The following is a 55,835-nucleotide window of genomic DNA, read 5'->3' on the forward strand; positions in this document are numbered from 1 at the left end:
GCATGCGGCTGCGCCGCACGGTCGCTGCGCTCCCACCCCCGGATAAATCCCTCCACTCAGCCTTCCGATGGGGCCGGCACGTCAAAAGCGGTACTCGAGCTAACGCTCATTGTGTTGAGTGGTGAAAGCCAAAGCCAAAGCCAAAGCCAAAGCCAAAGCCAACGCAGAAGCTGAAGAAGCTGAAGAAGCTGAAGAAGCAGCAGACGGTGCCGCAGTGTGAGTTGGGTTGCATGCGTTTCAAAACCCGAGTGCGACTCGGTCTTTCACGTCGGCTCTCCCAATCAACTCGGTCGGCTCCCTCTCCCTACGGGCGGTCCGACGTTTCGGGAGGGCTGGGGTGAGGGCGCTTTTGATTTTGATCTTTCTCGCGGGCAATAAAAAAGCCACCTTCCGGTGGCTTCTCTCTTTGACTGCACTCAGTCGTAAATCACTTTTTTCTTCCAGTCCGCGTCAGCCTCGACATCTTTAAGGCCGGCGGTCAGCTGGTTTTCTTCGCCTTCGATCGGGGCGATTTTGTCCATGACCTGGGCATTGGCGCGGGCCAGGAGTTTTTCCAGGTATTGGAGTTGTTCGGCGTAGATTTGCGGGTCTTGCTGTTTGCGCAGGTATTGCACGCCGCGTTCGAAGGCGAGGCGGGCCTGGCCTGGCTGGTTTTGCTGGAGGGCGTGCTGGCCGAGGTTGTTGAAGAACTCGATGTGCAGCAGCACGAGGATGTGGCGGACTTCGCGGATCCAGTGTTTGGCTTCGTTTGGTGGCAGGAAACCGTCCTGCGCCGCGCGGGTGATCTGGCCGTGGAGGGCTTCGAGGAGGAAGCGCACGTCCTTGGCCTTGGCTTCGGTCTGGATCGGGGCCGGCGGGTTGTTGACCGGGATCGATTCGCCCTGGGCGACGAGGGCGCTGAGTTCGGTGATGCGGGCCTTGGTGGTGGCGCTGGTCTTTTCCAGGTTCAGCAGGCGCTGGCAGACGTTCAGCTCGAGGCGGGTCAGCAGCAGCTTGAGGGCCGGGGTCATGAACTGGCCGGGGAAGGTTTCGGTCAGTTCGCCGCAACGGCGCAGGCGGTCGTTGAGTTCGACCTTGGTGCGGGCCTTCTCCAGTTTGGTGTTTTCCACCACATGGTTCATGTAGCCAATGGCGATCAAGATTGCGATCCCGGCTATGACTAGCAGGGTGATCATGAGTGGTGTCACCGGTAAGACCTCTTTATAGGGTTCGCGTGCGAGTGTAGTGGCTTGGCATAGAGGAGCCTAGCGCCGCTCGACGGGTTTGGATCGGCGAAGCTGTATCTGTATCGGCCAGGGAGCCGCTTATATAAATGCTGGCCCTTGGGGTGCAGATTGCCATCACCTGTGCCGTGGACTATAACGCCTTGGCGAGTGTCGGAATATAGGCGTCAATCGTCGGGCGACGCAAAAGCCGGAATCGGTCCGTAAAGCAGGTCGAAGTCATTGATTTAAATAAATTTATATCTGGGGGTTGACGACCTTTCAATCCATCCATAGAATGCGCGCCACTTGCAGCGTAAAGCACACAGCGAAACGCGGCAGGGAGTGAATGTTGTAGTGTGTCCCCTTCGTCTAGTGGCCTAGGACACCGCCCTTTCACGGCGGTAACAGGGGTTCGAGTCCCCTAGGGGACGCCAATGCGGGAATAGCTCAGTTGGTAGAGCACGACCTTGCCAAGGTCGGGGTCGCGAGTTCGAGTCTCGTTTCCCGCTCCAATTTTAAACAGCAACGCTTTCGGGCGGTGCTGAGTGAAACCAGAACCCAATCTTCGGAGACGGATCTGGACACCGAAACACACACCATGTGTTCCGGGTAGCGTGTCCCCTTCGTCTAGTGGCCTAGGACACCGCCCTTTCACGGCGGTAACAGGGGTTCGAGTCCCCTAGGGGACGCCATTTGCGGGAATAGCTCAGTTGGTAGAGCACGACCTTGCCAAGGTCGGGGTCGCGAGTTCGAGTCTCGTTTCCCGCTCCAAATTCAAAAAGCGCCGCTTTGCAAAGAGCGGCGTTTTTATTAGTGAAAGTTGTAGCCTGTCCCCTTCGTCTAGTGGCCTAGGACACCGCCCTTTCACGGCGGTAACAGGGGTTCGAGTCCCCTAGGGGACGCCATTGCGGGAATAGCTCAGTTGGTAGAGCACGACCTTGCCAAGGTCGGGGTCGCGAGTTCGAGTCTCGTTTCCCGCTCCATATTCAACAAAAACGCCGCTCAGTGATGAGCGGCGTTTTTGTTTGTGCGTTTTTTGTCGCGCAATAAAAAAAGGACCGCGAGGTCCTTTTTTTGTGGGCCCGCCAATGTGGCAGGCCCGATATGTGATCAGAGCTTCGGCAATTGCCCGATGCGTCCCATCATTTCGGTGACGATCTGCAGGTCCAGCAAAAACTGGTCAATGGTCTTGAACTCGCCATCGGTGTGACCGGTGTACTTGACCTCCGGTCGTGCCAGGCCGAATTGCACACCGTTCGGCAGTTCATGCACCGAGGTGGCGCCCGCCGAGGTGCCGAATTCGTGTTTCATGCCCAGATTCTCGGTTGCCACGGCCAGCAGTGCCTTGACCCACTCGCCTTCAGGGTTGCGGTACATCGGTTCGGCGATCGAATAGTCGAAGTTCACCGCGACATGGTTTTTCTTGCTCCAGGCTGCCAGTTTGTCGGCGATCTCGGTCTTGAGCACTTCCGGCGACTTGCCCTTCGGTACGCGCAGGTTGACCGCGAGTTTGAAGGTTTTTTCGTCCATGCCGACGTAGGTCAGGGAGGTGGTCAGCGGGCCCATGAAGTCATCGGCGAAACCGACGCCCAGTTTGCCGCCCTTGTAGTCCAGACCCCAGTTGTCAGCGGCGTAGTGTGCAGCGTCGGTGATGTGGTTGTGCTTGAAGGCGATCTTGCCGTCCACGCTGTGGATGAAGTCGAGCATGCGGGCCACCGGGTTGACGCCGGATTCAGGCTCGGACGAGTGCGCGGAAACACCGGTGACGGTGAGTTTGACGTCTTTGCCATCGACCTTGGCGTTTACTTCGAAATCGCCGCCATTGCGCTTGGCGTATTCAGCGCCGGCCTTTTGCAGGCTGGCTGCCAGGTCGGCGGGTTTGTCGGTCACCAGCGTGACGACCGAAACCGAAGGGATCTGGTTGGTCGCCAGGCCACCGGTCATCGAGATGAGTTCTGCGCCTTTGCCCTCGGCGTTGCGCTTGGCGAACTTGGCCATGACGGTGCCGTAGCCTTTCTCGGCAATCACTACCGGGTAGCCACCGTCCAGTGCCAGGTTGTACTCCGGCGTCGGGTTGCGTTCGAAGTAGTAAGGAATCGCGTCGCCGGTGGTTTCTTCGGTGGTGTCCACCAGCAGTTTGAAATTGCGCGCCAGTGGCAGCTTCTCTTCCTTGATCACCTTCATGGCGTACAGCGTCACAACGATGCCGTTTTTATCGTCCTCGGTGCCGCGGCCGTACATGCGGTCGCCGATCAGCGTGACCTTGAACGGGTCAAGTTTGGTGCCGTCCTTCAGCACCCAGTTTTCCGGCGTTACCGGCACCACGTCGGCGTGAGCATGGATGCCGACGACGTCTTTGCCGTTGCCGTCGAGGGAGATTTCGTAAACGCGGTTGTCGATGTTGCGATACTTCAAGCCGAAAGACTCGGCCAGCTCCTTGATCTTGCCGGCGATCTTGATGAATTCGGGATTGTTGTGCTGATCGACACCGTCCTTGCGGAAGGTTGGGATTTCCACCAGTTCACGCAGGGTTTCCAAAGCGGCTTTGCCGTACTTCACGCGAGTGTAGAGGCCGAGCAGGCGATGGATTTCGTTCTGCTGTTCGGCGGTCAGCGTCTTGTTGTCGAGGAAAGCGCTGATGGCTGGACGCAGTTCGTCGGTCTTGCTCAGGTCGTTCTTGGCCAGATCACCGAGAAACGCTCTGAAGTCACTGACCTTTGCCTCATTGAATGTCTTGAGGATGGTCGCGCTCTGCTGCTCGGTAAGGTTGGCGTGGGCTGGCAGTGTCACGGACGAAAGGCTGGCCAGGATCAGCGTCGACGCGGCCAGTTGCTTGAGTGAAAAGTCCATTGCTATGGGCATTCCTTTGCAGGCAGTGAGTAGGAAGTGTCTGATCGATGCGTCAGACGGTTTCGCAAACTAACACCACCCGCAAGTGATAGGGGAGCCCCCGAAGTGGGATGCGTCGCACAGAAATGCAAAAGCGGCGCAGAAATGAAAAAGCCCGTCCAATCCGTCTGGATCGGGCTTCTCCGATCAATGCGCTTACATCGACAGCACCAGACGCCCGGCAAACAGGATCAGAATCACCCCCATGCTGCGCTCGAACCAGTGGCCCATGCGCATGAACAGCACGCGCACTTTGCTGCTTGAAAAGAACAGCGCGACGATCACGAACCACAACGCATTCACCCCGCACATCCACAACCCGTACAGCGCCTGAATTTGCAGCGGTGTGCTGGCGCTGATGATCGTGGTGAAGATCGCCAGGAAAAACAGCGTGGCCTTGGGGTTGGTGGCGTTGGTCAGGAAGCCGGTGGAGAACGCCTTGAACAGCGATTGCTCGACCAGTGGTTCGTCGCTGGTCTTTTCGCCCTCCAGTGCCGTCTTGGGTTTGCTGCGGATCAGGCTGACGCCCAGGTAGAGGATGTAAGCGCCGCCGACCACTTTGGCGACAGTCAGCAGCCACGGTGTGGTGTGCATCAGGGCGCCGACGCCCAGCAGGGTGTACAGCACGTGCACGGAAATTCCCGCGCCGATGCCCAGTGCCGTGCAGATGCCTACCAGTCGGCCGAAGCGCACACTCTGGCGTATGGTCACGGCGAAGTCCGGTCCGGGAGCGACTACGGCCAGAAAGTGGATGGTGGCCAGCGCCAGAAACTCGCCCAGGTAATTCGATGTCATTTCAGCTCCAGAAAGTCAGGGGTGAAGCATTGCCGCGATAGCCGACAAAAAACGAAAGGCTCAAGCGCGGATCGGCCACGCCCGGCGTCACCGAGTGCATGCGACGCGAATTGAACATGATGAAATCCCCCGGTTCCGGGCGTACTTCGAGGGCGGGCGGGCCGAGCAGCGCCGGGTCGATGCCGTAGCTGTCGCCGCGCATTTCGTCGAAGCGGTCCGGAGAAATGTCGTCTTCCCACATCTGCAATGCGCCGCCTTCGGTTGGCATGTTGAGGTAGACGTTGCAGGCGAACTGCGCCTCGAGGCTGCGGGCCTGAAAACTTTCCGGGGCGTCCTTGGCGAAGATGTCGTGATGGGCCAGGAAGCACACGCCCGGTTTCACCACCCGGGACAGGCCGACGTACATCTTGCGACCGTAGAGGTTTTCCAGGTGGGCACCTGCCGGCCAGGATTCGTCGAGCATGCAGCGCAGGGTGTCGACCGGCGACGAGTAGGGCGCGCAGCGGTTACGCAGTTCGGCGATGTTGCTGGTGGCGCGTTCGAAGTAGTCTTCGATCAGCAGCGGCTGGTTTTCCGCCTCGTAGAACGCCATGCCGATGCGGCCGATACTGGGCGCGTTGATGTAGCCCTCGAAGCCGGGGGCGAGGATCTTGTCGCCAATCTGGATCGCCTGCGCCTGGGGCAGAAAGCCTTTGACGCGGATGGCAAGGACTTCTTCGTTGGCCAGTTTTTTTATGCACGTCTCATCGAGACGCTCGACGTCAAGCATCATGGTTTCAGGTCCATCTATCGAATAGTCAACGGAACCGGCGAACGCGGTTCCCCCGGCGTCGGACGCTGCATCTGACAGCGCCCGAAATCCTCAATCCACGCTGTAGTGGACGGACAACGTGCCTTTCTTCTGCGAAAGGGACGCGATCGTGACTGTGCCCAGATCCTTCAGGCTGCGTACATGGGTGCCACCGCAGCCATAGGCTGGCAGTTCACCGAAACCGATTTCCCGCGCGCCTTCGCGCAGGGACGTCAGGCGTGGCAGATCGTGTTCGATCCACTGCCCGATGCCGTATTGAACGATTTGAGCATCGACTTCCTGGGCCGAATCCCCGGGTTTGAACTGCACCCGGCCCTCGTCCGGCCAGTGGTGCGCCTTGATCGGCATCCAGCCCATGGCCTGGACAAAGTGGCCGATCAAATGCCCGGCAGAGTGCATGCGGGTGTTGAAGCGGCGGCGTTCTTCGTCGACGCGAATCTGGGTCATGCCCAGCGGCACCGGTTGATCGACGAAATGAATGATCCGGTCCGGTTCCTGGACGACTCGCAGCACCTGGCTGTCGCCAATCCAGCCGGTATCACAGGGTTGGCCACCGCCCTGGGGATGGAAAAGCGTGGCGCGCAACACAACGGCGAATTCGTTCTCGTGGGGCGTGCAGTCGAGGACTTCCACATTGGCCTTGAGGTCATCACTATGGAAAAAGAGGCGAAGCGTCATATTCCATGCCCTTATTAAAGTTTCTTTTTTAATTATATGAATCGTGCAATAACGTGATAATCCGTTCAAACATCAAAGGACTGTTGCGCTGTGAGCATAAATCTTCCCCTGCCGCTGCTTGGTGAGATGGCGATTTTCGTCAAGGTCGTCGAGACCGGCAGTTTCTCCGAAGCCGCTCGCCAGTTGGGCTCATCGCCCTCGGCAGTCAGTCGCAGTATTTCCCGGCTGGAGAAAGCGCTGGCCACGCGGCTGCTGCAACGCACCACGCGCAAACTGCGCTTGAGCGATGGCGGGGAAGAGGTGTTCAAGCGCTGCCAGGAAATGGTCAGCGCGGCGAAGTCGGTGATGGAGATCAGCGGTCAGTTCACCCACGAAGCGGAGGGGCTGGTGCGGGTCAGCGTGCCGAAAGCGGTTGGGCGCTTCGTGATTCATCCGCACATGCCGGAATTTCTGCGGCGCTATCCGAAGGTCGACGTGGAGCTGTTGCTGGAGGACCGCCAGGTCGATCTGATCGATGACCATGTCGACCTGGCCATTCGCATCACGGATCGTCCACCGGCCGGACTGGTGGGACGACAACTGCTGACCATCGACCATTTGCTCTGCGCCACACCGCAATACCTGGCCGAACACGGGACGCCAACTCATCCCCACGACTTGCTCAATCACAGTTGCATTTACCTGGGCGAGACCCCGAGTGATGCGCGCTGGAAATTCAAGAAAGGCACGAAAGCCGTTACCGTCGGCGTGCGCGGCCGGTATGCCGCCAATCACACCGGCGTCCGTCTGGGCGCAGTGTTGCAGCACATCGGCATTGGCAGCCTGCCGTATTTCACCGCGCGTTATGCGCTGGAGCAGGGGCTGATCGTGCAGGTGCTGCCGGAATGGACATTCCTGGCCTCGTACCACGGCGGATTGTGGTTGCTGCACTCGCCGACGCGCTATCTGCCGCCGAAGCTGCGGGTGTTCATTGATTATCTGGTGGAGTGCCTGGAGAAAGAGCCGACCCTGAGCAAACCGGGAAAGTCTGGCGGTGCAAAACCGTTGGCCGAGTACGAATTGCCCGAGAGTGAAGGGTTGCTCTGACCCGAAAAAAAAAGGCTCGCATGGATCACCGTGCGGGCCTTTTTTATCGGGCGAAAATCAGTGCTTGCTGTCCTGGGCGGACATCGCCAGCAGCTGTTTTTCCTGGTTCCAGTCGAACGGCTCGTCGTTCTGTTCGGCTTCGTAGCGGCGTTCTTCCAGCGCCTGATACATGTCGATTTCTTCGTCGGACAGGTAATGCAGGCAGTCGCCGGCGAAGAACCACAGCAGATCTCGCGGGATCAGGTGGGCAATTTGCGGGTAACGGGTAATCACTTGAGTCAGGATGTCCTGGCCCAGGTATTGGCTTTCGATCGGCTCGATCGGCAGTGACGCCAGCAGTTCGTCGAAACGCTCCAGGAACAGGGCATGGCTTTCTTCGGGAACCTGATCGGCCTCACCTACGGCGACCAGGATACTGCGCAGATGGTCGAGCAAAACCAGATGATCGGCAACGACGTTGGACACGAGATAAGTCCTCAAGAGCAAAACGGGCGCGGGAGTATAAAGCCCCTGCGCCCGTTTTTCACTGATTGAAGGGATCAGCGGATTTTGCCGTCCGCCGGTTTCAGTTGCTCCTTGTCGAAATCATCGACATCAATCACCTTGCGCCGCGCCGCTTCGGCATCACGCAGGGTCTGGGCTTCCACGGCCTGCAACACTCCGGCTTCCAGCGCCGCATCGATGGCGTGTTCGCCGACGACCGGTTTGACCTGACCGCTCTTGAGCGAGGTGTGCAGTTTTTTGTGCAGCGGTTGCGCAGCGTTCAACTGATCGCAGGCGTGCTGCAGCGCACCGACCGCATCGTCGGCCGATTGCGGGCGATAGCAGCCGGCAAGCAGTTCTTCCAGCGCCGGATCGCCCTTGGCCCGGCCGATGACCGCGGCCACTTCGGCACCGAGTTTGTCCGAAGGCCCTTTGTGACGGCGGCCGAACGGGAACACGATCACGCGCAACAGGCAGCCGAAGACTCGGTTCGGGAAGTTGGTCAGCAGTTCGTCCAGCGCTTTTTCCGACTGGCCGAGGCTTTCTTCCATCGCCCATCGGAACAGCGGTTCCATGTACGCCGGGGAGTCGAGATCGTGATAGCGCTTGAGCGCTGCGGAGGCGAGATACAGGTTGCTCAGCACATCGCCCAATCGGGCCGACAGACGCTCGCGCCGCTTCAGTTCGCCGCCCAGCAGCATCATGCTCAGGTCGGCGAGCATGGCAAACGCGGCAGCCTGACGGTTGAGGGCACGGAAATAACCCTGGCTGAGCTTGTCTCCCGGCGCATGTTCGAAATGGCCGAAACCGAGGTTCAGCACCAGCGTGCTGGCGGCGTTGCTCACGGCAAATCCGATGTGCTTGAGCAGCAGGCCATCGAACTCCTTGAGTGCCTGATCCTTGTCCTCGCGTCCGGCGAGGGCCATTTCCTTGAGGACGAACGGATGGCAGCGGATCGCGCCCTGGCCGAAGATCATCAGGTTGCGCGAGAGAATGTTCGCGCCCTCCACCGTGATGAAGATCGGTGCGCCGTTCCAGCTGCGACCCAGGTAGTTGTTCGGGCCCATGATGATCGCCTTGCCACCGTGCACATCCATGGCGTGGCTGATGCACTCGCGACCGCGTTCGGTGAGGTGATACTTGAGGATCGCCGACAGTACCGACGGCTTCTCGCCCAGATCCACTGCATTGGCAGTCAGCATCCGTGCGGCGTCCATCATCCAGGCGTTGCCGCCGATCCGCGCCATGGCTTCCTGAATGCCTTCGAAGGCAGACAGCGGCACGTTGAACTGCTCGCGGATCTGCGCGTACTGCCCGGTCACCAGGCTGGTGAACTTGGCCGCGCCAGTGCCCACTGCCGGCAGCGAGATCGAACGCCCGACCGACAGGCAGTTCATCAGCATCATCCAGCCTTTGCCGAGCATGTCCTGGCCGCCGATGAGGTAGTCCAGCGGGATGAACACGTCCTTGCCGGAGTTCGGGCCGTTCATGAACGCCGCGCCCAGCGGCAAGTGGCGGCGGCCGATTTCCACGCCGGGGGTGTCGGTCGGGATCAGCGCCAGGCTGATGCCCAGGTCTTCCTTGTCACCGAGCAGGTGATCCGGGTCATAGGCCTTGAAGGCCAGGCCGAGCAAGGTCGCGACCGGGCCGAGGGTGATGTAGCGTTTTTCCCAGTTCAAGCGCAGGCCAAGGGTTTCTTGGCCTTCCCATTCACCCTTGCAGATGATCCCGGTGTCGGGCATGGCGCCGGCGTCGGAACCAGCGAGCGGGCCGGTCAGCGCAAAGCACGGAATGTCGTCGCCCCGGGCCAGCCGTGGCAGGTAATGATTGCGTTGTTCGTCGGTGCCGTAATGCAGCAACAGTTCGGCCGGGCCGAGGGAGTTGGGCACCATCACGGTGGAGGCGAGGTCGCCGCTGCGGGTCGCCAGTTTCATCGCCACCTGGGAGTGGGCGTAGGCGGAGAATCCCTTGCCGCCGAACTCCTTGGGAATGATCAGGGCGAAGAAACCGTTTTCCTTGATGTGGGCCCAGGCTTCGGGCGGCAGGTCCATCGACTGGCCGATCTGCCAGTCGGTGACCATGGCGCAGAGCTCTTCGGTCGGGCCGTCGATGAACGCCTGTTCTTCTTCACTCAGTTGCACTTTGGGATAGGACAGCAGCTTGTCCCAGTCCGGACGGCCGCTGAACAGTTCGCCGTCCCACCACACCGTGCCGGCGTCGATCGCGTCGCGTTCGGTCTGCGACATCGGGGGCAGGGTTTTCTGGAACCAGCTGAACAGCGGCGCGGTAAAGTGTTTGCGGCGCAGGTCAGGCAACAGCAGCGGGGCGGCGACCAGGGCCAGCACGACCCAGAAAATCAGCAGCAACCAGCCTGGCGCTTGGCTGAAAATCCCCATCGCCAACAGGTAAGCGGCGACGATACCCAGTGCCGGCAGCGGGGCGATGCGCCGGTGGGCCAGATACGCCACGCCGACGATCAGAACCAGTATCCACAACAACAGCATATTTAATCCTCCGTGAACCAGGGCGAACCGACCCTCCAGAGCTTAGACGGCATCTGCAAAACGGGGCGGTCAGAGCAAGGTGATTGAAATCGTGGGAAACCCCGGATGTCTTTTGTAGGTTCGGTGGGCAACACGCGTGGGAAATCGTTCGCAGCTTCCGCGTCTTTACGTGCATGTTTGGCCGAAACGTCGTTATCTCTGTGCTGAACCTCTCGCTAGACTCGGGGCTCAATCAGGAGAATGTCGTCATGCACGAGTATCTGAGCCCCGGCCGCTTCATCGATAGTGACCACCCCTCGGTGGTGGAGTTCGCCGAGCAGCACCGTGGTGCCAGTCGCGATCCGCTCGCGCAGGCGATCAGTCTTTATTACGCAGTGCGCGAGGCGGTGCGTTACAACATGTACACCTTCAGCCGCGACCCGCAGACCTTGTGCGGCAGCTACGCGCTGGCGGCGGGTGAGAGTTATTGCGTGCCCAAGGCCACGTTGCTCGCCGGTTGCGCGCGCCATTGCGGGATCCCCGCGCGCATCGGTCTGGCGGATGTGAAAAATCATCTGTCGACGCCGCGTCTGCTTGAACTGCTGAGAAGCGAAGTGTTCGCCATGCATGGTTATACCGAGCTTTTTCTCAATGATCGCTGGGTCAAAGCCACACCCGCGTTCAACCAGAAGCTCTGCGAAATGTTCAACGTTGCACCGCTGGAATTCGACGGCATGAACGACAGCGTTTTCCACCCGTACAACAGCGATGGCGCGCTGCTGATGGAGTACCTCGTCGATCACGGCCAGTTCGCTGATGTACCGGAATCTTTTTTCTTCGAACATCTGCAGAAATGTTATCCGCACCTGTTCAACGATCAGCAGACGCCCCTGTCCAGTGACATGCGTGGTGATGTCGGCCGCTTCTGATCCGGCGTATGCTGCCTGCCCATTTACTGGAAAAGAGGCGGACATGCTGAAGATCTGGGGTCGCAAGAATTCGTCGAATGTCAGAAAACCGTTGTGGGCGGCCGAAGAGCTCGGGCTGGCCTACGAGGCCATCGATGCCGGTGGCGCGTTTGGTGTGGTCGACACGCCGGAGTATCGGGCGATGAACCCGAACGGGCGGGTGCCGGTGATTCAGGACGACGGTTTCGTGTTGTGGGAATCGAATGCCATCGTGCGTTACCTGCTGGCAAAACATGCGGCCGATAGCTCGTGGTACCCGGCGGATCCGCAGACCCGCGCCACCGCCGACAAGTGGATGGACTGGACGACTTCCAGTTTTGCCGGACCGTTTCGCACGGTGTTCTGGGGCGTTTTGCGTACCCCGGCAGACAAGCAGGACTGGCCGGCAATCCATGCGGCGATCAAGGAGTGCGACAGCTTGCTGGCGATGGCCGATCAGGCGCTGAAGCACCAGCCGTATCTGTCCGGGAGTGAAATCGGCATGGGCGATATCCCGCTCGGCAGTTTCATTTATGCCTGGTTCGAGATGCCGATCGAACGCGCGCCACAGCCCAATCTCGAAGCCTGGTACGCGCGGTTGAAGCAGCGTCCGGCGTATCAGAAAGCCGTCATGACCGCGTTGACTTAATACCTACTATCGACACACTTGACTGTACTTGTGCGGCGACGGCAAGCACCATTGCGCTCGAGCGCTGCGGTTGTCTTCCTCGCCGCCGGCTTTTTATCAGTCCTTTTTTCCTTACTGGGTGCGTAAATCCGATATGAGTTCCGCTCTGTCCATCCGGCAGCTAACCAAAACCTACGGCAACGGGTTCCAGGCCTTGAGTGGTATCGATCTGGACGTCGCCGAAGGTGACTTCTTCGCCTTGCTCGGCCCCAACGGCGCCGGCAAATCCACGACCATCGGCATTCTCTCGACCCTGGTCAACAAGACCAGCGGCACCGTGAACATCTTCGGCCACGACCTGGACAAGAACCCGGCGGCGCTCAAGCGCTCCATCGGCGTGGTGCCCCAGGAGTTCAACTTCAACCAGTTCGAAAAGACTTTCGACATCGTCGTGACCCAGGCCGGCTACTACGGCATTCCGGCAAGGATCGCCAAGGAGCGCGCCGAGCAATACCTGACTCAGCTCGGCCTGTGGGACAAGCGCGATGTGCCGTCGCGTTCGCTGTCCGGCGGCATGAAGCGTCGCTTGATGATCGCGCGGGCACTGGTGCATGAACCGCGTCTGCTGATCCTCGACGAGCCGACTGCCGGCGTCGACATCGAACTGCGTCGCTCGATGTGGACGTTCCTCACCGAACTGAACCAGAAAGGCATCACCATCATCCTCACCACCCACTACCTGGAGGAGGCTGAGCAGCTGTGCCGCAACATCGGCATCATCGACCACGGCACCATCGTCGAGAACACCAGCATGCGTCAGCTGCTCGGCCAGTTGCATGTGGAGACCTTCCTGCTGGACCTGAAGAACGACCTGAGCGCCGCGCCGCAACTGGCGGGCTACCCGGCGCGTCTACTGGACGGGCATACCCTGGAAGTCCAGGTAGACAAGTCCATGGGCATCACCGCGCTGTTCGGCCAACTGGCCCTGCAGAACATCGAAGTGCTGAGCCTGCGCAATAAAACCAATCGCCTCGAGGAGCTGTTCGTGTCCCTGGTGGAGAAAAATCTGTCGAAGGTGGCGGTATGAGTTCCGAGCTGCGCCCCAACCTCGTTGCCCTTAACACCATCGTTTACCGCGAAGTCAGACGCTTCACCCGGATCTGGCCGCAGACCCTGCTGCCGCCGGCGATCACCATGGTTCTGTACTTCGTGATCTTCGGTAACCTGATCGGCCGGCAGATCGGTGACATGGGTGGCTTCACCTACATGGAGTACATCGTGCCGGGTCTGATCATGATGTCGGTGATCACCAACTCCTACGGCAACGTGGTGTCGAGCTTCTTCGGCAGCAAGTTCCAGCGCTCCATCGAAGAGCTGATGGTGTCGCCGGTGTCGCCGCACACGATCCTGATCGGTTACACGATCGGTGGCGTCTTGCGAGGCCTGATGGTGGGTGTGATCGTGACGATTCTGTCGTTGTTCTTCACCCATTTGCAGGTACACCATCTCGGTGTGACGGTGCTGGTGGTGGTGCTGACGGCGACGATCTTTTCGCTGCTGGGCTTCATCAACGCGGTGTTTGCGCGCAACTTCGATGACATCGCGATCATCCCGACCTTCGTGCTGACCCCGCTGACCTACCTCGGTGGCGTGTTCTATTCGATCACCTTGCTGCCGCCGTTCTGGCAAACCGTGTCGCTGGCCAACCCGGTGCTGCACATGGTCAACGCCTTCCGTTACGGCATCCTTGGTGTGTCGGATATCCGTATCGGTATTGCGATCACCTTCATGCTGGTGGCAACCGTGGTGCTGTATTTCGGTTGTGCGCGGCTGCTGGTGAGCGGGCGCGGAATGCGCACCTGATTTCTTCAATGCTGCAATGAAAAACGGCCTCCCAAAGTGGAGGCCGTTTTGCATTCACGCCTGACGTCTTTTCTTGCGCCGCGCCCATTGCCGGGCCACCCACCAGCGCCAGTACATCATCACCAGACAGTAGGCAAGGGCGCCCAGTGCCAGCCCGACCACCACCGAACCCAGCAAGAACGGTTGCCACAGGGTCGAAAGCTCGCCGCTGATCCATTCCCAGGTCAATTCGTCGGGGAGCGTGCGGGCGGGCACATCCATCAGCCAGGCCCCGGCCTGATAAGTGCAGAAGAACACCGCCGGCATGGTGATCGGATTGGTCAGCCAGACCAGACTGACGGCAATCGGCATGTTGCCGCGCACCATGATCGCGAGGACGGCGGCCACCAGCATTTGTGCGGGAATCGGCAGGAACGCGGCGAACAGGCCAACGGCCATGGCGCGGGCCACCGAATGTCGGTTGAGGTGCCAGAGGTTCGGGTCATGCAGCAACGTGCCGAGAAAGCGTAAGGATTTGTGTTCCCTGATGCTCGTCGGGTCGGGCATGTAACGTTTGAATAAGCGCCGGGGCATAAGGCTTCTCGGTCGGTTAAGGCGGCAAGTATGTCTGGATTCCATGAACCGCCCATTCAGACTTTGTGACAATTGATAACGACGCCCGTGCCCGGCAACCGCTATGCCTGAAGGTGGGACTCTCAAGGACGGGCTTATGCGCACAGGGATGATGGCGCTGGCGGTCGGTCTGCTGGCTCCGGTTTTTTTACCGGCCTTGCCGCCGGTCGGGTTATTGCTGGTGTTGCCGTGGGTGGCGCTGATGCTGCTGCCGTTTCGCAGCTATCCACTGGCGTTTTTACTGCTTGGATTTACATGGGCGAGCTTCAGCGCGCAGCTGGCGCTGGATGATCGACTACCTTCCCGGCTGGATGGCGAAACGCGCTGGGTGGAGGGGCGGGTCGTCGGCTTGCCGCAGAATGCCGAAGGTGTCGTGCGCTTCGAACTGGCCGATGCGCGTTCGCGTCACGAGAAACTGCCGTCGCTGATGCGTCTGGCCTGGTACGCCGGGCCTGAGGTCAAAAGTGGCGAACGCTGGCGACTGGCGGTCAAGCTCAAGCGTCCCGGCGGCCTGCTCAATCCGGATGCGTTCGATTACGAAGCCTGGCTGCTGGCGCAGCGCATCGGCGCCACCGGGACGGTGAAAGATGGCCAGCGTCTGGCGCCGGCGCAGTGGGCCTGGCGTGACAGCATCCGGCAGCGCCTGCTTGCAGTGGATGCCCAGGGACGCAACGGAGCCTTGGCTGCGCTGGTGCTCGGCGATGGTTCTGGGCTCAGTCGCGAGGACTGGCAGATCTTGCAGGACACCGGCACCGTGCACCTGCTGGTGATTTCCGGTCAGCACATCGGGCTGTTGGCGGCGTTGCTGTATGTGTTGGTCGCCGGGATGGCACGGGTCGGGATTTGGCCGCTGCGTTGGCCCTGGCTGCCCTGGGCGTGCGGTCTGGCATTCGCGGCGGCGCTGGGTTACGGCCTGCTGGCCGGGTTCGATGTGCCGGTGCGACGGGCCTGCGTGATGGTTGCGCTGGTGCTGCTGTGGCGATTGCGATTTCGCCATCTCGGTGCCTGGTGGCCGTTGCTGCTGGCCTTCAACGGCGTGTTGTTGATGGACCCGCTGGCCAGCTTGCGTCCGGGGTTGTGGCTATCCTTTATCGCGGTCGCCGTGCTGATCTTCACCTTCGGCGGCCGTCTGGGGCCGTGGCGCTGGTGGCAAACCTGGACGCGCGCGCAGTGGTTGATCGCGATCGGCTTGTGCCCGGTGCTGCTGGCGCTGAGTCTGCCGATCAGTCTCAGCGGGCCACTGGCCAATCTGCTGGCGGTGCCGTGGGTCAGTTTTGCGGTGTTGCCGCCGGGGTTGCTGGGCACATTGCTGCTGCCGATCCCTTATGTCGGGGAAGGGCTGCTGTGGCTGGCGGGCGGACTGATCGACGGGTTGTTCCGATCACTTGCCCTGATTGCCGGGCGGTGGCCGGCGTGGGTTGCGGCGTCGATGCCGGGATGGGGTCTGGCGCTGGGCTGCATCGGTGCACTGCTGTTATTGCTGCCCCGAGGCGTTCCCCTGCGTCCCTTGGGCTGGCCGTTGCTGCTGGTGCTGGCATTTGCGCCCCGGGAACGACTGGCCGAAGGCGTGGCCGATGTCTGGCAACTGGACGTCGGCCAGGGCCTGGCGATAGTGGTCCGTACCCGGCATCACACTTTGCTGTACGACAGCGGCCCGCGCTTCGGTGACTTTGATGCAGGCGAGCGGGTGGTGCTGCCGGCCTTGCACAAACTGGGCGTAAACCACCTCGACCTGATGCTGCTCAGCCATGCCGATGCCGATCACGCGGGGGGAGCACTGGCCGTGGCGAAAGGCTTGCCGGTCAGCTTCGTCATCAGCGGCGACCCGCCGGGCCTGCCCGAAGCGCTCAACGCCGAGGCCTGTGAAACCGGGCGGCAATGGCAGTGGGACGGCGTGGCCTTTCATCTATGGCAATGGGCTGACGCCCATGACAGCAACCAGCGTTCCTGCGTGTTGCAGATCGAAGCCAATGGCGAACGGTTGCTGCTGACCGGCGACATCGACAGCGCCGCTGAACGGGACCTGCTCAATAGCGTGCTGGCAGTTCCCACTCAGTGGCTGCAAGCCCCGCACCATGGCAGCCGCAGTTCCTCATCGATGGCCTTGCTCAAGGTTTTGCAGCCTCATGCCGTGCTGATTTCCCGGGGGCAGGGCAATTCGTTCGGCCATCCGCACCCGACGGTCATTGCCCGCTACCGCAAACAGGGCATACATATCCATGACAGCGCCGAGCAGGGTGCCATTCATCTGCAACTGGGGCGGTTTCAGCCGGCCCGGTCGATGCGTCAACAACGCCGGTTCTGGCGCGCCCCGCCGTTGCCGGGGGCGGAGTACCGTTGAGCACGGTCGTCGGGGCGACGAGTCTTTATCGCGAACCGGTATGGTAAAGTGGCGCACTTTTTCGAGGGGGCTGTCACTGTGTGGGAATTGGTCAAATCCGGCGGCTGGATGATGTTGCCGATCATTCTGAGTTCCATCGCCGCCATGGCGATCGTCGCCGAGCGCCTGTGGACCCTGCGCGCCAGTCGCGTCACCCCTGAGCATTTGCTGGGTCAGGTCTGGGTCTGGATCAAGGACAAGCAGCTCAACAAGGAAAAACTCAAGGAATTGCGCGCCAACTCGCCGCTGGGGGAAATCCTCGCTGCGGGCCTGGCCAACTCCAAGCATGGTCGCGAGATCATGAAGGAGTGCATCGAAGAGGCCGCCGCCCGGGTCATCCACGAGCTGGAGCGCTACGTCAACGCGCTGGGCACCATCGCCGCCATGTCGCCGCTGCTCGGTCTGCTGGGCACGGTGCTGGGCATGATCGATATTTTCAGCGCCTTCACCGGCTCGGGAATGACCACCAATGCTGCGGTGCTGGCCGGCGGTATTTCCAAGGCGCTGATCACCACCGCTGCGGGCCTGATGGTCGGTATTCCGGCAGTGTTCTTCCATCGTTTCCTGCAACGCCGCATCGATGAGCTGGTGGTGGGCATGGAACAGGAAGCGATCAAACTGGTGGAAGTGGTGCAGGGCGACCGTGACGTCGATCTGGCCGGGGGCAAAGCGTGAAATTCCGTCGCAAGCCCCGGGAAACGATCGACATCAACCTCGCGTCGCTGATCGACGTGGTGTTCATCCTGTTGCTGTTTTTCGTCGTGACTACGACCTTCACCCGCGAAACCCAGTTGCGCGTCGATCTGCCGGAAGCGGTCAGCGGCTCGCCGGCCGAGGATCAGCAGGTCAAGCAACTGGACGTGACCATCAGCGCCGAAGGCGTGTTCTCGGTGAACAACAGGATTCTGCCGAAAAACGATCTGGCCACCCTGATGGAAGCCATGCAGAAAGAATCCAACGGCGACACCAACATGCCGTTGTCGATAAGTGCTGACGGCAAGACTCAGCACCAATCCGTGATCACCGCCATGGACGCGGCCGGCAAGCTCGGTTTCAGCCATCTGCGCATGACCACGGTCGAGGCGGCGCCCAAATCCTGATGGCCATGTCCGATCGTCTGCTCGCCGCTTGGTATCAGGGGCACCCGGCCCTGACGCTGTTGCGGCCGCTGGAGTGGCTTTACCGCCGCGTCGTGGCCGGCAAGCGTCAGCGTTTTCTCGATGGCGAAGGTGAGATCTACCAGTCGCCGGTGCCGGTGGTCGTGGTTGGCAATATCACTGTCGGCGGCACCGGCAAGACCCCGATGATCCTGTGGCTGATCGAGCACTGCCGACGCCACGGGCTGCGGGTCGGTGTGGTCAGTCGTGGTTACGGCGCCAAACCGGAGCAACTGCCATGGCGAGTCCAGGCCGATCAGACTGCCGACATCGCCGGCGACGAACCTTTGCTGATCGTGCAGCGCACCGGCGTACCGTTGATGATCGATCCCGATCGCAGCGCCGCTGTCAGGGCCTTGCTGGACAGCGAGCCGCTGGACCTGATCCTGTCCGATGACGGCATGCAGCATTACCGCCTCGCGCGGGATCTGGAACTGGTGCTGATCGACGCCGCCCGAGGGCTTGGCAACCGGCGCTGTCTGCCCGCCGGCCCCCTGCGCGAACCGGCCGAGCGCCTGCAAAGCGTTGACGGTGTGCTGTTCAACGGCGCCCTTGAGGATCGCGACGGCGGTTTTGCTTTCCGTCTGCAACCTTCGACGCTGGTCAATCTGCACAGCGGTGAACGCAAGCCGCTCGATCATTTTCCGCCCGGTCAGGCCGTGCACGCGGTCGCCGGGATCGGCAACCCGCAACGTTTCTTCAATACCCTCGAAGCGCTAGACTGGCGGCCTGTGCCCCACGCCTTCGCCGACCACGCCGAATACAGCGTGCAGGCCTTGAGTTTCACGCCGTCATTGCCGGTGGTGATGACTGAGAAGGACGCGGTGAAATGCCGTGCCTTCGCCGCCGCCGACTGGTGGTACCTGGCGGTCGATGCCGTGCCGTCGCCGGCCTTTGTGGCCTGGTTCGACACACAGTTGATGCGCCTGTTGCCGGATCGTCTTTTGCCTTAATCCGTTTTTATCCAGGGAATGTTCATGGACACCAAATTGCTCGACATCCTCGCCTGCCCGGTCTGCAAAGGCCCGCTCAAGCTCAGCGCCGACAAGACCGAACTGATCAGCAAGGGCGCCGGTCTGGCGTACCCGATCCGCGACGGCATCCCGGTGATGCTGGAAAGCGAAGCCCGCACCCTGACCACCGACGAGCGTCTGGATAAATGACCACCGCCTTCACCGTTGTCATCCCGTCGCGTTATGCCTCGACCCGCCTGCCGGGCAAACCGCTGCTGGACATCGCCGGCAAGCCGATGATCCAGCACGTCTGGGAACAGGCCAGCAAAAGCAGCGCCAGCCGCGTGGTCGTGGCCACCGACGATGCGCGCATTGTCGAGGCCTGCAAGGCCTTCGGCGCCGAAGTGGTGCTGACCCGTGAAGATCACAACTCCGGCACCGATCGTCTGGCCGAAGTGGCTGGGAAGCTGGGTCTGGAACCGGATGCCATCGTGGTCAACGTGCAGGGTGACGAGCCGCTGATCCCGCCGAGCGTGATCGATCAGGTGGCCGCCAACCTCGCAGCCCACACCGAAGCGCGCATGGCTACTCTGGCCGAGCCGATCGAAGACGTCGAAACCCTGTTCAACCCGAACGTGGTCAAGGTTGTCAGCGACCTCAACGGTCTGGCGCTGACCTTCAGTCGCGCGACCCTGCCATGGGCTCGCGATGCGTTCGCCAAGAGCCGCGATGTTTTGCCGGAAGGCGTGCCGTATCGTCGCCACATCGGCATTTATGCCTACCGCGCAGGCTTTCTTCAGGACTTTGTGAGCTGGGGCCCGTGCTGGCTGGAAAACACCGAATCCCTCGAACAGCTGCGTGCCCTGTGGCACGGCGTGCGGATTCATGTGGCTGACGCGTTGATCGCGCCGCCGACCGGGGTCGACACCGCCGAAGACCTCGAGCGCGTCCGTCGCCTGCTGGAGGCCTGATGCGCGTTCTGTTCGTGTGCCTGGGCAACATCTGCCGTTCGCCCACCGCCGAAGGCGTGTTGCGCCATAAATTGCGCGAAGCAGGGCTGGCGGATCAGGTCGAAGTGGCCTCCGCCGGCACCGGTGACTGGCACGTCGGCAATCCGCCGGACAAGCGCAGTCAGGCTGCGGCCAAGTTGCGTGGTTATGACCTGTCGGCGCAGCGCGCGCAGCAGGTCAGCCGCGCCGATTTCGCCAGTTACGACCTGATCCTTGCCATGGACAACAGCAACCTGCGCAACCTCAAGGCCTTGCAGCCGTCCACCGGCAAGGCCGAGCTGGACCTGTTTCTGCGCCGCTATGCAGGCGTGGTCGACGAGGTGCCGGATCCGTATTACGACGGCGATCAGGGTTTCGAGCAGGTGCTGGATCTGATCGAGCGTGCCTGCGATCAGCTGTTGATCGAAGTGAAGGGGCGGTTATGAGTTTGCAGATACAGCCGCAGGTTTCCCTGAAACCCTTCAACACCTTCGGCGTCGACGTTCGCGCGCAGCTGTTTGCCGAAGCCCACAGTGACGCCGATGTGCGCGAAGCCCTGGCTTACGCGGCTGCTCACGACGTGCCGTTGCTGGTGATTGGCGGCGGCAGCAACCTGTTGCTCACGGCGGACATCCCGGCGCTGGTGCTGCGCATGGCCAGTCGAGGCATCCGCGTCATCAACGACGACGGCAACCGCGTGGTGATCGAAGCTGAAGCTGGCGAGCCTTGGCATCCGTTTGTGCAGCACACGCTGGCGCAGGGTTTTTCCGGGCTTGAGAATCTCAGCCTGATCCCCGGCACTGTCGGCGCCGCGCCGATGCAGAACATCGGTGCCTACGGTGTCGAGATCAAGGATGTGTTCGCCGGCCTGACGGCGCTGGATCGCCAGACCGGCGAGCTGCGTGACTTCAGCCTGGAGGAATGCAGGTTCGCCTACCGCGACAGCGTGTTCAAACAGCAGCCGGGTCGTTGGTTGATCCTGCGAGTGCGCTTCGCATTGAATCGAGTCGCGCATCTGCACCTGGAATACGGCCCTGTGCGTCAGCGTCTGATCGAGCAGGGCATCGAGCAGCCGACGCCGACGGATGTCAGCCGCGCCATTTGCAGCATCCGCAGTGAAAAACTGCCGGACCCGGCGGTACTCGGCAATGCCGGCAGCTTCTTCAAGAACCCGCTGGTGTCGGCGGCCGTGGTCGCACAGATCAAGGCGCAGCACCCGGATCTGGTGGCCTACGCGCAACCGGACGGGCAGATGAAACTGGCGGCAGGCTGGTTGATCGAGCAAGCGGGCTGGAAAGGTTTCCGCGAGGCCGATGCCGGCGTGCATAAATTGCAGGCGCTGGTGCTGGTCAACTACGGCGCGGCGACCGGGCTGCAATTGCTTGATCTGGCCCAGCGCATCCAGAAAGACATTGCAGAACGTTTCAATGTCGAGCTGGAAATGGAGCCCAATCGCTATTGAGGCTACGCTTTCAAGTCTGGACCCAAAGCCCTGCACTATTTAAAAAAGTGCAGGGCTTTTTTGTTAATCGCGGGTTAACGTAGCCAGCTAACGATACCAACCATTTGCTCCACCAAAGGCCCGGTGCAGACGTTCCCGTCGGTACAAGAGAGCCTGATTAGCCTGAGCCGATCTGCGCGAACCACTACCGTCCCTGCGGTGGCAGATGGCTCGACCCCATAACCTCCAAGAATATGCGGGCGTGCCCATGATTACCCTGAAACTCAATGGTCAAGATCATCCACTCGATGTCACCGAGGACATGCCACTGTTGTGGGCGATCCGTGACGTCGCTGGCTACAACGGCACCAAGTTCGGCTGCGGCATGGGCCTGTGCGGTGCATGCACCATTCATATCGACGGCGCGCCGGCGCGCAGTTGCATCACCCCGATCGGTTCGGTGGTCGGGCAGAACGTGACCACCATCGACAACCTGCATGCCGACCCGGTCGGTCAGATCGTTCAGCAAGCCTGGCTCGACACCGCCGTGGCCCAATGCGGTTACTGCCAGGGCGGGCAGATCATGTCCGCCACCGCGTTGCTCAAGACCAACCCGAACCCGAGCGACGAGCAGATCGAAGAGGCGATGGTCGGCAACATCTGCCGCTGCGGCACCTACAACCGGATCAAGACCGCGATCCGTCAGGCATCCACTCACCTGAAGGAGGCCAAGGCATGAGCCGTCTACCGAACGATTTCGCCCTGAGCAACCTGAGTCGTCGGGGCTTCCTCAAGGGCGTCGGTGCCACCGGGGCGTTGGTGCTGGCGGCGAGCTGGGGCTGGCAGGATGCGCTGGCCGAAGACAAGCCCAAGAAGTTTGGCGCCGACGGCATGCCCAACGGCTGGATCGACGATCCGAAGGTTTACGTCAGCATTGCCGCCGACGGCACGGTGACCGTGGTCTGTAACCGTTCGGAAATGGGCCAGGGCGTGCGCACCAGCCTGACCATGGTGGTCGCCGATGAGCTGGAAGCCGACTGGACGCACGTCAAGGTTCAGCAGGCGCCGGGTGATGAAGTGCGCTTCGGCAACCAGGACACTGACGGCTCGCGCAGCATGCGTCACTGGTACGAACCGATGCGCCGTTGCGGCGCCGCTGCCCGGACCATGCTGGAACAAGCGGCCGCCGCCCAGTGGAAGGTGCCTGTCGGCGAATGTCGCGCGCAACTGCATAAAGTCATTCACACACCTTCCGGGCGCGAGCTGGGTTACGGTGAGCTGGCCGCTGCGGCCAGTGCACTGACGGTGCCGCCCCGTGACAGCCTGCGGCTCAAGCAGTCGTCGGAATTCCGTTACATCGGCAAGGAAGGCACCAAGGCCATCGACGGTGCCGACATCGTCAATGGTCGCGCGGTTTACGGCGCTGACGTGCATTTCGACGGCATGTTGTTTGCGGTGATTGCGCGTCCGGCGGTGTACGGTGGCAAGGTCAAATCGGTGGATGACAGCGTCGCGCTGAAAGTGCCGGGCGTCCTCAAAGTCATCCAGATCGAACCCCGGCCATTGCCTTCGGAATTCCAGCCGTTGGGTGGCGTGGCCGTGGTGGCCAGCAACACCTGGGCGGCATTGAAGGGCCGCGAAGCGCTGAAGATCGAGTGGGACGATGGCCCGAACGCCACTTATGACTCGGTCGCCTATCGCAAGGAGATCGAAGCTGCTTCGCTGAAACCGGGCAAAGTGGTGCGCAATACCGGCGACATCGACAAAGCCATCGGCAGTGCCGCCAGCACCCTTGAAGCCTCTTATTATCTGCCGCACTTGGCCCAGGCACCGATGGAGCCGATGGTCGCCATCGCCCGTTACAAGGATGGCACCTGCGAGGCGTGGGCGCCGAGCCAGGCGCCGCAGGTCACCCGCGAGCGGATCGCCGAACGCCTGGGGCTGCCGTTCGATAACGTCACCTTCAATGTCACGCTGTTGGGCGGTGGTTTCGGCCGCAAGTCCAAACCGGACTTCGTCGTTGAGGCTGCCGTGCTCGCCAAGGAATTTCCTGGCAAAGCAGTGCGCGTGCAATGGACCCGGGAAGACGACATCCACAACTCGTATTTCCACACCGTATCCGCCGAATACCTCAAGGCCGGCGTCGGTAAGGACGGCTTGCCGTCTGCCTGGTTGCACCGCACGGTGGCGCCGAGCATTACCGCGCTGTTTGCGCCGGGCATGAACCACGAAGCTGCGTTCGAGCTGGGCATGGGCTTTACCAACATGGCCTACGCGATTCCCAACGTGCGCCTGGAAAACCCTGAAGCCACGGTGCATACGCGGGTCGGCTGGTATCGCTCGGTGTCGAACATTCCCCATGGTTTTGCGATTCAGAGCTTTGTCGACGAACTGGCGCACAAGGCCAAGGAAGATCCGCTCAAGTATCAGATCAAGTTGCTCGGCCCGGATCGGCAGATAGACCCGCGCACGCTCAGTGAAGAGTGGAACTACGGCGAATCCCCCGAGCGTTATCCGATCGACACCGGGCGCATGCGCACCGTGCTCGAAACCGCGGCCAAGGCGGCGGGTTGGGGGCGTCAACTGCCTAAAGGCCGTGGTCTCGGATTGGCGGTGCATTACAGCTTCGTCACCTATGTGGCGGCGGTGATCGAAGTCGAGGTCAAGGACGACGGCACATTGATCGTGCACAAGGCCGATATCGCCGTGGATTGCGGCCCGCAGATCAACCCGGAGCGGATCCGTTCGCAGTTCGAGGGCGCCTGTGTGATGGGCCTGGGTAATGCCGTGTGGGGCGAAATCAGCTTCAAGGACGGCAAGGTGCAACAGGACAACTTCCATATGTATGAAGTGGCACGCATGTCGCTGGCGCCGAAGGAAGTCGCGGTGCATCTGGTGACCCCGCCGGGCGAGGTGCCGCTGGGTGGTGTCGGTGAGCCCGGCGTGCCTCCGATCGCTCCGGCGCTGTGCAACGCGATCTTCGCCGCCACCGGTCAGCGCATCCGTAACCTGCCGGTGCGTTACCAGTTGCAGGGCTGGCAGAAGGCGCAAGCGTGATGGACAGCGCCGATCTGAATGTCCTGCGCAGTGTGCTCGAATGGCGTCGAGCCGGGCAGCGAGTGATGTTGTTCAGTGTCGTGCAGACCTGGGGCACCGCGCCCCGGGCGCCCGGCGCAATGCTCGCGTTGCGCGAAGATGGCGTGGTGATCGGCTCGGTGTCCGGCGGTTGCGTCGAGGACGATCTGATCGCCCGGCTGCACGACGGACGGATTCCCGCCGACGGGCCGCCGGTGCAGTTGATCACCTACGGCGTGACGCAGGAAGAGGCGGCGCGTTTCGGCCTGCCGTGCGGCGGCACTCTGCGCCTGACCGAGGAGCGAGTCGGCGATCCGGCGTGGGTCGCCGAGTTGCTGGATCGCTGCGAAGCCCACGAAATCGTCGCTCGCGAGCTGAACATCGGCACTGGCGAGGTGGTGCTGCGACCGGCCGGCAAGACTGACACCTTGAGCTTCGACGGCCAGACCCTGCGCGCCATCTATGGCCCACGCTGGCGCCTGCTGTTGATCGGCGCCGGACAGTTGTCACGGTATGTGGCCGAGATGGCGCGGCTGCTGGATTTCGAAGTGCTGATCTGTGATCCGCGCACCGAATTCGTCTATGGCTGGGAAGAGCAGCATGGGCGGTTTGTGCCCGGTATGCCGGATGAAGCGGTGCTGAACATCCAGACCGATGAACGCACGGCGATTGTCGCGCTGACTCACGATCCACGGCTGGACGACATGGCGCTGCTCACGGCGCTCGACTCCAAGGCGTTCTACGTCGGCGCACTCGGCTCACGGGTCAACAGCCGCAAGCGTCGGGAAAACCTGGCTGAGCTAGGCTTGTCAGAAGCGGCTATCGCCCGTTTGCACGGGCCGATCGGTTTGCATATTGGCAGCCATTCCCCGGCGGAAATCGCCTTGTCGCTGTTGGCGGAAATCGTCGCGATCAAGAATGGTGTCGAGCTCAAGCAGAAGAAAACAGTGGAGAGCGTATGAGCCGATCCATCGGAGTGATTGTGCTGGCGGCGGGCGAGGGCAGGCGCTTTCGCGAGGTGGCAGGCGTTGACAAGGACAAGCTGCTGGCCGATTGCACCGGGCGCGATGGCGCGGTGCGTTCGGTGATCGAGCAGGTGCTGGTGAATCTGCCGGCGAGCCTCGACCAGCGAGTGCTGGTGACGACTGAGGCGCGGCCGCAGGCTATGCGTATGGCGCAGGCTTATGGGTGTGACATTGTCTCGATCGAGTCCACCGGAATGGGCGACAGCATCGCGGCGGGTGTGGCGGCTTGCCCGGATGCCGATGGCTGGCTGATTGTGCTGGGCGACATGCCGTTCATCCTGCCGTCGAGCATTGAGCGGGTTGTGGCGGCGATTGCCGAGGATGCGGTCAGCGTACCGACGTTGAACGGTGACTATGGGCATCCGGTCGGGTTTGGTCGATCGTTCGGAGCGGGGCTGATGGCTTTGTCCGGTGACCGGGGCGCCAGGCCATTGTTCAAGCAGGGGCGTGTGGTGGAAGTGGTGGTAGATGATCCCGGCGTTCTGTGGGATATCGATGTGCCGCAAGCGCTGGTTTTCCCTCAAGTTTGAAGTACGCACAGATTCCTGTGGGAGCGGGCTTGCCCGCGATGGCGGAGTGTCAGGTAGTGGAACAGGTATAGACAGACCGCTATCGCGAGCAAGCTCGCACCTACTATTGAGTTGTGTGAATTTTGAGGCATAAAAAAGCCCCGCCTGGATTACCAGGCGGGGCTTTTTAGTGGCGTTTGGAATCAGACGAGGGGTTTAGGCTCGTGTTCTTTTTCCTGGGCCTCTTCGTGTTGCTCGACCGCTTCCTGAACGGAGCGTGGTGCCTCGGCAATCACAGCTTCAACGGCAACTTCCTCAGCGACCGGGGCAGGAGCAGCCTCGACCACTTCGGCAGTTGGAGCAGCAGCAGCGGCGGCGGCAGCCAGCTCGGCTTCCTTCTGCAGACGCTCTTCTTCACGCTTGCGACGACGCACTTCACGCGGGTCGTTCGGTGCGCGGCCGCTTGGGGTCAGGGCGCTGACCGGAGCAGCTTCAACCACTGGCGCTGGTGCTTCGGCTACTACTGGCGCTTCAACCACAGGGGCTTCAACGACCGGTGCCGGTTCAGCAACAACTACTGGCCCGGCAGCCTTGGCTTCTTCAACAACAGGCGCTTCAACCACTGGCGCTGGTGTTTCAGTGACAGCCGGCTCGGCGACCCAGTTGAACGCGGTCTGTTCTTCGCGAACTTCACGCACGGTTTCGGTCACGGTTTCAGCGACGGTTTCGACAACCGACTGTTCAGCGACGGCTGGCGCTTCAAAGGACACAGCTGGTTCGGCAGCGACTTCAACCTGAGGCTGAGCTTCGCGAACCGGAGCCACTTCGACTTCCGGAGCAGCCTTCGCTTGGACTGGCGTGGTCGCTTCAACAACCGGCGCTTCAACTGGAGCACTTTCCAGCGTGGCAGCAGTGGCGCGTTCAGCTTGCTCGTGAGCCTGAGCTTCGGCTGGAGCGCTGATCACGGTGCTGGCAACCGCCGCGGTGACGGCCAGGCCGGCGGCCAGATCGGCTGTGCTCGGTTGTGCCGCTTCAGTGTTCTCTGCGGACTCTTCCGAACCCTCGATCACGTTGCCGTTGGCATCACGCTGACGCTCGCGACGGTTGCTGCGACGACGCTGACCACGGGAGCGGCGGCGTGGACGATCGCCTTCGGCGTTCTCCGAACCGTCTTCCGGCAGTTGCTCTTCGTTGGTGTGGGTTTCTTCTTCGGCGACAGCGGCAGCGGCCTGTTCGGCACGCGGTTGACGCTCTTCGCGCGGAGGACGTGGTGCACGTTCTTCACGCGGCTGACGGGCCGGACGCTCTTCAGCGGTGGCGGCAGCAGCAACGGCCGGAGCGGCATCCAGCGGCTCGCGCAGTTCACGTACGCGTTCTTCACGCTCGCCACGCGGCTTGCGATCTTCACGCGGAGCACGTGGTGCACGTTCTTCACGAGGGGCGCGTGGTGCGCGTTCTTCGCGGGCTACCGGCGCTTCGTCACGGGATTCGCGTGGCTCGCGGACTTCACGTGGCTCGCGCGGTTGACGCTCTTCACGCGGCTCACGTGGGGCGCGCTCTTCACGCGGTGCACGTTCTTCGCGCGGTTTGCGTTCTTCATCGCGGCGACCGTTACGGTTGCGGCTCTGCTGACGACCGTTGCGACGCTCTTCGTTGCGGGCCGGACGCTCGGTGGCAGGTTTTTCAACCACCACCGGAGCAACTGGCTCTTCCTTGGTGGCGAACAGGCTGACCAGCGACTTCACCAGGCCTTTGAACAGGCTTGGCTCTGGCGCGGCAACCGGAGCAGGTGCCGCGGCCGGTGCGGCGACTTCGGTCGGAACCGGAGCGTTGGCGCGGGCCGGAGCCGTCTTGACGGCGGCTTCCTGGCGAACCAGGGTGCGGGTTGCGGCGGCTGGCTGGACGTCTTCGACATCGGCGGCAGCGGCAGCGATTTCGTAGCTGGACTGGTTGGTCGCGGCTTCCGGGCTGTCGTCACGCAGACGCTGAACTTCGAAATGCGGGGTTTCGAGGTGATCGTTCGGCAGGATGACGATGCGGGCGCGGGTGCGCAGTTCGATCTTGGTGATCGAGTTGCGTTTTTCGTTGAGCAGGAACGCGGCCACCGGGATCGGCACTTGAGCGCGAACTTCGGCGGTACGGTCTTTCAGGGCTTCTTCTTCGATCAGGCGCAGGATCGCCAGGGACAGCGATTCGACGTCACGGATGATGCCGGTGCCGCTGCAACGCGGGCAGACAATGCCGCTGCTTTCGCCCAGCGAAGGACGCAGGCGCTGACGGGACATTTCCAGCAGGCCGAAGCGCGAGATGCGACCGATCTGCACGCGAGCGCGGTCGGCCTCCAGGCATTCGCGGACTTTCTCTTCCACGGCGCGCTGGTTCTTGGCAGGGGTCATGTCGATGAAGTCGATGACGATCAGGCCGCCGATGTCGCGCAGGCGCAACTGACGGGCGATTTCTTCGGCGGCTTCAAGGTTGGTCTGCAGGGCGGTTTCTTCGATGTCGCTGCCTTTGGTGGCGCGCGCCGAGTTGATGTCGATGGACACCAGGGCTTCGGTCGGATCGATGACGATGGAGCCGCCGGACGGCAGTTCGACGACGCGCTGGAAAGCGGTCTCGATCTGGCTTTCGATCTGGAAACGGTTGAACAGCGGAACGCTGTCTTCATACAGCTTGATCTTGCTGGCGTACTGCGGCATCACCTGACGGATGAAGGTCAGGGCTTCGTCCTGGGCTTCAACGCTGTCGATCAGCACTTCGCCGATGTCCTGGCGCAGGTAATCGCGGATGGCGCGGATGATCACGTTGCTTTCCTGGTAGATCAGGAATGGCGCGGAACGATCCAGCGAAGCTTCTTTGATGGCTGTCCACAGTTGCAGCAGGTAATCGAGGTCCCACTGCATTTCTTCGCTGCTGCGGCCAAGGCCTGCAGTGCGCACGATCAGACCCATGTCGGCTGGAGCAACCAGACCGTTCAGCGCTTCACGCAGTTCGTTGCGTTCTTCGCCTTCGATGCGACGGGAGATGCCGCCGGCACGCGGGTTGTTCGGCATCAGTACGAGGTAACGACCGGCCAGGCTGATGAAGGTGGTCAGGGCTGCGCCCTTGTTGCCACGTTCTTCTTTTTCGACCTGAACGATGACTTCCTGGCCTTCGCTCAGGACGTCCTTGATGTTGACGCGGCCTTCAGGGGCTTTCTTGAAGTATTCGCGGGAGATTTCTTTGAGGGGCAGGAAGCCGTGGCGCTCGGAGCCGAAATCGACAAAGGCAGCCTCAAGGCTTGGTTCGATGCGAGTGATGCGGCCTTTATAGATGTTGGCCTTTTTCTGCTCGCGTGCACCGGATTCGATGTCCAGGTCGTAGAGGCGCTGGCCATCTACCAGTGCAACACGCAACTCTTCGGGTTGAGTTGCGTTAATCAGCATTCTTTTCATGTAGTACCGTCGGTTTCCGGGCTGCCGGAAACGGCGTTCGGCACACACGACTTCTCACGGTCGGTGTCAGGTGCGTCGGGAGTGGTTGGCCATTCCCGTGTCCAGCGATGTCCGGCCAATTGGGCCGTTATCGCGACGTACGCGTCCTGCTTGCTGTGGCTACTTAAGCACTCAGTCAGGAGGAGGAATCAACCGGTGGCTGTGGACGAGATGAAGCGTCTTGATAAAGCCTGTTGTTACACAGTCCAGCGGTTGTGCATCTCCACCCTACACGTATCCCTGATAATTCGGGTGCTGCCGCGCGCAGAATCCGCAGCGGGTTGGCATTTACCGTGAGCTCCGAAAGGGGAGGTCACGCATCATGGCTAATTCAGGCGGTGTTTCCGGAGCCTTCGCTCGGGGTCATCCGCGGCTGACTGCACTTTGTGAACTGGCCGTGAATATGGCTCGCGTGGCGAGTGAAAACTCTGCTTTGCGGCGTGATTCAGGCCTCATGTCACCTGCGCTTGTTACAGCTGCAAACTCCACCGTTACGTAGCAAAAGCCCCGTAGGACGGCCTCGCGTCCTGGTGAATTGCGTTGGTCAGGGCCGGTTTTTGACCGTGGTTCCGCTGTCCAGGCCGCTTTTGGCGGCGTTCGCGACTATAGCAGCAATGATTAAGTGCTTCAATTCCATAAAAAATTGTTATTATCCGCGCCATGACGACTACTGCCCCCTCGACTCCAGGCGTTCAACTGCTTGAGGTCTCGCCGGAATATGCCGGCCAACGAATCGACAATTTCCTCCTCGCCCGGCTCAAAGGCGTGCCCAAGACTTTGATTTACCGCATTTTGCGCAAAGGCGAAGTGCGAGTGAACAAGGGTCGGATCAAGCCCGAATACAAGCTGCAGGCTGGCGATATCGTGCGCGTGCCGCCGGTTCGCGTGCCTGAGCGTGACGAACCGGTGCCTTTGGCCCAAGGCCTTTTGCAGCGTCTGGAAGCCTCGATTGTCTACGAAGACAAGGCTCTGATTGTGATCAACAAGCCCGCCGGGATTGCGGTTCACGGTGGCAGCGGCCTGAATTACGGTGTTATCGAAGCCTTTCGTCAGTTGCGCCCCGATGCCAAGGAGCTCGAGCTGGTCCACCGCCTCGATCGTGATACCTCCGGTCTGCTGATGATCGCCAAGAAGCGCAGCATGCTGCGTCACTTGCATGCCGCGTTGCGCGGTGACGGTGTCGACAAGCGCTACATGGCCCTGGTTCGCGGCAATTGGGCGACCTCGATCAAGCAAGTCCGTGCGGCGCTCGGCAAGAGCAATCTGCGCTCCGGTGAGCGTATGGTCGAGGTCGACGAGGAGGAGGGCAAGGAGTCTGTGACCGTGTTCAAGGTCCTGCGTCGCTTTGGCGATTTTGCCACTTTGATCGAGGCCAAGCCGATTACCGGTCGCACGCACCAGATCCGCGTCCACACGTTGCACGCCGGACACTGCATTGCCGGTGACACCAAATACGGCGATGACAATTTCAGTAAGGAAATCCGTGATCTGGGCGGCAAGCGCCTGTTTCTGCACGCCTACATGCTGACCGTGCCGCTGCCCGACGGCGGTGAGCTCAAGTTGCAGGCGCCGGTCGATGAAATGTGGGCCAAGACTGTGGAGCGATTGAGTGCGCCCATCTGATTACAAGCTGCTGATTTTTGATTGGGACGGCACGCTGGCCGATTCCATTCATCGGATTGTCGAGGCGATGCACTCGGCGTCCGGGCGTTCAGGTTTCGAGTTGCGTGATGATTTTGCCGTCAAAGGCATTATCGGTCTGGGCTTGCCCGAGGCGATCCGCACGCTGTATCCCGAAATCAGTGATGCCGAAATGACCTTGTTCCGCGAGTATTACGCCGATCACTACATCGCTGCAGAAGCCGTACCTTCGCCGTTGTTCGAAGGCGTCGTCGAGTCGATGGCGTCCTTTCGCGAGCAGGGCTATCACCTGGCTGTCGCGACCGGCAAGAATCGTCGCGGGCTGGATCGGGTGCTCAAGGCCAATGGCTGGGAAGATTATTTCGATATCACCCGTGCTGCCGATGAAACTGCAAGCAAGCCGCACCCTCTGATGCTGGAGCAGATCCTCGCTCACTGCGGTGTGCGTGCCGAGCAGGCGCTGATGGTCGGTGACTCGTCCTTCGATCTGTTGATGGCGCGCAATGCGGGGATGGATTCGGTGGCGGTCAGCTATGGCGCGCAATCGATCGAATCTCTGCAACAGTTCGCGCCGCGACTGTCGATCGACCATTTTTCCGAATTGCATGCCTGGCTGGGGCAGCAGGCTTAATACGTTTTTGCTGGGGTGGATGGCATGACCGACGAATGGAAAGCACCGGCCAAGGCAACTGCCGACGACGGTGATGCGAAAAGCTGGAAGTTGCTGGAAAAGACCCTGCTGGCCGGCGTGCAGGAGCAGCGTCGTTCGCGCCGCTGGGGCATCTTCTTCAAGCTGTTGACCTTTATTTATCTGTTTGTTGCGTTGATTCTGTTTACGCCGTTGATGGATATGGAGAAAAGCGCCACGCGCAGTGGCAACTACACCGCATTGATCGACGTTACCGGCATGATCGCTGATAAAGAACCTGCCAGTGCCGACAATATCGTAGGTAGTCTACGCGCGGCGTTTGAGGACAAGAAGGTCAAGGGCGTAATCCTGCGCATCAATAGTCCGGGCGGCAGTCCGGTGCAGTCGGGTTATGTGTATGACGAGATCAAGCGCCTGCGCGGTCTGCATCCCGACACCAAGCTGTACGCGGTGATTTCCGACCTGGGCGCTTCCGGTGCCTATTACATTGCCAGTGCAGCGGATCAGATCTATGCCGACAAGGCCAGTCTGGTGGGTTCCATTGGTGTGACGGCAGCCGGTTACGGCTTTGTCGGCACCATGGAGAAGCTTGGCGTCGAGCGTCGCACTTACACCTCTGGCGAACACAAGGCGTTCCTCGACCCGTTCCAGCCGCAGAAGCCGGAAGAGACGGCGTTCTGGCAAAGTGTCCTGGATACCACGCACAAGCAGTTCATCAACAGCGTCAAGCAGGGGCGTGGCGATCGACTGAAGGACAAGGAGCATCCGGAGCTGTTCTCCGGACTGGTCTGGTCGGGTGAGCAAGCGTTACCGCTGGGCTTGATCGATGGCTTGGGCAATGCGAGTTCGGTGGCGCGTGATGTGATTGGCGAAAAAGAGCTGGTGGACTTCACCGTTCAGGAATCGCCGTTCGACCGCTTCTCGAAGAAGCTTGGAGCAAGCGTTGCCGAAAAACTGGCAATGTGGATGGGTTTCAACGGCCCGTCGTTACGCTGATCGAATGCTCCAAGAAAAACCGGCCTGAGGGCCGGTTTTTTGTGGGTCAGGGAATCTGTACGCCTTCCGCCAGCAGCATGTCGATCAGGCGAATAAGCGGCAGGCCGATCAGGCTGGTGGCGTCCGGGCCTTCGGTGGATTGAAACAGGCTCACGCCCAGTCCTTCGGCCTTGAAGCTGCCGGCGCAGTCGTAGGGCTGCTCGGCGCGCAGATAGCGCTCGACGCGGGCCTGATCCAGTACGCGCATGTGCACGGTGAAGGGCACGCAGTCGACCTGGCAGTGGCCGGTCTGGCTGTTGAGCAGGGCCAGTCCAGTGAGGAAGGTCACGCTGGAGCCGCTGGCGGCCAGCAGCTGCTCGCGGGCGTTTTCGAAGGTGTGTGGCTTGCCGATGATGCGCTCGCCGAGTACCGCAACCTGATCGGAACCGATGATCAGATGAGCGGGATGGCTGTCGGACAGGGCTCGGGCCTTTTGTTCGGCGAGGCGCTTGACCAGCTCGATTGCCGACTCATCCGGGTGGTGGCTTTCATCGATATCCGGCGAGCTGCAGACGAACGGCAGGCGCAGGCGGCTGAGCAATTCCCGACGATAGGTCGAGCTTGAAGCGAGTAATAAAGGCAGCATTCGCATCTCCAGAGGCAGGCGACAGATTCTAGCGGAGCCGCGCAAGTGACGGACAGGGCACAATTTCCTTTGACATGGGTGGGTGCATCCCTATAATGCTGCGCCTATGTTGAATGACCCGATTCCACCTCACGTTGACCCGCGCAAATTGGCTGACCGTGGCACCACCCTCCAAGGTGAACTGCTGCTGGCCGATTTGAAGAGACTCTGCGACCCGCTTTCCGACGATGTCGGTACGGTGCAGGCCAAATTCGTTTTTGAACGAGATGAACGTAAATCTGTGGTGGTCCACAGCTTTATCGACACCGAAGTCAAAATGGTTTGCCAGCGTTGTCTTGAGCTGGTCACCCTGCCGATCCACAGCGAATGCAGTTACGCTGTAGTGAAGGAGGGTGCGAATACCCAGTCGTTGCCGAAAGGTTATGACGTGCTGGAACTGGGCGAAGATCCATTGGATCTGCAGTCACTGATCGAGGAGGAGCTTCTGCTCGCCTTGCCCATTGTGCCTGCTCATCATCCGGAAGAATGCCAGCAGCCGGCGGGAGCAGATGAGCCCGAACCGAGCGAGGACGAGGTAACGCGGTCCAACCCGTTCAGTGTATTGGCGCAGTTAAAGCGTGACCCAAACGTTTAGGAGTTAATCAATTATGGCTGTTCAGCAGAACAAAAAATCCCGCTCTGCCCGTGACATGCGCCGTTCGCACGACGCTCTCGAGGCTAGCACCCTGTCTGTAGAAAAAACCACTGGTGAAGTTCACCTGCGTCACCACGTATCGCCAGAAGGCGTATACCGTGGCCGTAAAGTGATCGACAAGGGCGCTGACGAGTAATCACTTGTCCGCTCAAGTCATCGCGATTGACGCAATGGGCGGGGACTTCGGTCCCCGCAGCATTGTTCAGGCCAGCCTCGCTTGCCTTTCTGCTACACCCTCGCTGCACCTGACCCTCGTCGGTCAACCCTCCCTTCTTGAAGAATTGATCAACGGCCAGTCGGCTGCCGATCGCGCGCGCTTGACGATTGTTCCGGCGTCCGAAGTCATCACCATGGACGAAAAACCTGCCCAGGCCCTGCGTGGCAAGCCGGACTCGTCGATGCGTGTCGCCCTCGAGTTGCTGCGTGACGGCAAGGTCCAGGCCTGTGTCAGTGCCGGCAACACCGGTGCCTTGATGGCTCTGTCGCGATTTGTGCTCAAGACCCTGCCGGGGATTGATCGTCCGGCCATGGTCGCCGCGATCCCGACTCAGAAGGGCTATTGTCAGTTGCTGGATCTGGGCGCCAACGTCGATTGCAGTGCCGAGCATCTGTTGCAGTTTGCTGTGATGGGGTCCGTGGCGGCTCAGACGCTGGGCATTGCCCGTCCGCGCGTTGCGCTGCTGAATATCGGCACTGAAGACATCAAGGGTAATCAGCAGGTCAAGCTGGCTGCGACGTTATTGCAGGCTGCGCGGGGCATTAATTACATCGGCTTCATCGAGGGCGATGGCTTGTATCGCGGTGAGGCCGATGTGGTGGTTTGCGACGGTTTCGTCGGCAATATCCTGCTCAAGTCCAGCGAAGGCCTGGCGACCATGATCGCTGCCCGCATCGAGGCCCTGTTCAAGAAAAACCTCGCCTCCCGCGCTGTCGGTGCACTGGCGCTGCCATTGATGAAGCGTCTGCAGGCAGATCTGGCGCCGGCGCGACATAACGGCGCAAGCTTCCTCGGCTTGCAGGGGATTGTCGTGAAAAGTCACGGTTCGGCCGGGGTTCAGGGGTTTCAGAGTGCCATTCAGCGAGCGCTGATCGAGATACAGGAGAATCTTCCCGAGCGCCTGCACGGCCGTCTGGAGGATTTGTTGTCTTAGGCGTTTTCGTCGGACAATGCTTAAATGTGACCGCCCGGTTCAAAGGGCCATCCAACTGTCAGTTTCTTGCGTCCCTCTAGCGGGATGCCATTTTTCCGACGACAAGATCATTAGGGGCTTGTTACATGTCTGCTTCCCTCGCATTCGTCTTTCCAGGACAGGGTTCGCAGTCCCTCGGCATGCTGGCCGAGCTGGGCGCGCAACATCCACTGATCCTCGAAACTTTCAAAGAAGCATCCGATGCTCTGGGCTATGACCTGTGGGCGCTGACCCAGCAGGGCCCGGAAGAGCTGCTCAATCAAACCGATAAAACCCAACCGGCCATTCTGACCGCTTCGATCGCCCTGTGGCGTCTGTGGCTGGCGGAAGGCGGCGCGCGTCCGGCCTTTGTTGCCGGCCACAGCCTGGGTGAATACAGCGCGCTGGTCGCTGCGGGCAGCCTGAGCCTGGCTGACGCGGTAAAACTCGTCGAGCGCCGTGGCCAGTTGATGCAGGAAGCCGTTCCGGCCGGGCAGGGCGGCATGGCTGCCATCCTCGGTCTGGAAGATGCTGACGTGCTGGCAGCTTGTGCTGAAGCCGCGCAGGGTGAAGTGGTCAGTGCGGTGAACTTCAACTCCCCGGGCCAAGTGGTGATCGCCGGTGCCAAGGCGGCCGTTGAGCGCGCCATTGAAGGCTGCAAGGCTCGTGGCGCCAAGCGTGCCATGCCGCTGCCGGTCAGCGTGCCGTCGCACTGCGAGCTGATGCGTCCGGCCGCCGAGCGCTTCGCCGAGTCCATTGCTGCCATCGACTGGCAGGCGCCGCAGATCCCTGTGGTACAGAACGTCAGCGCTCAGGTGCCGGCGGATCTGGAAACCCTCAAGCGTGATCTGCTGGAGCAACTCTACAAGCCGGTTCGCTGGGTAGAGTCCGTACAGACCCTGGCCGCCAAAGGCGCGACCAACCTGGTCGAGTGCGGTCCTGGCAAAGTGCTGGCTGGTCTGAACAAACGTTGCGCCGAAGGCGTTTCGACTTCCAACCTCAATACCCCAGACGCTTTCGCTGCTGCCCGTGCAGCGGCTGTCTGAATCAGGAGAAGCTTGCATGAGTCTGCAAGGTAAAGTTGCACTGGTCACCGGCGCGAGCCGTGGCATCGGCCAGGCTATCGCACTGGAACTGGGTCGTCAGGGCGCCATCGTTGTTGGCACCGCGACTTCCGCTTCGGGCGCCGAGCGCATTGCTGCGACCCTGAAGGAAAACGGCATTCAGGGCGCAGGTTTCGAATTGAACGTCACCAGCGACGAATCGGTTACGAAGGTGCTGGCAAGCATTCAGGAGCAATTCGGTGCTCCGGTAGCGATTCTGGTCAACAATGCCGGCATCACCCGCGATAATCTGATGATGCGCATGAAAGACGACGAGTGGTACGACGTGATCGATACCAACCTGAACAGTCTGTATCGCCTGTCCAAGGGCGTTCTGCGCGGCATGACCAAGGCGCGTTGGGGCCGAATTATCAGTATTGGCTCGGTGGTGGGTGCCATGGGCAACGCTGGCCAAGTAAACTATGCAGCCGCCAAGGCCGGTCTGGAAGGTTTCAGCCGTGCCATGGCGCGTGAAGTCGGTTCGCGTTCGATTACGGTCAACTCGGTAACCCCAGGGTTCATCGACACCGATATGACTCGCGAGCTGCCTGAAGCACAGCGTGAAGCCTTGCAGACGCAGATTCCGCTGGGCCGTCTGGGACAAGCTCAAGAGATCGCGTCTGTGGTCGCTTTTCTTGCGTCCGACGGTGCGGCATACGTGACCGGAGCTACAATCCCGGTTAACGGCGGGATGTACATGTAATTCAAATGTGACGGATTGCTTCAAAAAAATGTCATACGAGCTGTCTAAAATCCGTTATAAAGCTGCAATCTATTTATAGGCAGAGGGCCGCAGGGTTTGAGGAGTGAAGCTTTCAGTTGAAAAGCTGAAAAGTCTTTCTATACACTTACCCACTGGCCAGCTGCCTGAATTTGTCCATTAGGAGTGAAAACAAGGTATGAGCACCATCGAAGAGCGCGTCAAGAAAATCGTTGCCGAGCAACTGGGTGTTAAAGAAGAAGAAGTGGTAAACACTGCTTCCTTCGTAGAAGACCTGGGTGCCGACTCCCTTGACACCGTTGAGCTGGTGATGGCTCTGGAAGAGGAATTCGAGACCGAAATCCCTGACGAAGAAGCTGAGAAGATCACTACTGTAGAAGCTGCAATCAAATACGTTACTAGCCACCAGGCGTAATAGTTTGTAATCGTTGCTTGCTGTCATGGAAAAACCGCACTGCCATCATGGCGTGCGGTTTTTTCTTTAGGCCTGATGCAAAGTCGTCATATGAAAAAGGAGAGTGCTGTGTCGCGTAGACGCGTCGTAGTCACCGGTATGGGTATGTTGTCGCCACTGGGCACGGATGTGCCGAGCAGTTGGCAGGGCATTCTGGCTGGCCGCAGTGGCATTGGTCTGATCGAACACACCGACCTTTCTGCCTATTCCACCCGCTTTGGCGGCTCGGTAAAGGGCTTCAATGTCGAGGAATACCTGTCGGTCAAGGAAGCGCGCAAGCTCGACCTGTTCATTCAGTACGGTCTGGCGGCCGGCTTTCAAGCCGTACGCAATGCCGGTCTGGAAGTCACCGATGCCAACCGTGAACGCATCGGCGTAGCCATGGGTTCGGGTATCGGCGGTCTGACCAACATCGAAGAAACCAGCCGCACCCTGCACGAAACCGGCCCGCGTCGGATTTCTCCGTTCTTTGTGCCTGGCTCGATCATCAATATGATTTCCGGTTTCCTGTCCATCCATCTGGGTGCACAGGGTCCTAACTACGCCATCGCCACAGCGTGTACCACCGGTACGCACTGCATCGGCATGGCGGCGCGCAACATCATGTACGACGAAGCCGACGTGATGATTGCCGGCGGTGCCGAGATGGCCGCGTGCGGTCTGGGCATGGGCGGCTTCGGCGCTTCCCGTGCGCTGTCGACCCGCAACGACGAGCCGACCCGCGCCAGCCGTCCGTGGGACAAGGGCCGTGACGGCTTCGTGCTGTCCGACGGCGCCGGCGCCCTGGTGCTTGAAGAGCTCGAGCACGCCAAGGCCCGTGGCGCGACCATCTACGCCGAGCTGATCGGCTTCGGCACCAGTGGCGACGCCTTCCACATGACTTCGCCACCCGCCGACGGCGCCGGTGCTGCACGCTGCATCACCAACGCGCTGCGCGATGCGAAGATCAACGTCGATCAAGTGCAATACATCAACGCCCACGGCACTTCGACCCCGGCCGGCGACCTCGCTGAAGCCAACGCGATCAAGTCGGTGTTCGGTGATCACGCTTACAAGCTGGCAGTCAGCTCCACCAAGTCCATGACCGGTCACCTGCTGGGTGCGGCGGGCGCGGTCGAGGCGATCTTCAGCGTGCTGGCGATCAACAGCCAGGTGGCGCCGCCGACCATCAACCTTGATGAGCCGGACGAAGGCTGCGACCTCGATTTCGTGCCGCATACCGCGCGCAACATGGACATCGATGTCGTGCTGTCCAACTCGTTCGGATTTGGCGGCACCAACGGTACGTTGGCGTTCCGTCGGTTCGCCGGCTGATGGACTGCTGGGTCGACGGTCTGCCGGCTGACGCTCTGTCGCTGAAAGATCGCGGCCTGGCTTACGGCGACGGTCTGTTCGAAACCATCGTCGTGCGAGGTGGCCAGCCGTTGCTGCTGGATCGGCATCTGACGCGTCTGGCCGACGGCTGTATGCGTCTGGCCATCGCGACGGACATCGAGCTGATTCGCCATGAGCTGCAATCCTATGCTGCCGCGATGGGCGAGGGCGTGCTCAAACTCATCCTCACCCGTGGCGACGGATTGCGCGGTTATGCGCCGGATCCTTCGGCGCAGGGTCGGCGCATTCTGCAAGGCAATCCTCCCGCCGCTTACCCGGCTGCCCACGCCGAGCAGGGCATTCGCCTTTTCCCGTGCAGCACGCGTTTGTCGATTCAGCCGTTGCTTGCCGGGCTCAAACACCTCAATCGACTGGAGCAGGTCATTGCCCGCGCCGAATGGCAGGACAGTGAGCATGCCGAAGGATTGATGCTCGACCAGGCCGGTCGGGTGATCGAAGGTGTGTTCAGCAATCTGTTCCTGGTGCGTGACGGTGCGCTGATCACGGCGGACCTGAAACGCTGCGGCGTGGCCGGTGTGATGCGCGCAGAAATATTGTTTCAGGCCGAGTCTCTGGGCATCCCCGTGCAAATCACCGACATCCCCCTCGAACAGCTGCAATGGGCTGATGAAGTCTTTGTCTGCAACAGCGTGTATGGCGTCTGGCCGGTACGCGCCTGTGCTGCTCTGAGCTGGCCGGTTGGCCCGCTCACCCGTAAACTGCAAACCATTGCCCGCGCGCTACTGGATGCCTGATTCGTGAGACGTAAACTTTTGCTGCTGCTGGAAACCGGACTGGTTCTGGCAGGGCTGCTGTTGGGCGCCAGCGCCTGGAAGATTCATTCGGCACTGGAGCAGCCCCTGAACATCACGCAGGAAGAACTGCTGGATGTGCCCAAGGGATCCACCCCGACCCGTACTTTTCTTGGACTTGAAGCCGATGGCGTCATCAAGGACGCGTTCTGGCTGCGGGTCTATTGGCGTTTCAATCTGGCCGGTACGCCGATTCACAGTGGTGAATACCGCATGCAGCCGGGCATGACCGTCAACGGCCTGATTGACCTCTGGAAGCGCGGCGATGTGGTTCAGTACAGCCTGACCCTGGTCGAGGGCTGGAATTTCCATCAAGTGCGCGCAGCGCTGGCCAAGGATGAAAAGATCGAGCAGACCCTCAATGGTCTGAGTGACAGCGAGGTCATGGCCAGAATCGGTCACAAGGGCCTGTTCCCTGAAGGCCGCTTCTTCCCTGACACCTACCGCTTCGTGCGCGGTGTGACCGATACCGAACTGCTGAAAAAGGCCTTCGACCGCCTCGACGAAGTGCTGGCCAAGGAGTGGGAAAAACGCTCCGCCGACGTGCCTTACACCGAGCCCTATCAGGCCCTGATCATGGCGTCGTTGGTAGAAAAGGAAACCGGCGTGCCTCAGGAGCGTGGCCAGATTGCCGGCGTCTTCGTGCGGCGTATGGCGCTGGGCATGCAGTTGCAGACCGATCCGACGGTGATCTACGGCCTGGGCGACCGCTACACCGGCAAACTGACCCGCGCCCATCTCAAGGAAGCCACGCCTTACAACACGTACATGATTCCGGGGCTGCCGCCGACGCCGATCGCCATGGTCGGGCGTGAAGCCATTCACGCCGCACTCAATCCGGTGGATGGCACCAGCCTCTACTTCGTTGCCCGGGGCGATGGCAGCCACGTGTTCTCCGATGATCTGGACGCGCACAACAACGCGGTGCGCGAGTACCAGCTCAAGCGACGCGCGGATTACCGCTCGAGCCCGGCGCCGACGAACGCGCCCGAAGCCGCTCCGGCAGCCGGGGAGGCGATACCTGCCGCCTCACCCGATACCGCACCGGAATCGTCGCCGCAGCCACCTGCTCAAGCGCCTGCGCGGACGCAGGAATCGGAAGCCTCCTCTCCCCAAAACACGCAATGACTTTGATTAAGGACTGCCTGTGACTGGCTTGTTTATTACCCTGGAAGGCCCGGAAGGCGCCGGCAAAAGCACCAACCGCGAATACCTCGCCGAGCGCCTGCGCGCCGCCGGTATCGAAGTGGTGCTGACCCGCGAGCCCGGCGGTACGCCGCTGGCCGAGCGCATTCGTGAGGTGTTGCTGGCCCCGGTCGACGAAGTGATGAACCCGGACACCGAGCTGCTGCTGGTGTTCGCCGCCCGTGCCCAGCATCTGGCTGAAGTCATTCGCCCGGCGCTGGCCCGTGGTGCGGTGGTGTTGTGTGACCGTTTCACCGATTCGACTTACGCCTATCAGGGCGGTGGTCGCGGCTTGTCGCTGGAGCGCATCGCGGCGCTGGAGACTTTCGTGCAGGGCGACCTGCGTCCCGACCTGACGCTGATTTTCGATCTGCCGGTGGAAATCGGCCTCGCTCGCGCCAGCGCTCGGGGTCGTCTGGATCGTTTCGAGCTGGAGGGCCGTGAGTTTTTCGAGGCCGTGCGCAGTGCATTCCTCAAGCGCGCCGAAGCTGATCCGGCGCGTTACGTGCGGATCGACGCCGGTCAGCCGCTGGCCAAGGTTCAACAATCGCTGGATACCCTGATTCCGAACTTGCTGGAGTTGAGCCGTGGCTGAGGCCTATCCGTGGCAGGACAGCCTCTGGCAGCAACTGGCCGGTCGCGCTCAGCACGCTCACGCGTATCTGCTGCACGGGCCGGCCGGGATCGGCAAGCGCGCGCTGGCCGAGCGGCTGATGGCCAGCCTGCTGTGCCAGCGTCCAACGCCTGAAGCCTGCGGCGAGTGCAAATCCTGCTTGCTGCTCAAGGCCGGCAGCCACCCGGACAATTACATTCTTGAGCCCGAAGAAGCGGACAAGGCGATCAAGGTCGACCAGGTGCGCGATCTGGTCAGTTTCGTGGTGCAGACCGCGCAACTGGGCGGTCGCAAGGTGGTGCTGATCGAGCCGGTGGAGTCGATGAACATCAACGCCGCCAACGCTTTGCTCAAGAGCCTGGAAGAGCCGTCCGGCGATACCGTGCTGTTGCTGGTCAGCCACCAACCGAGCCGGTTGTTGCCGACCATCAAGAGCCGCTGCGTGCAGCAGGCCTGTCCGCTGCCGAGCGAATCCATGAGTCTGCAGTGGCTGGCTCAGGCACTGCCGGAATGTTCCGAAGACGAACGGGTCGAACTGTTGACCCTGGCCGCCGGCTCGCCGTTGGCCGCTGTCACGTTGCAGGGGCAGGGCGTGCGCGAGCAGCGCGCGCAGGTGGTGGAAGGCGTGAAGAAGCTGCTCAAGCAGCAGCAATCGCCGACGCAACTGGCCGAGGAGTGGAAAAGCATTCCGATGCTGCGTCTGTTCGACTGGTTCTGCGACTGGTCGAGCCTGATCCTGCGCTACCAATTGACTCAGGATGAAGCAGGCCTCGGCCTGACCGACATGCGCAAGGTCGTGCAGTATCTGGCGCAGAAAAGTGCCCAGGCTAAAGTGCTCGATATTCAGGACTGGATTCTCGCCCAGCGCCAGAAAGTCCTGAGCAAGGCCAACCTCAATCCGGCGTTACTGCTGGAAGCATTGCTGGTGCAATGGGCGAGCTTGCCTGGTCAAAGATAAGAATGTGTACCTAGACTCTGAAGATCAGCAGTGGAGGTCAACATGAATGAACCTGTCAGTCCGGGGCCGCGCAACGGCATTTTGTCCCTGACCATCAAGGACAAGTCGGTCCTTTACGCCGCCTACATGCCGTTCATCAAGAACGGCGGCCTGTTCATCCCGACCAACAAGAGCTACAGGTTGGGCGACGAGGTGTTCATGCTGCTGAACCTGATGGACGAGGCAGAGAAGATTCCGGTGGCCGGCAAAGTGGCCTGGATCACCCCCAAAGGCGCCCAGGGCAATCGCGCAGCCGGAGTCGGCGTGCAATTCAATGATGGCGACAACACCGCGCGCAGTCGCATCGAAACTCATCTGGCCGGAGCGCTGAAATCCGACCGTCCCACTCATACGATGTAAGTTGCAGTCCTTTTTATGCTCGTAGATTCCCATTGTCACCTTGATCGCCTCGACCTCGCCGTTCACGACGGTTCTCTGGATGCCGCCCTGGATGCGGCCCGCCAGCGCGGAGTCGGGCACTTCCTGTGCATCGGCGTCAGCGCCGACAACGCGGCCGATGTCAAAGCCCTGGCCGAGCGTTACGACGACGTCGATTGTTCGGTCGGCGTGCATCCGCTGGATGTGCAGCCGGGCGCGGCGCCGGCGCTGGACTGGCTGCTGCACGAGCTCAATCACCCGAAAGTGGTGGCGATCGGCGAAACCGGTCTGGACTACCACTACGAGCCGGAAGCGGCAGAGCTGCAGCAGGAATCGTTCCGTCTGCACCTGCAAGCCGCGCAGCAGACCGGCAAACCGGTGATCATCCACACTCGTGGCGCCCGTGCCGACACGCTCGAGCTGTTGCGCGAAGCCGCGTTGCCCCAGGCCGGCGTGCTGCATTGCTTCACCGAAGACTGGGATATGGCCAAGGCAGCGCTGGACATGGGTTATTACATTTCCCTGTCGGGCATCGTCACCTTCCGCAATGCCGATGCGCTGCGCGATGTGGCGAGCAAGGTTCCGGCCGATCGCCTGCTGGTGGAAACCGATTCGCCTTACCTGGCGCCGATCCCGTATCGCGGCAAACCGAACCTGCCGCAATACGTGCGGGAAGTGGCAGAGTTTCTGGCGATGCTGCGCGGCGAGAACTACGAGCGCTTTGCCGAGCAGACCACCGAGAACTTCAAGCGACTGTTCCCGCTGGCGAATGTAAAAGCCTGAATCGCAGGCAAAAAAAACCCGGGTTCTGGGGGGTGAATCCGGGTTAAGACCATTAGGAGTAAAACAAAGGCACGCGGTCCCTTGGTACCTTTACCGGCGCGACACTTGGGGGAGATGTCGCCCGACAGTTCAAGTATTGATCAGTCTGGCGCCGAGTCCAGTTGGCCGGCCGGGGTTTTTAAACAAATTTGGAATACGTTCGCTTCGGTTATGTTCTCATTCCCCCCGAAACGTTCGTGAAATGAACAAGAAACACAGATATGGTCGGATGATCCGTGCATTTTTGCGCAAGTTAGGCATAATACGCGGCTTCGAATTTTGACCCCTACAGACCTTTTCTTATGCACAAAGAACCTCGTAAGGTCCGTGAGTTTCGTCGCCGCGAGCAAGAAATTCTCGATACCGCGCTCAAGCTGTTCCTCGAACAAGGTGAAGACAGTGTCACCGTCGAGATGATTGCTGATGCCGTGGGTATCGGCAAAGGCACGATCTACAAGCACTTCAAGTCCAAGGCCGAAATCTATCTGCGCCTGATGCTCGATTACGAGCGCGACTTGAACGAGCTGTTGCATTCGGCCGATGTCGACAAGGACAAGGAAGCGCTGTCCCGTGCCTACTTTGAATTCCGCATGCGCGACCCGCAGCGCTATCGCCTGTTCGATCGCCTGGAAGAGAAGGTGGTCAAGGGTAATCAGGTGCCTGAGATGGTCGAGGAGCTGCACAAGATCCGTGCCTCGAACTTCGAACGCCTGACGCTGCTCATCAAGGGCCGCATCAGCGAAGGCAAGCTCGAAGACGTGCCGCCGTACTTCCACTACTGCGCATCCTGGGCGCTGGTGCACGGCGCGGTGGCGCTGTATCACTCGCCGTTCTGGAGCAATGTGCTGGAAGATCAGGAAGGTTTCTTCCAGTTCCTGATGGACATCGGCGTGCGCATGGGCAACAAGCGCAAGCGCGACCCTGAAACGCCGAGCAGCTGAATCATTCAGTTGCCTTATGCGCCGTGTTTTTCGCTACATGGCGCAGTACCGCAGGAATATACTCAGGCATAGGGCTTGCTAAAACTTGAATTGTGAGTCAAGTTTTAGCCGCTCGATTTTCCATCGCCGGAGTGCTTCATGATCGTTGACCGTCAAGGCAGGCGTTTTCGCAATTTGCGGATCAGTCTGACTTCAGCCTGCAATTACGCCTGTACCTACTGCGTGCCCAACGGCAAGCGGCTGGTGGCTGCGCAGGATGAACTGTCGGCCGAGGCCATGGCACGTGGCGTGGCTTATCTGATCGAAGCCGCCGGCATCGAGCGCCTGCGCATCACTGGTGGCGAGCCGCTGGTCAGTCCCAAACTCGAATCTTTCATGAGCGCCGTCGGCAAGATGGGTCTGGAAGACATCAGCCTGACCACCAACGGTCAACTTCTGGCGAAAAAACTTCCGCTGCTGGTCGATGCCGGCCTGCGACGCCTCAACGTTTCCCTCGATACCCTGGACGCCGGCGCGTTCCGCAGCATTGCCCGTGGCGGCGATCTGGCCACCGTGCTGGATGGCATGGATCAGGCGGCAGCGGCGGGGATGAAGATCAAGGTCAACATGGTGCCGTTGCGCGGGCAAAACCTCGACCAAGTGATGCCGCTGCTCGATTACTGCCTCGAGCGCGGCTTTGAGCTGCGCTTCATCGAACTGATGCGCATGGGCCACCTGGCCACCGATTCCAACGCCTTCCTGCAACAGTTCGTCAGCTTGCAACAGCTGCTGAGCCTGATCGGTGAACATTACGAGTACGCGCAAACCGACGCGCCGGTGGACGCCACGGCGGTTCGCTATGCGATTCCCGGTCGGGGCAACTTCGGCGTGATCGCCAACGAGAGTGTGCCGTTCTGCCGAACCTGCTCGCGCCTGCGTCTGTCGTCCACCGGATGGCTGCATGGCTGCCTGTCGTCGAGCAACCGCCACTACGTCGGTGACCTGCTCGACAAGCCGCGTCATGAGGCGCTGCCAGCGTTGCAGCGACTGCTGGTCAAGGCGCTGGGTGACAAGCAGGAAGTCGCGTTCTCCGGCGGCGCGACCGTCATGAAGATCATCGGCGGCTGAGCCCGGTTTAGCCACAAAGTCTTATTTCAAAGCGGATACCTGCACATTTCCAAGGACTGGCGCAAAAGCTGCATCCTACGGCCATTCGCCGGTTTTCCGTCACCGGCTTCTGGAGGATTAGGATGCGTAGCCTGGTTTTGCTGCTGGCCGTTTTGGCGCTGGGCGGCTGTATGACTGTCAGTGACATGGCCGAAGGGACTCGCTACCAGATGAGCGACGCTGGGCTGCTGGATCACAGCGACAGCCGTCGCGTAAACAATTTCCGCATTCAGCCGGATTCGTTTATCTACATCGCACAAGGCTCGTTCGCGCCGCCGGGTGGTTCTTACCCGCGTCCCAATGTCGTCGCCGAAGAGGCCTTCAAAGGCTTCGTCGAATACTTCCCGATGGTCCGCCGCGCCCGAGCGCCGGAAGGCCTCGACCAAGCGATGGGCGAAGCCCGCGACGCCGGTGCCCACTACCTGCTGTACACCCGTTTCGCCAAGGCTGACGACCGCATCGGCAACTCCGATGAGTGGCTGGATCAGGAAGCCGTGGATCGCCTCGGTATCGACGGCGGCGTGATTCAGATCATGTTGATCGAGACCAGCACCCAGTATTTGATTGATACTGCACGGATCAAGAGTCGTGGCGGTTTACTGACGTTCCACGACAACAAGCCCGAAGACCTGATCGGCCCACCGCTGGCGCAGTACGCGCGCAGCCTGTTGGGCGTCGGGGACCAGTAATTCAAGGAGTACGCCATGAGTGGCCCGCAAAAAGCCAATGACCTGCTGGGGCAAATCCCCAAAACCAAAGGCTTGCCGCCGGTGCACTTGTGGAACCCGGATTTCTGCGGCGATATCGACATGCGCATCGCCCGCGACGGCACCTGGTACTACCTGGGCACGCCGATCGGGCGCAAGCCGATGGTCAAGCTGTTCTCCACGATCATCCGCCGCGACGGCGATGATTACTTTCTGATTACTCCAGTGGAGAAAGTCGGAATCAAGGTCGATGACGCGCCATTCGTGGCGATTGCCGTCGAGGTGGAAGGCGAGGGTGAGGCGCAAGTGCTGCGCTTTACCACCAATGTCGATGAAACCACCGAGGCCGGCGCGGAACATCTGATCCGCGTCGAGATCGACCCGGTCACTCAAGAACCTGCGCCTTACGTGCATGTGCGCACCAACCTCGAAGCGCTGATTCACCGCAACGTGTTCTACCAATTGGTCGAGCTGGCAGTCAGCCGTGAAATCGATGGGCAGCGTTGGCTGGGCGTCTGGAGTGGCGGCGAGTTCTTCCGCATCGGCCTCGAACCTTAAGACAAACCGCAGTCTGTGAAAGCAGGCTGCGTTTTTTTGTCGTTGACTCTCAATCATATGATGATTAGCGTAGGCACCCACAGCGAACGGCTTCGGGGTTTCCATGTCGAGCAGTTTTCACGCATCAACGGTTGACTGGCTGGGCGCCTGGATTGCTGCCGGCCAGGTGAAACCGGGGCAGGCAATCAAGGTCGAGGCCGATCTGGGCGAGCAGCTCGGGGTCAGTCGCACCGTGATCCGCGAAGCCATCAAGACTCTGGTCGCCAAAGGCATGCTCGAAGTCGGGCCGAAAGTCGGTACGCGAGTGTTGCCGATCAAGCGCTGGAACCTGTTCGATCCGCAAGTCGTGGGCTGGCTGTCGCGCAGCGGCCTGCCGGAAAACTTCGTCGATGACCTGCTCGATCTGCGCCGCACCATCGAACCGATGGCGGTGCGCTGGGCCTGCGAGCGGGCGACCGTCGAACAGGTGCAAGCCGTGCAGCAGGCTTACAACGCGCTGGAACGGGCCGTGGACAGCGGCATCGATTACAACCGCGCCGACCAGTTCTTCCACGAATGCATTCTCGCCGCCAGCCACAATCAATTCATCGAGCAAATGGTGCCGGCCCTCGGCGCGCTGCTTGCCGTGTCCTTCGAAGTGTCCGCAGCCGACCCCGACGAATTGCGCCGCACCTTACCCATCCACAAAGACATGGCCGACGCCATCGCCGCCCGCGATGCCGCGCGCGGGGTGTGGGCCTGCATGACCCTGATCGACAATGCCGACCTGGCCATCAAGCGGTTTTACCCGCAGGTGATGGCCGACAAGAAAGCCAGCTGACAAAAACAACAAGACAGGAGGTTGCATGACGTGGACTGCGGTGACAGAGCATCGGGCGCAACTGGGCGAGGGCCCGTTCTGGGACGCACCGACCCAGGCACTGTACTGGGTCGACATTGCCGGCAGGCAGGCGCTGCGGCTGATCGGGCAGAACGTGCAGATCTGGCAGATGCCGGAGCACGTCTCGGCGTTCATTCCCTGCGCCAGCGGCGACGCACTGGTGACCCTGAGCAGCGGCGTCTACCGGCTCGATCTCGATTCCCCCGGACTCGAGCCGCGACTGACGCTGTTCTGCGTCGCCGATCCGCAACCGGGCAATCGCGCCAACGAAGCACGTTGTGATGGCCAGGGCCGTTTGTGGCTCGGCACCATGCAAAACAACATTGGCGGGCAGGGCGAGGATCTGCCGATCATCCGTCGTTCCGGCGGGCTGTTCCGGATTGATCCGGATAAAAGGGTCACACCCTTGTTACGGGGGCTGGGCATTCCCAACACGCTGCTCTGGAGCGACGACGGCACCACGCTGCTGTTCGGCGACAGCCTCGACAGCACCTTGTACCGCTATTTCATTCACACCGACGGCAACCTCGACACTGCCCAGCCTTGGTACAGCGCCGATCAGCACGGTGGCCCGGACGGTTCGGCGATGGACGCCGAAGGCTACGTGTGGAACGCCCGCTGGGACGGCAGCTGCCTGCTGCGCCTTACACCGGATGGCCAGATCGACCGCAGGATCGAGCTGCCGATCAGCCGCCCGACCAGTTGCGTGTTCGGCGGTGCCGACCTGAAAACCCTGTACATCACCAGCGCTAAAAGTCCGCTGAATCACCCGCTGGACGGCGCCCTTCTGTCTTTGCGAGTGGACGTCGCCGGAAAGCTCTGTACGCGATTCGCTGGTTAAATCCCAAAATATGGGATGCAAAATTATATATTGAGATTATTTGGCGGTCGGGTTTATAGTCGGCTCCAGCAGTAACACGCACTCACACTTAAAAAGAACAAAACAGGTGAAGTGATGCAGCGAATTTTCATCGCACTCCACAGCGGAGTCAGCGCTTCGGGCCGTTTCGGTACTGCGGCGTGCGCGCGCCTGTTTTGTTCCACAAGCCTTCCAGACCGGACATCGTCAGATGCCCGGTTTTTTTATGCTTTCGAACAGGAGTCCTGATTCATGGCTGAACCTCTGTCCCTGCCACCGGTGCCCGAGCCACCGAAAGGTGAGCGCCTGAAAAACAAGGTTGTGCTGCTGACCGGTGCCGCTCAAGGCATCGGCGAAGCAATCGTCGCGACCTTCGCCTCGCAGCAGGCCAAACTGGTGATCAGCGATATCCAGGCCGAAAAGGTCGAGAAAGTCGCCGCCCACTGGCGCGAGCAGGGCGCCGATGTGCAGGCGATCAAGGCCGATGTATCGCGTCAGCAGGATCTGCACGCCATGGCCAAACTGGCCATCGAGCTGCACGGTCGCATCGATGTGCTGGTCAACTGCGCCGGTGTCAACGTGTTCCGCGATCCGCTGGAAATGACCGAAGAAGACTGGAAACGCTGCTTCGCCATCGACCTCGACGGCGCCTGGTATGGCTGCAAGGCCGTGCTGCCGCAGATGATCGAACAGGGTATCGGCAGCATCATCAACATCGCCTCGACCCATTCGACGAACATCATTCCCGGCTGCTTCCCGTACCCGGTGGCCAAGCATGGCCTGCTCGGGCTGACCCGCGCGCTGGGCATCGAGTACGCGCCGAAAGGCATTCGCGTCAACGCCATCGCCCCGGGCTACATCGAAACCCAGCTCAACGTCGATTACTGGAACGGCTTCGCCGACCCACACGCCGAACGTCAGCGCGCCTTCGATCTGCACCCACCGAAACGCATCGGCCAACCGATCGAAGTGGCAATGACTGCTGTATTCCTGGCCAGTGATGAAGCGCCGTTCATCAACGCCTCGTGCATCACTATCGATGGTGGTCGCTCGGTCATGTACCACGACTGACAAAAGCGAGTTTCAGGTGGAAAGGTACGCCTGAAATCCAATCATCATACGATATGACTATTGTCGTCATGATTAGCAGGAAACGCTTCGAACGCTTTAACGTTTTTCAAATAACGCTCAAGAAAAATAACAAGGAGTCTGCTTATGAAACGTCGTTTCGGGATTCGTACCCTGTGCAGTACCGCGCTGGCGGTCACTGCGTTCAGCCTGAGCAGTTCGCTGCTGGCCGCCGATCCGGTGAAGATCGGGTTTCTGGTCAAGCAGGCCGAAGAGCCGTGGTTCCAGACTGAATGGGCCTTCGCCGAGAAAGCTGCCAAGGACAAAGGCTTCGAGCTGATCAAGATCGCCGTGCCGGACGGCGAGAAAACCCTATCCGCTATCGACAGCCTTGCGGCCAACGGCGCCAAGGGCTTCGTCATCTGCCCGCCGGACGTCTCCCTCGGCCCGGCGATCATGGCCAAGGCCAAACTCAATGACCTGAAAGTGATTGCCGTCGACGACCGCTTCGTCGACGCCAATGGCAAGTTCATGGAAGACGTGCCGTACCTCGGCATGGCCGCCTTCGAAGTCGGCCAGAAGCAGGGTGCCGCCATGGCCGCCGAGGCGAAAAAGCGTAACTGGGACTGGAAAGACACCTACGCGGTGGTCAACACCTACAACGAACTCGACACCGGCAAGAAGCGCACCGACGGCTCGATGAAGGCCCTCGAAGATGCCGGCATGCCGAAAGAGCACATTCTGACCGCCGCTCTGAAAACCCTCGACGTACCGGGCAGCATGGACGCCACCAACTCGGCGCTGGTCAAGCTGCCGAGTGCGGCGAAGAACCTGATCATCGGCGGCATGAACGACAACACTGTGCTGGGCGGCGTGCGCGCCACTGAAGCCGCCGGTTTTGCCGCGGCCAACGTGATCGGCATCGGCATCAACGGCACCGACGCGATCGGCGAGCTGAAAAAGCCCAACAGCGGCTTCTACGGTTCGATGCTGCCGAGCCCGCACATCGAAGGCTACAAGACCGCCGAGATGATGTACGAGTGGGTCACCACCGGCAAAGAACCGCCGAAGTACACCGCAATGGACGACGTCACCCTGATCACCCGCGACAACTTCAAGCAGGAGCTGGAGAAGATCGGTCTGTGGAACTGACGGCAGCGGCGGCCCGGCCAGCCGGGCCGCTTGAACGGTGTGATGAGGTGGCTTAAATGCACGCGCAAGTACAGACACAAGAACACAGCGCCAGCGGCAGCCTGCGTTTCAACGGGATCGGCAAGACCTTCCCGGGCGTGAAGGCGCTGGACGGCATCAGTTTCGTCGCTCACCCCGGACAGGTTCACGCCTTGATGGGCGAGAACGGCGCCGGCAAATCGACCTTGCTGAAGATCCTCGGCGGTGCCTACATCCCGAGCAGCGGCGAGCTGCAGATCGGCGAGCGGACGATGGCCTTCAAGTCCACTGCCGACAGCATCGGCAGCGGCGTGGCGGTGATTCACCAGGAGCTGCATCTGGTGCCGGAAATGACTGTGGCCGAGAACCTGTTTCTCGGTCATCTGCCGGCCAGTTTCGGCTTGATCAATCGTGGTGCGCTGCGCCAGCAAGCCTTGGCTTGCCTTAAAGGCCTGGCCGATGAAATCGACCCGCAGACCAAGGTCGGACGCTTGTCCCTCGGCCAGCGGCAACTGGTGGAAATCGCCAAGGCGTTGTCCCGTGGCGCGCATGTGATTGCTTTTGACGAACCGACCAGCAGCCTCTCGGCGCGGGAAATCGACCGCTTGATGGCGATCATCGGCCGACTGCGCGACGAGGGCAAAGTCGTGCTCTACGTCTCCCATCGCATGGAAGAAGTGTTCCGCATCTGCGACGCGGTGACGGTGTTCAAGGACGGTCGCTACGTGCGCACCTTCGACGACATGAGCCAGTTGACCCACGATCAACTGGTGACCTGCATGGTCGGGCGCGACATTCAGGACATCTACGATTATCGCGGTCGCCCGCGCGGTGCCGTGGCGCTGAGAGTCGATGGCTTGCTCGGCCCGGGCCTGCGCGAGCCGATCAGTTTCGATGCGCACAAGGGCGAGATTCTGGGCCTGTTCGGGCTGGTCGGGGCAGGGCGCACGGAGCTGTTCCGGCTGCTCAGCGGTCTCGAACGCAACACCGCCGGACGCCTGGAATTGCGCGGCCATGAACTGAAGCTGCGTTCGCCCCGCGATGCGATTGCCGCCGGGATTCTGCTGTGCCCGGAGGACCGCAAGAAGGAAGGCATCATTCCGCTCGCCAGTGTCGCCGAGAACATCAACATCAGTGCGCGCGGTGCGCATTCCGGGCTCGGTTGCCTGCTGCGCGGGATCTGGGAAAAGGGCAACGCCGAGAAACAGATCAAGGCCCTGAAAGTGAAAACGCCCCACGCCGGGCAACAGATCAAATTCCTGTCCGGCGGCAATCAGCAGAAAGCCATTCTCGGCCGCTGGCTGTCGATGCCGATGAAAGTCCTGCTGCTCGACGAACCGACCCGGGGTATCGACATCGGCGCCAAGGCCGAGATCTACCAGATCATCCATAACCTGGCCGCCGACGGTATTTCGGTGATTGTGGTGTCCAGCGATCTGATGGAAGTGATGGGTATTTCCGACCGCATTCTGGTGCTGTGCGAGGGCGCCTTGCGTGGCGAAGTCAGCCGCGACCAGGCCAACGAATCCAACCTGCTGCAACTGGCTTTGCCGCGCCACCGCGCTGACGGCGTGGCGAACTGAGAGGTGACTATGATGACAACCCAAAACGAAACCCTGCCGACCGAGCGCAAACCTCTGGATATGCGGCGCTTCCTCGACGACTGGGTGATGCTGCTGGCGGCGGTGGGCATTTTTGTCGCCTGCACCTTGCTGATCGACAACTTCCTCTCGCCGCTGAACATGCGTGGCCTGGGCCTGGCGATTTCCACCACCGGGATTGCCGCGTGCACCATGTTGTATTGCCTGGCGTCGGGGCATTTCGACTTGTCGGTAGGCTCGGTAATCGCCTGCGCCGGGGTGGTGGCGGCGGTGGTGATGCGCGACACCAACAGCGTGTTTCTTGGTGTCAGCGCTGCGCTGGTGATGGGGCTGATCGTCGGGTTGATCAACGGCATCGTGATCGCCAAGTTGCGGGTCAACGCGTTGATCACGACGCTGGCGACCATGCAGATCGTCCGAGGCCTGGCCTACATTTTTGCCAACGGCAAAGCAGTGGGCGTGTCCCAGGAATCGTTTTTCGTGTTCGGTAACGGCCAGTTGTTCGGTGTGCCGGTGCCGATCCTGATCACCATCGTCTGCTTCCTGTTTTTCGGTTGGCTGCTGAACTACACGACCTACGGGCGCAACACCATGGCCATCGGCGGAAACCAGGAGGCGGCGTTGCTGGCGGGGGTGAATGTCGATCGCACGAAGATCATCATCTTCGCGGTGCATGGGGTGATTGGGGCACTGGCGGGGGTGATTCTGGCGTCGCGGATGACTTCGGGTCAGCCGATGATTGGCCAGGGTTTTGAGCTGACGGTGATTTCGGCCTGCGTGCTGGGCGGGGTGTCGCTGAGTGGCGGGATCGGGATGATCCGGCATGTGATTGCCGGGGTCTTGATTCTGGCGATTATCGAAAATGCGATGAACCTGAAGAATATCGACACGTTTTATCAGTATGTGATTCGTGGGTCGATTCTGCTGTTGGCTGTGGTTATCGACCGTCTCAAGCAACGCTAAGATCAAGAGCTCCCTCACCCTAACCCTCTCCCGGAGGGAGAGGGGACTAATTGGGGGATGCTTCAGAGATACATCGACCTGAAAGTGTATTGCTGAATCCATAATCGACTGGGTTTTTCAGGTTGATGTAGAGCGTGATACAGCTCGGTCAGTCCCCTCTCCCTCCGGGAGAGGGTTAGGGTGAGGGTGCTTTTGATTTTCCTCGCCTTCTGTCACCAACCCAAAATTTCCCTTGCCCGCTCCAGCCCGTTTCGGTTATCACTTTGTACATGATTAGACAGGTACGATTTGACAAGAAACAACGGGTGGTCGACGAGCTCGTCCGACGCATCGAAAGCGGCCTCATGGAGGACGGCTTTCTGTTGCCCGGCGAGCATCAGTTGGCTCAGGAATTCAACGTCAGCCGAGGCACGTTGCGCGAAGCCCTGGCTGAACTGAAGCGGCGCAATTACATCGCTACGCAAAGCGGGGTCGGTTCCATCGTCACGTTTGACGGCGTGGCGCTCGATCAGCGCAGCGGCTGGGCCCAGGCCCTGGCCGACAGCGGGGCGCTGATCAATACCGATGTGCTGCGCCTGGAAGCCGTGACCCGCGAGGATCTATTGCCGCGTTTCGGCTCCGATCAATTCATTCTTCTCGAACGTCGCCGCCGTTCCAACGATGGCACGGCGGTGTCCCTTGAACGCTCTCTGATGCCTGCCAGCGGAGGCCTGGAAAGCCTGCCGCGAGTGGGCTTGATCGATAACTCCTTGACCATCACCCTGGCCGCTTACGGCTACATCGGCGAGCGCGGCGATCAGTGGATCGGTGCCGAACCGCTCAACGCCGTGGATGCCGAACTGCTCGGCCGTCCGGAGGGCACGGTGTTCCTCAGGGCATTGCGCACCACCTACGACCGGCAAAACCGCTTTATGGAGCAGGTCGAAAGCCTGCTCGACCCGGTGCATTTCCGTCTGCACCTGCAATTTGGAGAATCGAAATGACCGCCCTCGACCGTGCCCTGGGCGCGTTTTACGGCCTGGCCCTGGGCGACGCGCTGGGCATGCCGACCCAATCCCTGAATCGCGAAACCATCAAGCAGCGCTTCGGCCAGATCACTGATCTGCAAGACGCCGGCCCCTCGCAGCCGATTGCCGCGAACATGCCCAAGGGCTCGATCACCGATGACACCGAACAGGCGATTCTGGTCGGCGAATTGCTGCTCGAAGGGCGCGGCCGGATCGAACCGGCGGTGCTCGCGCAACGGCTGATCGAATGGGAAGCCGAGATGCAGGCCAAGGGCTCGCAGGACTTGCTCGGCCCCTCGACCAAACGTGCGATCGAAATGATCCTCGCCGGCCATTCGCCGGAGGAGGCCGGGCGCTACGGCACCACCAACGGCGCTGCGATGCGCATCACCCCGGTGGGCATCGCGGCGGATGTCGCCGACCCCGAGCGCTTTATCGCGGCGGTGGTGCAGGCCTGTCAGGTCACTCACAACACCACCCTGGGGATTTCCAGCGCGGCGGCGGTGGCGGCGGTGGTCTCGGCCGGCATCAACGGTCTGGATCTGGGCGAGGCGCTGAACCTCGGCCAGCAGATCGCCCAGCAAGCGGAAACACACGGGCACTGGGTGGCCGGTGGGCGCATCGCTTCACGGATCAGTTGGGCGCGCAGCATCAGTGTCGAAAGCGACCCGGTGTTGCTCGCGGATCTGCTGTACGACGTGATCGGCACCTCGGTGGCGTCGCAGGAATCGGTCGTAGTGTCGTTCGCCCTCGCGCAGCAGGTCGCGGTCGGTGAAATGACGCCGTTCGATGCGCTGTGCATGGCCGCGAGCCTGGGTGGCGACACCGACACCATCGCCGCGATTCTCGGCGCCATGCTCGGGGCCTGCCTGGGCCTGCAGAGCTGGCCGGTGCCGATGATCGAGACGGTGAAGGCCGTCAATGGTCTGGAGCTGGAACCGTTGGTGACAGGGCTGTTGGCTTTGCGCTGATTGGACTGACGCCATCGCTGGCAAGCCAGCTCCCACAGGTTCAAAGCGAACCTTGAGGTTTGCACGGTCCCTGTGGGAGCTGGCTTGCCAGCGATGGGCGCACCACAAATCCGGAATATTCACCCGCAATGGATCGCGCAGACAGGCCCAGGAAGGGGCGGGATGTCTTGTCGTTCTGCGTCATTGCCACAACCACAATAAAGGCAAACAGGAGCATTTTTCATGAGTTCATCGACCGCCGGGCAAAAC

The 55,835-nt window shown here is 60.9% G+C and carries 56 protein-coding genes and 6 tRNA genes (1 of these 62 running past the window's edge); 52 read left to right on the forward strand and 10 right to left on the reverse strand.

Annotation, left to right across the window (positions count from 1 at the left end; all coding sequences use genetic code 11):
* Window positions 1-416 precede the first annotated feature (416 nt).
* A complete protein-coding gene (locus ACTJK7_RS18015; RefSeq protein ID WP_199912983.1) occupies window positions 417-1,175 on the reverse strand; it encodes a hypothetical protein in 759 nt (252 codons plus the stop codon).
* Window positions 1,176-1,563: 388 nt separating this feature from the next.
* On the opposite strand from ACTJK7_RS18015, the gene ACTJK7_RS18020 reads away from it, so the two are divergent.
* The 6 genes from ACTJK7_RS18020 (at window position 1,564) to ACTJK7_RS18045 (ending at window position 2,188) form a co-directional block, all read left to right on the forward strand.
* Window positions 1,564-1,639 (forward strand) — tRNA-Glu (locus ACTJK7_RS18020).
* A gap of 2 nt (window positions 1,640-1,641) precedes the next feature.
* Window positions 1,642-1,717: transfer RNA gene (locus ACTJK7_RS18025), tRNA-Gly, on the forward strand.
* Between the two features lie 104 nt (window positions 1,718-1,821).
* Window positions 1,822-1,897: transfer RNA gene (locus ACTJK7_RS18030), tRNA-Glu, on the forward strand.
* Window positions 1,898-1,900: 3 nt separating this feature from the next.
* Window positions 1,901-1,976, forward strand: a tRNA-Gly gene (locus ACTJK7_RS18035).
* Window positions 1,977-2,034: 58 nt separating this feature from the next.
* Window positions 2,035-2,110 (forward strand) — tRNA-Glu (locus ACTJK7_RS18040).
* A gap of 2 nt (window positions 2,111-2,112) precedes the next feature.
* Window positions 2,113-2,188 (forward strand) — tRNA-Gly (locus tag ACTJK7_RS18045).
* A gap of 127 nt (window positions 2,189-2,315) precedes the next feature.
* On the opposite strand, the gene ACTJK7_RS18050 is transcribed toward ACTJK7_RS18045, so the two are convergent.
* From ACTJK7_RS18050 to ACTJK7_RS18065, 4 genes are all read right to left on the reverse strand, one after another.
* Window positions 2,316-4,055 (reverse strand): dipeptidase, encoded by a 1,740-nt coding sequence (locus tag ACTJK7_RS18050; RefSeq protein ID WP_440780223.1) that lies wholly within the window; start codon window positions 4,053-4,055, stop codon window positions 2,316-2,318.
* 195 nt (window positions 4,056-4,250) lie between these two features.
* Window positions 4,251-4,889, reverse strand: a complete 639-nt coding sequence (locus ACTJK7_RS18055) for a LysE family translocator (RefSeq protein ID WP_064383517.1) — start codon at window positions 4,887-4,889, stop codon at window positions 4,251-4,253.
* A gap of 1 nt (window position 4,890) precedes the next feature.
* Entirely contained in the window at window positions 4,891-5,661 is a 771-nt protein-coding gene (locus ACTJK7_RS18060) for a 2OG-Fe(II) oxygenase (protein WP_007952184.1), read from the reverse strand.
* 90 nt (window positions 5,662-5,751) lie between these two features.
* On the reverse strand, window positions 5,752-6,378 hold the full coding sequence (locus ACTJK7_RS18065; RefSeq protein ID WP_085607355.1) for a hypothetical protein: 627 nt from the start codon (window positions 6,376-6,378) through the stop codon (window positions 5,752-5,754).
* Between the two features lie 90 nt (window positions 6,379-6,468).
* Between ACTJK7_RS18065 and ACTJK7_RS18070 the strand changes: the two genes are divergently transcribed.
* Window positions 6,469-7,464 (forward strand): LysR family transcriptional regulator, encoded by a 996-nt coding sequence (locus tag ACTJK7_RS18070; RefSeq protein ID WP_011335458.1) that lies wholly within the window; start codon window positions 6,469-6,471, stop codon window positions 7,462-7,464.
* 57 nt (window positions 7,465-7,521) lie between these two features.
* Here ACTJK7_RS18070 and ACTJK7_RS18075 read toward each other — a convergent pair whose 3' ends face one another.
* Window positions 7,522-7,929: a PA2817 family protein gene (locus ACTJK7_RS18075; RefSeq protein WP_007950758.1), complete on the reverse strand. Its 408-nt coding sequence runs from the start codon at window positions 7,927-7,929 to the stop codon at window positions 7,522-7,524.
* A gap of 74 nt (window positions 7,930-8,003) precedes the next feature.
* The gene (locus ACTJK7_RS18080) at window positions 8,004-10,451 is read right to left on the reverse strand and encodes an acyl-CoA dehydrogenase (protein ID WP_323151195.1); all 2,448 of its coding nucleotides are present in this window, start codon (window positions 10,449-10,451) and stop codon (window positions 8,004-8,006) included.
* 248 nt (window positions 10,452-10,699) lie between these two features.
* Between ACTJK7_RS18080 and ACTJK7_RS18085 the strand changes: the two genes are divergently transcribed.
* The 4 genes from ACTJK7_RS18085 (at window position 10,700) to ACTJK7_RS18100 (ending at window position 13,868) form a co-directional block, all read left to right on the forward strand.
* Window positions 10,700-11,359, forward strand: a complete 660-nt coding sequence (locus ACTJK7_RS18085) for a transglutaminase-like domain-containing protein (protein WP_440780222.1) — start codon at window positions 10,700-10,702, stop codon at window positions 11,357-11,359.
* Window positions 11,360-11,402: 43 nt separating this feature from the next.
* Complete coding sequence (locus ACTJK7_RS18090; protein WP_085655175.1) at window positions 11,403-12,026, forward strand: glutathione S-transferase family protein; 624 nt, start codon at window positions 11,403-11,405, stop codon at window positions 12,024-12,026.
* Window positions 12,027-12,159: 133 nt separating this feature from the next.
* Window positions 12,160-13,092 (forward strand): ABC transporter ATP-binding protein, encoded by a 933-nt coding sequence (locus tag ACTJK7_RS18095; RefSeq protein ID WP_323151197.1) that lies wholly within the window; start codon window positions 12,160-12,162, stop codon window positions 13,090-13,092.
* Window positions 13,089-13,868: an ABC transporter permease gene (locus tag ACTJK7_RS18100; protein WP_440780220.1), complete on the forward strand. Its 780-nt coding sequence runs from the start codon at window positions 13,089-13,091 to the stop codon at window positions 13,866-13,868. The genes ACTJK7_RS18095 and ACTJK7_RS18100 overlap by 4 nt, the downstream gene beginning before the upstream one ends.
* Window positions 13,869-13,922: 54 nt before the next feature.
* On the opposite strand, the gene ACTJK7_RS18105 is transcribed toward ACTJK7_RS18100, so the two are convergent.
* Complete coding sequence (locus ACTJK7_RS18105) at window positions 13,923-14,441, reverse strand: DUF2062 domain-containing protein (protein WP_007950764.1); 519 nt, start codon at window positions 14,439-14,441, stop codon at window positions 13,923-13,925.
* Window positions 14,442-14,577: 136 nt separating this feature from the next.
* On the opposite strand from ACTJK7_RS18105, the gene ACTJK7_RS18110 reads away from it, so the two are divergent.
* The 12 genes from ACTJK7_RS18110 (at window position 14,578) to ACTJK7_RS18165 (ending at window position 26,030) form a co-directional block, all read left to right on the forward strand.
* Window positions 14,578-16,821: a DNA internalization-related competence protein ComEC/Rec2 gene (locus ACTJK7_RS18110; RefSeq protein ID WP_440780219.1), complete on the forward strand. Its 2,244-nt coding sequence runs from the start codon at window positions 14,578-14,580 to the stop codon at window positions 16,819-16,821.
* Window positions 16,822-16,899: 78 nt separating this feature from the next.
* On the forward strand, window positions 16,900-17,535 hold the full coding sequence (locus ACTJK7_RS18115) for a MotA/TolQ/ExbB proton channel family protein (protein WP_163976130.1): 636 nt from the start codon (window positions 16,900-16,902) through the stop codon (window positions 17,533-17,535).
* Window positions 17,532-17,960 (forward strand): ExbD/TolR family protein, encoded by a 429-nt coding sequence (locus ACTJK7_RS18120; RefSeq protein WP_323151199.1) that lies wholly within the window; start codon window positions 17,532-17,534, stop codon window positions 17,958-17,960. Before ACTJK7_RS18115 ends, ACTJK7_RS18120 begins: the two co-directional genes overlap by 4 nt.
* The gene (gene lpxK, locus ACTJK7_RS18125) at window positions 17,960-18,970 is read left to right on the forward strand and encodes a tetraacyldisaccharide 4'-kinase (RefSeq protein WP_323151200.1); all 1,011 of its coding nucleotides are present in this window, start codon (window positions 17,960-17,962) and stop codon (window positions 18,968-18,970) included. The genes ACTJK7_RS18120 and lpxK overlap by 1 nt, the downstream gene beginning before the upstream one ends.
* Window positions 18,971-18,994: 24 nt before the next feature.
* Complete coding sequence (locus tag ACTJK7_RS18130) at window positions 18,995-19,180, forward strand: Trm112 family protein (RefSeq protein ID WP_003179363.1); 186 nt, start codon at window positions 18,995-18,997, stop codon at window positions 19,178-19,180.
* The gene (kdsB, locus tag ACTJK7_RS18135; protein WP_440780217.1) at window positions 19,177-19,941 is read left to right on the forward strand and encodes a 3-deoxy-manno-octulosonate cytidylyltransferase; all 765 of its coding nucleotides are present in this window, start codon (window positions 19,177-19,179) and stop codon (window positions 19,939-19,941) included. The genes ACTJK7_RS18130 and kdsB overlap by 4 nt, the downstream gene beginning before the upstream one ends.
* Window positions 19,941-20,405: a low molecular weight protein-tyrosine-phosphatase gene (locus ACTJK7_RS18140; protein ID WP_007950772.1), complete on the forward strand. Its 465-nt coding sequence runs from the start codon at window positions 19,941-19,943 to the stop codon at window positions 20,403-20,405. The genes kdsB and ACTJK7_RS18140 overlap by 1 nt, the downstream gene beginning before the upstream one ends.
* Window positions 20,402-21,421 (forward strand): UDP-N-acetylmuramate dehydrogenase, encoded by a 1,020-nt coding sequence (gene murB / locus ACTJK7_RS18145; RefSeq protein WP_108562977.1) that lies wholly within the window; start codon window positions 20,402-20,404, stop codon window positions 21,419-21,421. Before ACTJK7_RS18140 ends, murB begins: the two co-directional genes overlap by 4 nt.
* Before the next feature lie 247 nt (window positions 21,422-21,668).
* Window positions 21,669-22,139, forward strand: a complete 471-nt coding sequence (locus ACTJK7_RS18150) for a (2Fe-2S)-binding protein (protein WP_039770687.1) — start codon at window positions 21,669-21,671, stop codon at window positions 22,137-22,139.
* On the forward strand, window positions 22,136-24,457 hold the full coding sequence (locus tag ACTJK7_RS18155; RefSeq protein ID WP_440780215.1) for a molybdopterin cofactor-binding domain-containing protein: 2,322 nt from the start codon (window positions 22,136-22,138) through the stop codon (window positions 24,455-24,457). The genes ACTJK7_RS18150 and ACTJK7_RS18155 overlap by 4 nt, the downstream gene beginning before the upstream one ends.
* On the forward strand, window positions 24,457-25,437 hold the full coding sequence (locus tag ACTJK7_RS18160; protein WP_064383496.1) for an XdhC family protein: 981 nt from the start codon (window positions 24,457-24,459) through the stop codon (window positions 25,435-25,437). The genes ACTJK7_RS18155 and ACTJK7_RS18160 overlap by 1 nt, the downstream gene beginning before the upstream one ends.
* Window positions 25,434-26,030 (forward strand): nucleotidyltransferase family protein, encoded by a 597-nt coding sequence (locus ACTJK7_RS18165; RefSeq protein WP_108562975.1) that lies wholly within the window; start codon window positions 25,434-25,436, stop codon window positions 26,028-26,030. Before ACTJK7_RS18160 ends, ACTJK7_RS18165 begins: the two co-directional genes overlap by 4 nt.
* 182 nt (window positions 26,031-26,212) lie before the next feature.
* Here ACTJK7_RS18165 and rne read toward each other — a convergent pair whose 3' ends face one another.
* Window positions 26,213-29,443 carry a ribonuclease E gene (gene rne / locus ACTJK7_RS18170; protein ID WP_440780214.1) on the reverse strand — a complete coding sequence of 1,077 codons (3,231 nt, stop codon included), beginning with the start codon at window positions 29,441-29,443 and terminating at the stop codon, window positions 26,213-26,215.
* A 699-nt stretch (window positions 29,444-30,142) separates the two neighbouring features.
* On the opposite strand from rne, the gene rluC reads away from it, so the two are divergent.
* From rluC to sppA, 3 genes are read left to right on the forward strand one after another with little or no spacing between them, the layout of a single operon-like run.
* Window positions 30,143-31,105, forward strand: coding sequence for a 23S rRNA pseudouridine(955/2504/2580) synthase RluC (gene rluC, locus ACTJK7_RS18175; protein ID WP_011335441.1), 963 nt, complete (start codon window positions 30,143-30,145; stop codon window positions 31,103-31,105).
* A complete protein-coding gene (locus tag ACTJK7_RS18180) occupies window positions 31,092-31,754 on the forward strand; it encodes an HAD-IA family hydrolase (protein ID WP_064383488.1) in 663 nt (220 codons plus the stop codon). Before rluC ends, ACTJK7_RS18180 begins: the two co-directional genes overlap by 14 nt.
* Window positions 31,755-31,778: 24 nt before the next feature.
* Complete coding sequence (gene sppA, locus ACTJK7_RS18185) at window positions 31,779-32,768, forward strand: signal peptide peptidase SppA (RefSeq protein WP_011335439.1); 990 nt, start codon at window positions 31,779-31,781, stop codon at window positions 32,766-32,768.
* Between the two features lie 46 nt (window positions 32,769-32,814).
* Here the strand turns inward: sppA and ACTJK7_RS18190 are convergent, their stop codons facing one another.
* Window positions 32,815-33,393: a Maf family protein gene (locus ACTJK7_RS18190; protein WP_108562972.1), complete on the reverse strand. Its 579-nt coding sequence runs from the start codon at window positions 33,391-33,393 to the stop codon at window positions 32,815-32,817.
* Window positions 33,394-33,499: 106 nt separating this feature from the next.
* On the opposite strand from ACTJK7_RS18190, the gene ACTJK7_RS18195 reads away from it, so the two are divergent.
* From ACTJK7_RS18195 to ACTJK7_RS18320, 26 genes are all read left to right on the forward strand, one after another.
* Entirely contained in the window at window positions 33,500-34,027 is a 528-nt protein-coding gene (locus ACTJK7_RS18195; protein ID WP_079304906.1) for a YceD family protein, read from the forward strand.
* Window positions 34,028-34,040: 13 nt separating this feature from the next.
* Window positions 34,041-34,223, forward strand: a complete 183-nt coding sequence (rpmF, locus tag ACTJK7_RS18200) for a 50S ribosomal protein L32 (protein ID WP_003179396.1) — start codon at window positions 34,041-34,043, stop codon at window positions 34,221-34,223.
* A gap of 4 nt (window positions 34,224-34,227) precedes the next feature.
* Window positions 34,228-35,238 (forward strand): phosphate acyltransferase PlsX, encoded by a 1,011-nt coding sequence (gene plsX, locus ACTJK7_RS18205; protein ID WP_108562971.1) that lies wholly within the window; start codon window positions 34,228-34,230, stop codon window positions 35,236-35,238.
* Window positions 35,239-35,363: 125 nt separating this feature from the next.
* On the forward strand, window positions 35,364-36,302 hold the full coding sequence (gene fabD / locus ACTJK7_RS18210) for an ACP S-malonyltransferase (protein WP_007950787.1): 939 nt from the start codon (window positions 35,364-35,366) through the stop codon (window positions 36,300-36,302).
* Window positions 36,303-36,318: 16 nt separating this feature from the next.
* Window positions 36,319-37,062, forward strand: a complete 744-nt coding sequence (gene fabG / locus ACTJK7_RS18215; RefSeq protein ID WP_007950790.1) for a 3-oxoacyl-ACP reductase FabG — start codon at window positions 36,319-36,321, stop codon at window positions 37,060-37,062.
* Between the two features lie 196 nt (window positions 37,063-37,258).
* Entirely contained in the window at window positions 37,259-37,495 is a 237-nt protein-coding gene (acpP, locus tag ACTJK7_RS18220) for an acyl carrier protein (RefSeq protein WP_085655166.1), read from the forward strand.
* Between the two features lie 108 nt (window positions 37,496-37,603).
* Entirely contained in the window at window positions 37,604-38,848 is a 1,245-nt protein-coding gene (gene fabF / locus ACTJK7_RS18225) for a beta-ketoacyl-ACP synthase II (protein WP_007908259.1), read from the forward strand.
* Window positions 38,848-39,663: an aminodeoxychorismate lyase gene (gene pabC, locus ACTJK7_RS18230; RefSeq protein WP_108562970.1), complete on the forward strand. Its 816-nt coding sequence runs from the start codon at window positions 38,848-38,850 to the stop codon at window positions 39,661-39,663. The genes fabF and pabC overlap by 1 nt, the downstream gene beginning before the upstream one ends.
* A 3-nt stretch (window positions 39,664-39,666) precedes the next feature.
* Window positions 39,667-40,848: an endolytic transglycosylase MltG gene (gene mltG / locus ACTJK7_RS18235; RefSeq protein WP_108562969.1), complete on the forward strand. Its 1,182-nt coding sequence runs from the start codon at window positions 39,667-39,669 to the stop codon at window positions 40,846-40,848.
* A 19-nt stretch (window positions 40,849-40,867) separates the two neighbouring features.
* Window positions 40,868-41,500 carry a dTMP kinase gene (gene tmk / locus ACTJK7_RS18240; protein ID WP_007950797.1) on the forward strand — a complete coding sequence of 211 codons (633 nt, stop codon included), beginning with the start codon at window positions 40,868-40,870 and terminating at the stop codon, window positions 41,498-41,500.
* Window positions 41,493-42,476 (forward strand): DNA polymerase III subunit delta', encoded by a 984-nt coding sequence (locus ACTJK7_RS18245; RefSeq protein WP_064383479.1) that lies wholly within the window; start codon window positions 41,493-41,495, stop codon window positions 42,474-42,476. The genes tmk and ACTJK7_RS18245 overlap by 8 nt, the downstream gene beginning before the upstream one ends.
* 42 nt (window positions 42,477-42,518) lie before the next feature.
* On the forward strand, window positions 42,519-42,875 hold the full coding sequence (locus tag ACTJK7_RS18250; protein ID WP_007908272.1) for a PilZ domain-containing protein: 357 nt from the start codon (window positions 42,519-42,521) through the stop codon (window positions 42,873-42,875).
* 15 nt (window positions 42,876-42,890) lie between these two features.
* Window positions 42,891-43,676, forward strand: a complete 786-nt coding sequence (locus tag ACTJK7_RS18255; protein WP_064383477.1) for a TatD family hydrolase — start codon at window positions 42,891-42,893, stop codon at window positions 43,674-43,676.
* Between the two features lie 341 nt (window positions 43,677-44,017).
* Complete coding sequence (locus ACTJK7_RS18260) at window positions 44,018-44,656, forward strand: TetR/AcrR family transcriptional regulator (RefSeq protein ID WP_007950805.1); 639 nt, start codon at window positions 44,018-44,020, stop codon at window positions 44,654-44,656.
* A gap of 138 nt (window positions 44,657-44,794) precedes the next feature.
* Complete coding sequence (locus ACTJK7_RS18265; protein ID WP_102686506.1) at window positions 44,795-45,763, forward strand: GTP 3',8-cyclase MoaA; 969 nt, start codon at window positions 44,795-44,797, stop codon at window positions 45,761-45,763.
* A 122-nt stretch (window positions 45,764-45,885) separates the two neighbouring features.
* Complete coding sequence (locus tag ACTJK7_RS18270) at window positions 45,886-46,491, forward strand: DUF4823 domain-containing protein (protein WP_007950810.1); 606 nt, start codon at window positions 45,886-45,888, stop codon at window positions 46,489-46,491.
* A 15-nt stretch (window positions 46,492-46,506) separates the two neighbouring features.
* Window positions 46,507-47,067 (forward strand): DUF1285 domain-containing protein, encoded by a 561-nt coding sequence (locus ACTJK7_RS18275; RefSeq protein ID WP_108562968.1) that lies wholly within the window; start codon window positions 46,507-46,509, stop codon window positions 47,065-47,067.
* Window positions 47,068-47,170: 103 nt separating this feature from the next.
* On the forward strand, window positions 47,171-47,887 hold the full coding sequence (locus ACTJK7_RS18280; protein WP_007950814.1) for a FadR/GntR family transcriptional regulator: 717 nt from the start codon (window positions 47,171-47,173) through the stop codon (window positions 47,885-47,887).
* A gap of 25 nt (window positions 47,888-47,912) precedes the next feature.
* Window positions 47,913-48,788, forward strand: coding sequence for an SMP-30/gluconolactonase/LRE family protein (locus ACTJK7_RS18285; RefSeq protein ID WP_108562967.1), 876 nt, complete (start codon window positions 47,913-47,915; stop codon window positions 48,786-48,788).
* Window positions 48,789-49,058: 270 nt separating this feature from the next.
* Window positions 49,059-49,877, forward strand: a complete 819-nt coding sequence (locus tag ACTJK7_RS18290) for an SDR family oxidoreductase (protein ID WP_011335425.1) — start codon at window positions 49,059-49,061, stop codon at window positions 49,875-49,877.
* Window positions 49,878-50,021: 144 nt separating this feature from the next.
* On the forward strand, window positions 50,022-51,026 hold the full coding sequence (locus ACTJK7_RS18295; RefSeq protein ID WP_108562966.1) for a substrate-binding domain-containing protein: 1,005 nt from the start codon (window positions 50,022-50,024) through the stop codon (window positions 51,024-51,026).
* Window positions 51,027-51,082: 56 nt separating this feature from the next.
* Window positions 51,083-52,627: an L-arabinose ABC transporter ATP-binding protein AraG gene (gene araG / locus ACTJK7_RS18300; protein ID WP_108562965.1), complete on the forward strand. Its 1,545-nt coding sequence runs from the start codon at window positions 51,083-51,085 to the stop codon at window positions 52,625-52,627.
* Between the two features lie 12 nt (window positions 52,628-52,639).
* Window positions 52,640-53,608, forward strand: a complete 969-nt coding sequence (araH, locus tag ACTJK7_RS18305; RefSeq protein ID WP_011335422.1) for an L-arabinose ABC transporter permease AraH — start codon at window positions 52,640-52,642, stop codon at window positions 53,606-53,608.
* Between the two features lie 269 nt (window positions 53,609-53,877).
* Window positions 53,878-54,591 (forward strand): GntR family transcriptional regulator, encoded by a 714-nt coding sequence (locus ACTJK7_RS18310; protein ID WP_108562964.1) that lies wholly within the window; start codon window positions 53,878-53,880, stop codon window positions 54,589-54,591.
* Window positions 54,588-55,586, forward strand: coding sequence for an ADP-ribosylglycohydrolase family protein (locus ACTJK7_RS18315; protein ID WP_440780207.1), 999 nt, complete (start codon window positions 54,588-54,590; stop codon window positions 55,584-55,586). The genes ACTJK7_RS18310 and ACTJK7_RS18315 overlap by 4 nt, the downstream gene beginning before the upstream one ends.
* 222 nt (window positions 55,587-55,808) lie before the next feature.
* Window positions 55,809-55,835 carry the start of a purine-cytosine permease family protein gene (locus tag ACTJK7_RS18320; RefSeq protein ID WP_440780205.1) on the forward strand. The gene runs 1,440 nt beyond the window's last position, so 27 of the gene's 1,467 nt are visible here — the first part of the coding sequence; the start codon lies at window positions 55,809-55,811; its stop codon lies beyond the right edge, outside the window.

The organism is Pseudomonas sp. 22085 (genome assembly GCF_052045815.1).
In the GTDB taxonomy this organism is placed as follows: domain Bacteria; phylum Pseudomonadota; class Gammaproteobacteria; order Pseudomonadales; family Pseudomonadaceae; genus Aquipseudomonas; species Aquipseudomonas glycinae.

Excerpts from the sequence above, each read along its gene's own strand:
- acpP (WP_085655166.1), top strand. The coding sequence starts at position 37,259 with ATGAGCACCATCGAAGAGCGCGTCAAGAAAATCGTTGCCGAGCAACTG.
- ACTJK7_RS18080 (WP_323151195.1), bottom strand. The coding sequence starts at position 10,451 with ATGCTGTTGTTGTGGATACTGGTTCTGATCGTCGGCGTGGCGTATCTG.
- ACTJK7_RS18270 (WP_007950810.1), top strand. The coding sequence starts at position 45,886 with ATGCGTAGCCTGGTTTTGCTGCTGGCCGTTTTGGCGCTGGGCGGCTGT.
- ACTJK7_RS18275 (WP_108562968.1), top strand. The coding sequence starts at position 46,507 with ATGAGTGGCCCGCAAAAAGCCAATGACCTGCTGGGGCAAATCCCCAAA.
- ACTJK7_RS18195 (WP_079304906.1), top strand. The coding sequence starts at position 33,500 with ATGTTGAATGACCCGATTCCACCTCACGTTGACCCGCGCAAATTGGCT.
- fabG (WP_007950790.1), top strand. The coding sequence starts at position 36,319 with ATGAGTCTGCAAGGTAAAGTTGCACTGGTCACCGGCGCGAGCCGTGGC.
- ACTJK7_RS18190 (WP_108562972.1), bottom strand. The coding sequence starts at position 33,393 with ATGCTGCCTTTATTACTCGCTTCAAGCTCGACCTATCGTCGGGAATTG.
- fabD (WP_007950787.1), top strand. The coding sequence starts at position 35,364 with ATGTCTGCTTCCCTCGCATTCGTCTTTCCAGGACAGGGTTCGCAGTCC.
- sppA (WP_011335439.1), top strand. The coding sequence starts at position 31,779 with ATGACCGACGAATGGAAAGCACCGGCCAAGGCAACTGCCGACGACGGT.
- ACTJK7_RS18155 (WP_440780215.1), top strand. The coding sequence starts at position 22,136 with ATGAGCCGTCTACCGAACGATTTCGCCCTGAGCAACCTGAGTCGTCGG.
- ACTJK7_RS18105 (WP_007950764.1), bottom strand. The coding sequence starts at position 14,441 with ATGCCCCGGCGCTTATTCAAACGTTACATGCCCGACCCGACGAGCATC.
- murB (WP_108562977.1), top strand. The coding sequence starts at position 20,402 with ATGAGTTTGCAGATACAGCCGCAGGTTTCCCTGAAACCCTTCAACACC.
- ACTJK7_RS18015 (WP_199912983.1), bottom strand. The coding sequence starts at position 1,175 with ATGATCACCCTGCTAGTCATAGCCGGGATCGCAATCTTGATCGCCATT.
- ACTJK7_RS18160 (WP_064383496.1), top strand. The coding sequence starts at position 24,457 with ATGGACAGCGCCGATCTGAATGTCCTGCGCAGTGTGCTCGAATGGCGT.
- rluC (WP_011335441.1), top strand. The coding sequence starts at position 30,143 with ATGACGACTACTGCCCCCTCGACTCCAGGCGTTCAACTGCTTGAGGTC.
- ACTJK7_RS18065 (WP_085607355.1), bottom strand. The coding sequence starts at position 6,378 with ATGACGCTTCGCCTCTTTTTCCATAGTGATGACCTCAAGGCCAATGTG.
- ACTJK7_RS18310 (WP_108562964.1), top strand. The coding sequence starts at position 53,878 with ATGATTAGACAGGTACGATTTGACAAGAAACAACGGGTGGTCGACGAG.
- ACTJK7_RS18315 (WP_440780207.1), top strand. The coding sequence starts at position 54,588 with ATGACCGCCCTCGACCGTGCCCTGGGCGCGTTTTACGGCCTGGCCCTG.
- ACTJK7_RS18090 (WP_085655175.1), top strand. The coding sequence starts at position 11,403 with ATGCTGAAGATCTGGGGTCGCAAGAATTCGTCGAATGTCAGAAAACCG.
- araH (WP_011335422.1), top strand. The coding sequence starts at position 52,640 with ATGACAACCCAAAACGAAACCCTGCCGACCGAGCGCAAACCTCTGGAT.
- ACTJK7_RS18050 (WP_440780223.1), bottom strand. The coding sequence starts at position 4,055 with ATGGACTTTTCACTCAAGCAACTGGCCGCGTCGACGCTGATCCTGGCC.
- kdsB (WP_440780217.1), top strand. The coding sequence starts at position 19,177 with ATGACCACCGCCTTCACCGTTGTCATCCCGTCGCGTTATGCCTCGACC.
- lpxK (WP_323151200.1), top strand. The coding sequence starts at position 17,960 with ATGGCCATGTCCGATCGTCTGCTCGCCGCTTGGTATCAGGGGCACCCG.
- pabC (WP_108562970.1), top strand. The coding sequence starts at position 38,848 with ATGGACTGCTGGGTCGACGGTCTGCCGGCTGACGCTCTGTCGCTGAAA.
- ACTJK7_RS18100 (WP_440780220.1), top strand. The coding sequence starts at position 13,089 with ATGAGTTCCGAGCTGCGCCCCAACCTCGTTGCCCTTAACACCATCGTT.
- ACTJK7_RS18055 (WP_064383517.1), bottom strand. The coding sequence starts at position 4,889 with ATGACATCGAATTACCTGGGCGAGTTTCTGGCGCTGGCCACCATCCAC.
- ACTJK7_RS18285 (WP_108562967.1), top strand. The coding sequence starts at position 47,913 with ATGACGTGGACTGCGGTGACAGAGCATCGGGCGCAACTGGGCGAGGGC.
- rne (WP_440780214.1), bottom strand. The coding sequence starts at position 29,443 with ATGAAAAGAATGCTGATTAACGCAACTCAACCCGAAGAGTTGCGTGTT.
- ACTJK7_RS18130 (WP_003179363.1), top strand. The coding sequence starts at position 18,995 with ATGGACACCAAATTGCTCGACATCCTCGCCTGCCCGGTCTGCAAAGGC.
- ACTJK7_RS18290 (WP_011335425.1), top strand. The coding sequence starts at position 49,059 with ATGGCTGAACCTCTGTCCCTGCCACCGGTGCCCGAGCCACCGAAAGGT.
- ACTJK7_RS18255 (WP_064383477.1), top strand. The coding sequence starts at position 42,891 with ATGCTCGTAGATTCCCATTGTCACCTTGATCGCCTCGACCTCGCCGTT.
- ACTJK7_RS18280 (WP_007950814.1), top strand. The coding sequence starts at position 47,171 with ATGTCGAGCAGTTTTCACGCATCAACGGTTGACTGGCTGGGCGCCTGG.
- ACTJK7_RS18295 (WP_108562966.1), top strand. The coding sequence starts at position 50,022 with ATGAAACGTCGTTTCGGGATTCGTACCCTGTGCAGTACCGCGCTGGCG.
- ACTJK7_RS18140 (WP_007950772.1), top strand. The coding sequence starts at position 19,941 with ATGCGCGTTCTGTTCGTGTGCCTGGGCAACATCTGCCGTTCGCCCACC.
- ACTJK7_RS18260 (WP_007950805.1), top strand. The coding sequence starts at position 44,018 with ATGCACAAAGAACCTCGTAAGGTCCGTGAGTTTCGTCGCCGCGAGCAA.
- ACTJK7_RS18095 (WP_323151197.1), top strand. The coding sequence starts at position 12,160 with ATGAGTTCCGCTCTGTCCATCCGGCAGCTAACCAAAACCTACGGCAAC.
- araG (WP_108562965.1), top strand. The coding sequence starts at position 51,083 with ATGCACGCGCAAGTACAGACACAAGAACACAGCGCCAGCGGCAGCCTG.
- ACTJK7_RS18150 (WP_039770687.1), top strand. The coding sequence starts at position 21,669 with ATGATTACCCTGAAACTCAATGGTCAAGATCATCCACTCGATGTCACC.
- ACTJK7_RS18265 (WP_102686506.1), top strand. The coding sequence starts at position 44,795 with ATGATCGTTGACCGTCAAGGCAGGCGTTTTCGCAATTTGCGGATCAGT.
- ACTJK7_RS18165 (WP_108562975.1), top strand. The coding sequence starts at position 25,434 with ATGAGCCGATCCATCGGAGTGATTGTGCTGGCGGCGGGCGAGGGCAGG.
- ACTJK7_RS18110 (WP_440780219.1), top strand. The coding sequence starts at position 14,578 with ATGCGCACAGGGATGATGGCGCTGGCGGTCGGTCTGCTGGCTCCGGTT.
- rpmF (WP_003179396.1), top strand. The coding sequence starts at position 34,041 with ATGGCTGTTCAGCAGAACAAAAAATCCCGCTCTGCCCGTGACATGCGC.
- ACTJK7_RS18085 (WP_440780222.1), top strand. The coding sequence starts at position 10,700 with ATGCACGAGTATCTGAGCCCCGGCCGCTTCATCGATAGTGACCACCCC.
- ACTJK7_RS18060 (WP_007952184.1), bottom strand. The coding sequence starts at position 5,661 with ATGATGCTTGACGTCGAGCGTCTCGATGAGACGTGCATAAAAAAACTG.
- ACTJK7_RS18250 (WP_007908272.1), top strand. The coding sequence starts at position 42,519 with ATGAATGAACCTGTCAGTCCGGGGCCGCGCAACGGCATTTTGTCCCTG.